The organism is Cellulosimicrobium sp. JZ28 (genome assembly GCF_015327065.1).
GTDB classification, from domain to species: domain Bacteria; phylum Actinomycetota; class Actinomycetes; order Actinomycetales; family Cellulomonadaceae; genus Cellulosimicrobium; species Cellulosimicrobium funkei.
Window position 1 is genome coordinate 2,625,106 of record NZ_CP017660.1, and the last position, 56,748, is coordinate 2,681,853.

The following is a 56,748-nucleotide window of genomic DNA, read 5'->3' on the forward strand; positions in this document are numbered from 1 at the left end:
GCCGCCAGGGCGTCGGCACCCGAGACGATCTCGCTGATCTCCTGGGTGATGTCCGCCTGGCGCGCCTGGTTCGCGAGCCGCGTGTAGTTGCGGATGAGGTCCTCCGCGTTGTCCGTCGCGGTGTGCATCGCCCGCTGCCGCGCCGCGAGCTCGGACGCCGCCGCCTCGAGGAGGCAGCTGAAGATCCGGCTGCGGACGTAGCGCGGGAGCAGCGCGTCGAGCACCGCCTCCGGCGAGGGCTCGAAGTCGTACAGCGGGAGCACGTCGTGCTTGCCGGCGGGGGCGACGCCCTCGACGACCTCGAGCGGGAGCATCCGCACGACGCGGGGGCGCTGCGTGACCATGTTGACGAACTGCGTGTAGACGATGTGCAGCTCGCTCACGCCGCCCTCGGCGGCCGGCGCGAGGAACGCACCGAGCAGGGTCTCGGCGATCTCGCCCGCGACCTCCGCGTTGGGGGCGTCCGACCCGTACGACCACGTGCCCGCGAGCTCGCGCCCGCGGAACGTGTAGTACTGGATCGCCCGACGGCCGGCCGCGTAGAGCGCGACCTCCTTGCCCTCGGCGGCGAGCCGCTCCACGAGGCGCTCCGTCTCGCGGATGATCGACGCCGAGTAGGCGCCGGCCATGCCGCGGTCGGACGCGACGACGAGCACCGCGACACGGTTGGTGTCCGTGCGCTCGCTCGTCAGCGGGTGCTGCGTCGTCGTGTGCGTCGCGACGGCCGACACCGCCCGGGTGATCGCCCGGGCGTACGGCGCCGCGGCCGCGGTGCGGTCGCGGGCCTTGCCGATGCGCGACGCGGCGATGAGCTCCTGCGCGCGGAACATCTTCTTGAGCGACTGCGTCGACTTGATCCGCTGCTTGTAGACGCGCTGGGATCCGGCCATGCTCAGGCCCTCTTCTGCCGGACGATCTGCTCCTGCTCGATCTCCGTCTCGGTCTCGTCCTCGGTGTCGCCGCCGACGAGCGGCGTGCCGTCACCCTTGAGGAAGCCGGCACGGAAGGCGTCGACCGCCTCCGAGAGCTGCGCCTCGGTCGCGTCCTCGAGCTTGCCCGTCTCGACGATCGTCGAGAAGACGTCCGTGTTGCGGCGCAGGTGGTCGAGCATCTCGGACTCGAAGCGGCGCACGTCCTCGACGGGGACGTCGTCGAGCTTGCCCTTGGTGCCGGCCCAGATCGACGCGACCTGCTCCTCGACCGGGAACGGCGAGTACTGGCCCTGCTTGAGCAGCTCCATGAGGACCGCACCACGCTGGAGCTGGCCCCGCGACGCCGCGTCGAGGTCGGACGCGAACATCGCGAACGCCTCGAGCGAGCGGTACTGCGCGAGCTCGAGCTTCAGCGTGCCCGAGACCTTCTTCATCGCCTTGACCTGGGCGTCACCACCGACGCGCGACACCGAGATGCCGACGTCGACGGCCGGACGCTGGTCCGCGTTGAAGAGGTCGGACTGGAGGAAGATCTGCCCGTCCGTGATGGAGATGACGTTCGTCGGGATGTACGCCGAGACGTCGTTCGCCTTCGTCTCGATGACCGGCAGACCCGTCATCGAGCCCGCGCCCAGCTCGTCCGAGAGCTTCGCGCAACGCTCGAGGAGGCGGGAGTGCAGGTAGAAGACGTCACCGGGGTACGCCTCGCGGCCCGGCGGGCGGCGCAGCAGCAGCGACACCGCGCGGTACGCCTCGGCCTGCTTCGACAGGTCGTCGAACACGATGAGGACGTGCTTGCCGCCGTACATCCAGTGCTGGCCGATGGCCGAGCCGGTGTAGGGGGCGAGGTACTTGAAGCCCGCCGGGTCGGACGCCGGAGCCGCGACGATCGTCGTGTACTCGAGCGCGCCGGCCTCCTCGAGGGCGCCGCGGACCGACGCGATCGTCGAGCCCTTCTGGCCGATGGCGACGTAGATGCAGCGGACCTGCTTGGTCGGGTCGCCCGACTCCCAGTTCGCCTTCTGGTTGATGATCGTGTCGATCGCGATCGCCGTCTTGCCCGTCTGGCGGTCACCGATGATCAGCTGACGCTGACCGCGGCCGATCGGGATCATCGAGTCGATCGCCTTGAGGCCCGTCTGGAGGGGCTCGTGGACCGACTTGCGCGCCATGACGCCGGGCGCCTGGAGCTCGAGGGCGCGGCGGCCCTCCGTCGCGACCTCGCCGAGGCCGTCGATCGGGTTGCCCAGCGGGTCGACGACGCGACCGAGGTAGCCGTCACCGACCGGGACGGAGAGGACCTCGCCCGTGCGACGGACCTCCTGCCCCTCCTCGATGCCGGTGAACTCGCCGAGCACGACGACACCGATCTCGCGGACGTCGAGGTTGAGGGCGAGACCGAGGGTCCCGTCCTCGAAGCGCAGCAGCTCGTTGGCCATCGCGCCCGGGAGACCCTCGACCTGGGCGATGCCGTCGGCGGCCAGGGTGACCCGGCCCACCTCCTCGGACACGGCGCCCTCGGGCTCGTAGGACTTCACGAAGCTGTCCAGAGCGGCCCGGATCTCCTCCGGCCGGATCGTCAGCTCAGCCATTGCTCTTCTCCTGTCGTGGCCGCACCTCGTGGTTCGGGTGCGGTCGAACGTTTGTCGGTTGTGCGGCCGGTGGCCGGCAGGACGGTCGTCGGTCGGAAGGGTGGGCCGGTCAGCTCACGAGACGTCGGCGCGCGTCGGCCAGCCGGGCCAGCACCGTGGAGTCCACGACGTCGGCACCGACCTGGACGCGCATCCCGCCGAGGACGGCGGGGTCGACCGTGACGTTGAGCTGCACGGCACGCCCGTAGGCCCGCTCGAGCAGCGCCGAGAGGCGGTCGAGCTGTGCCTGCGTGAGCACCGTCGCCGACGTCACGGAGGCGACGAGCCGCTGCCGACGCTCGGCCGCGACCTCACCGATCCAGCCCAGCGTCGGGACGAACCGGCGCCCGCGCAGCGCGCGCGTCGCGTGGACCGCGAGCACCTCGGTCGCACGGTCGGCCTTCCCGCCGAGCAGCGCGTGCACGAAGGCGGCGCGACGCTCGGGGTCGATCGTGTCGTCGGAGAGGATCTGCCGCGCCTCGCGCTGCCCGACGAGCGCGCGCGACGTCCGGAAGAGCTCGTCCTCGACCTGCTCGAGCGCACCACGGGACTGGGCGGACGCGAGGACCGCCTCCAGGCCGAGGCGCTCGGTCGCGTCCGCGAGGTCGCTCTCGCGCGACCACCGCGACCGGACGAGGCCGGCCATGAGGTCGACGACGCGCTCGTCGAAGCCCGACGCGAGGACGGCCGTGACCAGCGCCGCCTTGTCCGCACCGGAGCGGGACGGGTCCGCGAGCGAGCGCCGCAGCGGCGCCGACTCGTCGAGCGCCGCCGTGACCGCGAAGAGCTGCTCGCCGAGCGCGAGCGCGCTCTCGCCCGCCGAGCGCAGGACCGGCTCGAACCGGTCCCGCGCCTGCGTCAGGGACTCGCCGCTCGTTCCGCGCATCAGCGCTCCTCGGTGCCGGGACCGGTGCCCGCCGCGCTCGCCGCCGCGGGACCCGCGGCCTCGAGCTCGTCGAGGAAGCGGTCGACGACGCGGCTCTGGCGTGCCGAGTCGGCGAGCGACTCGCCCACGATCTTGGAGGCGAGCTCCGTGGCGAGCAGACCGACGTCGTTGCGCAGCGAGACCGCGGCCTGCTGGCGCTCGGCCTCGATCTGGCGGTGCGCCGTCTCGACGATGCGCGCGGCGTCGTCGGACGCCTTGGCCCGCAGGTCGGAGACGATCGCCGAGCCCTCGGCGCGCGCCTCCTCACGGATCTTCGCCGCCTCGGTGCGTGCCTCCTGGAGCTGCTGGTGGTACTCCGCCAGCGCCGCCGCGGCCTCGGCCTGGGCGGACTCCGCCTTGGCCAGACCGCCCTCGATCTTCGCGGTGCGCTCGTCCAGGACCGCCTGGAACTTCGGCAGGACCGCCTTGTAGAAGACGACCGCGATGATGACGAGGACGACGGCCGACCACAGGATGTCGTAGCCGGCGGGGAGGAACAGGTCGATGCCTGCCGGCTCCTCGCCGGTCTCCGCCGCGAGGGTCAGCGCGGCGTCAGCCAGCGCCGTCATCACTGGAAGAGGAAGCCGGCGACGAGCCCGAGCAGCGCGAGCAGCTCGACGAACGCGACACCGAGGAACATGGTGGCGCGGAGCTGGCCGGCGACCTCAGGCTGGCGGGCCATGCCCTCGACGGTCTTGCCGATGAGGATGCCGAGGCCGATGCCCGGGCCGATCGCGGCGATGCCGTAGCCGATCGTGTTGATGCTGCCGGAGACCTCGGCGAGGGTGGTGACGTCCACGTGTGCTCGTTCCTTCCGTTGGGCGCCCGACCGGTCGGCCGGGCGTCACATTGAGTGGTGCGTGGTGGGAGAGGGTCGGTCGGGGCGCGCGGTGCGGCCTCGGGTCAGTGCTCCTCTTCGAGCGCGATGTTCAGGTACACCGACGCGAGGAGCGCGAAGATGTAGGCCTGCAGGGCCGCGACGAGGAGCTCGAAGAGCGTGAAGATCAGCCCGCCGGCGAGCGTCAGGACGCCGAAGGCCTTCATCGCGGGGACCGCCTCGAAGACGAAGTACTGCGTCGCGGCGAAGCACAGGACCAGCATGATGTGGCCGGCGACCATGTTGGCGACGAGACGGATCGCGAGCGAGGCCGGCCGGATGATGAGGATCTGGAGCAGCTCGATCGGGGTGACGATCAGGTAGATCGGCGCCGGGATCCCCGGGGGAAGAGGCTGTTCTTGAGGTAGCCGCCGAGGCCGTGCGCCTTGATGCCCACGGCCCAGTAGGTGACGAGCACCCACAGCGCGAGCAGGAAGGGCAGGCCCATGCGGGCGGTACCGGCCATGTTGAGGCCGGGGATGATGCCCGTGAGGTTGAAGGCGAGGACCGCGAAGAAGATCGTCGTGATCATCGGCACGAAGCGCTTGGCGTGCTCCTTGCCCATGATCTCCTCGACGATCTGGACCCGGACGAAGTCCAGCATCATCTCGATCGCGTTCTGGAAGCGCCCGGGGACCAGGCGCGCCCGACGCGCGGCGACGACGAAGATCGCGAGGAGGACGATCGTGGCCACGATCCGGACGATCCAGATCCGGTCGATCTGGAAGATGGTGCCCTCGAAGAGGATCGCCGGCGGGAAGAAGTCGGCGATGGACGGCGCGTGGAAGCCACCTTCGCTCTCGGATGCAGCGAGGAGCACGGGGGTCGCAAGCGTGGACAGGGTGGACTCCCAATGGTCGTGTGGTCCGGGCAGCCGTCACCCGTGGGTGGGCACGCCGTCGGACCTGGCCGTCATGGATTCGCCAGTAGCCTAACGTATGGATCCGCGTGCTCTCGCCGTTCCCGGCCGCTTGTGACATTTTGCTCATGCTGCGGGACGAGGGTCCCTCCCCCGCGCGGCGGCCCCGTGGTACGTCGGCGGCGCGCCGGTCGTACGTCAGCGCGCCGCGGGGTCGACGTACGGGATCCGTCCCCTGCTCACGGCCCGGTAGTCGAGCGCGGCGGAACCGATCACGCCGACGAGCAGCACCCCGGCGAACACCCACCGGTCGTAGAAGTCCATGCCGCGCAGCACGACGAGGACGGCGATGAGCACCACCATCTTGCCGAGCCAGCTCGCCATGACGATCGCGGCCGTCGTCGTCGGGCTGGAGTCGACGGTGCGCAGCATCGTCCAGACCGTGGTCGCGGAGAAGATCAGGGCGACGCCCACGCCCAGGAGCGCGCCCCAGACGCCTGGCAGCCCCGCGACGAGCGCACCGACGGCGACGCCGAGCACGGTCAGCGCGCCGAGCAGCACCAGCACGTCGCGCAGGGCGGTGCGGAACACCGCACGCACGGCGCGGCCGTGCGCGCCGATCGTCTGCTCGACGGCGCCCTCGGTCGCCGCGCCCTCCGGCCTGGCGTCCGGTCGGTCGTCCGGGCGGGCGGGCTCGGGCTGGCTCGTCGTCATCTCAGGGCTTCCTTCGGCGGGGTGGGGACGGCGGACGACGCGGCCGGGTCGCTGGGCCCGGGCGCGGAGGAGGTGGGGGGCGCGAGGACCGGCGGGACGTCGACCACCGCGGCGGCGTCGTCGTCGAGGAACCGCCCGCGCGTGCGCAGCGGTCCGAGCGTGAGGAGCGCCGCGGCGACGACGGCCGCCGTGAGCCCTGCGGCGACGCCGTGCCAGTGCCACTGGACCAGCGCGACGGCGGCGAACGCGAACACGGCCGTCCACACGTAGAGGATGAGCACGGCGCGCCGGTGCGAGTGCCCGATCGCGAGCATCCGGTGGTGCAGGTGCATGCGGTCCGGGTGGAACGGGGACTTGCCGCGCGCGACGCGGCGCACGACCGCCATGGCCATGTCGAGCAGCGGCAGGAGGATCACCGCGAGCGGCAGGAGGAGCGGGATGAACGCCGGGATCTGCTGCGCCCCGGAGAGCGTGGTCGTGTCGACCCGGCCCGTCACGACGATCGCCGCGGCGGAGAACACGAGGCCGAGGACCATCGAGCCCGAGTCCCCCATGAAGATCCGGGCGGGATGGAAGTTGTGCGGCAGGAACCCGACGCAGATGCCGACGAGGGCCGCGATGACGAGGGTCGCGAGGCTCGAGTAGTCGTCGGCGCTCGCCTTCTGCGTGAGCACGTACGAGTAGAGGAAGAACGCGGCGCCCCCGATCGCGACGAGGCCGGCCGCGAGGCCGTCGAGGCCGTCCACGAAGTTCACGGCGTTCATGGCCACCACGACCACGAGGATCGTGGCGACGAGCTGGAGGCGCGAGGACCAGATGAGCTGCTGCTCCCCGATGGGGATGGGCAGCGTGAACAGCACGACGCCCTGGCTCGCCATGAGCCCGGCCGCGAGCACCTGGCCCGCGAGCTTGGTCATCCAGTCGAGGTCCCAGATGTCGTCGGCGATGCCGAGCAGGCAGACGATCGCCGCGGCGCCGACGATCCCCCAGATCCGGGCGTCGGCGACCATCTGCCCCGCGACCTCGCCGACGAAGACGCTCTCGAGGAAGGGCATCTGCGACGCGAAGACGACCGCCACCACCAGCCCCAGCAGCATCGCGAGACCGCCGAGCCGGGGGGTCGGGATCGTGTGGACGTCGCGGTCGCGCACCGCCGTGATGGCGCCCGTGCGCAGCGCGACCCAGCGCGCGAAGGGTGTCGCGAGGAACGTCACCGCGGCGGCGACGAGCATCACGAGCAGGTAGACCCTCACCCGCCGTTCGCCTCCGGCTCCCCGGCGTCGCCGGAGCCTCGGGTCTCGGCGGGCGCGTCGGAGACGGCAGCCTCGGCGGGCACCGTCTCCGGCGGCTCCGGGGCGGCGTCCGCGGCCGGCTCGTCGTCGGGGCCGAGGACGGGCGCGACCTCGCGCAGCTGCTCGAGCGTCACGGCCCCCTGCCGCACGACGCGCAGCGCGCCGGACGTCGCGTCGACGATCGTGGACGCCACTCCCCCGGGCGCCGTCCCGCCGTCGAGGTAGACGCCGACGGCGCTGCCGAGCTGCTCGCGCGCGTCGTCGACGTGCAGCGCGGCGGGGCGACCCGTCGCGTTCGCGGACGACACGGCGAGGGGCCCGGTGCGGCGCAGGAGCGCGAGCGCGGCCGGGTGGTCGGGCATGCGCAGCGCGACCGTGCCGTGCGTCTCGCCGAGGTCCCACGCGAGCGACGGCTGGGCCCGCAGGATGATCGTGAACCCTCCGGGCCAGAACGCCTCGACGAGGCGGCGCGCGTCGTCGGGCACGTCGGTGGCGAGGCCGTCGAGCGTGCGCGCGTCGGGGACGAGGACCGGGGGCGGCATGTGCCGCCCGCGGCCCTTCGCGGCGAGCAGCGCGGACACCGCCTCGGCGTCGAACGCGTCGGCGCCGATGCCGTAGACGGTGTCGGTGGGCAGCACGACGAGGCCACCGCGGGAGATCGCGTTGACCGCCTCGTCGATGCCGGCGCCCCAGGTGTTCGGGTCGGTCACGGGGTGGACGGAGCTCACGGGTCCATCCTTCCACGCCCGTGCGGCGACCCCGGGTCACCGGCGGCACCGGCTCGTCGTGCCACGACCATGCGGTCGCGGCCCGTGAGGTCCGTCAGGGTGCGCACCTCGACGAACGCGTCCGCGGCGCGGGCGGCCGAGCGCACGTCGGCGGCCTGCACCTCCGCGTGCTCCATGACGAACAGGCCGCCGGGCCGCAGCAGGCGCGCTGCGGCGCGCACGACGGCGCGCGGCACCTCCAGCCCGTCGGCGCCGCGCCCGTAGAGCGCCAGGTCGGGGTCGTGGTCGCGGACCTCGGGGTCGACCGGCACCGCGTCCGGCGGGATGTACGGCGGGTTCGAGACGACGACGTCGACCGTCCCGTCGAGCTCGGCGAGCAGGGCCGGGTCGCCCACGTCGCCGACGAGCGTGCGCTGGGTGCCCGACCCCACGCGCGCGGCGTTCGCCGTCGTCGCGCGGACGGCGTCGGGCGAGAGGTCGACCGCGACGACGCGCGAACCCGGCACCTCGATGTCGACGCTGATCCCGATGACGCCCGACCCGCAGCACAGGTCCACCACGAGCGGCGGCCGGTCCGCGCGCCCCGGGTCGCCGAGGAGCCGTGCCGCCTCGTCGATCGCGACCTGCGCGACCGTCTCCGTCTCCGGGCGGGGCACGAAGACGTCGTCGAGCACCTCGACGGTGACGTGCCGGAACACGGTGTGCCCGACGATGCGCTGGAGCGGCTCACGCCCCCGTCGGCGCTCCACCGCGTCCGCGTAGTCGGCGAGGAAGCGGTCGGTCGCGCCCGCCGGGAGCGCGGGGGCGAGCGGGGCGTCGCCCGCGGGGAGCCGGTACCACTCGAGGCGCGGCAGGCCGAGGCTCCAGGCAGCGAGGGCCTCCGCGTCGTGGCGCGCGGACGGGACGCCGGCCTCCGCGAGGATCCCCTCGGCAGCCCGTACGGCGCGCCGCAGGTCGTCCACGGTGAGCGCGGCGGGCACGGACTGCTCGGTGCGCGCGTCGCCCATCTCAGGCCTCGCCCGCGGCGGCGAGCCGGGCCGCCTCGTCCGCCTCCACGGCCGAGCGCACGACGGGGTCGAGGTCGCCGTCGAGCACCTGGTCGAGGTTGTACGCCTTGTACCCGGTGCGGTGGTCCGCGATGCGGTTCTCCGGGAAGTTGTACGTGCGGATGCGCTCGGAGCGGTCGACCGTCCGCACCTGGGAGCGCCGCAGGTCCGCCGCCTCCGCGGCGGCCGCCTCCTGCTGCGCGGCGAGCAGGCGCGCGCGCAGCACGCGCATCGCCTGCTCCCGGTTCTGGAGCTGCGACTTCTCGTTCTGCATCGACACGACGATCCCCGTCGGCAGGTGCGTGATCCGCACCGCGGAGTCGGTCGTGTTGACCGACTGCCCGCCCGGGCCCGACGAGCGGTAGACGTCGATGCGCAGGTCGTTCGGGTCGATCTCGACCTCGCCCGCGTCCTCGACCTCGGGGAACACGAGCACCCCGGCAGCAGACGTGTGGATGCGGCCCTGCGACTCCGTCACGGGCACGCGCTGGACGCGGTGCACGCCGCCCTCGTACTTGAGGTTGGCCCAGACGCCCTCGGCCGGGTCGGACGGCGTGCTGCGCGCCTTCACCGCGACCTGGACGTCCTTGTAGCCGCCGAGGTCGGAGTCGGTCGACTCGAGGACCTCCGTCTTCCAGCCGCGGCGCTCGGCGTACCGCAGGTACATGCGCAGCAGGTCGCCCGCGAACAGGGCCGACTCCTCGCCGCCCTCCCCCGCCTTGATCTCGAGGATGACGTCGCGGCCGTCGTCGGGGTCGCGCGGGACGAGCACGCGGCGCAGGCGCTCGCGCGCCTCCTCCTCGGTGGCGCGCAGGCCCGGGAGCTCGTCGGCGAACGCGTCGCCGTCGTCGCCGCCCAGCGCGGCGAGCTCGGCCGCGGCCTCGGCGTCGTCGCTCGCCTCGCGCCACGCGCGGTACGCGCCCACGACCTGGTTCAGCTCGGCGTAGCGCCGCCCGAGCGTGCGGGCGCGGCCCGCGTCGGCGTGGACGGCCGGGTCGGCGAGCTGCGCCTCGATCTCGGCGTGCTCGGCCAGCAACGGCACGACGGCGGCGAACGACTCGGTCACGGACGGCTCCTCGGGCGGTACGGCGGTGCGGGACGGCGGTCGCGGCGCGGCGCGCGGGCGCCGGGCGTGCGGTCGCACGCGGGCGCGTCCCGGGGTCCGGCGCTCCGGCCGGCCCCCGACAACGCGACAGCGCCGGTGGTCCGAGCGCACCGACTGCCCCTGGAGAGGTTGTCGGGCGCGGACCACCGGCGCTGCGGTGCTGCTACTTGTCGGCGTCCTTCTTGCCGTAGCGCGCCTGGAAGCGGGCCACGCGGCCACCGGTGTCGAGGATCTTCTGCTTGCCCGTGTAGAACGGGTGGCAGGCGCTGCACACGTCGGAGCTGATCTTGCCCGACGCCTCGGTGCTGCGCGTCACGAACGTGTTCCCGCAGGTGCACGTCACCTCGGTGACGACGTACTCGGGGTGGATACCAGACTTCACGGTTTTCTCCTTGGGGTGACGTCTCCGGGTCAGGTGCGGCTACCGCACCTGTGAACCGGCGACAGGCGGCCTGACGAGCGCAGGCCGACGAACCATTGTGCCAGACCGCGCGGGGCCCCGAGAACTTCCCGGGGCCACCCGCCGTCGGTGACCGGGCGACGCGTCAGATCGTGCGGCCGACGTTGTCGTCGTCGGCCAGCCCGCCGGGCGTCGTCTTCTGGACGTGCAGCAGGAACTCGACGTTCGTCTGCGTCTTCTTGAGCTGGCCGAGCAGCAGCTCGATCGCCTGCTGCTGGTCGAGGGCGCCCATGACGCGGCGGAGCTTGTAGATGATCTTCAGCTCGTCCTGCGACATGAGGATCTCCTCGCGGCGCGTGCCGGACGCGTTGACGTCCACGGCCGGGAAGATGCGCTTGTCCGCGAGGTTGCGGGACAGGCGGAGCTCCATGTTCCCCGTGCCCTTGAACTCCTCGAAGATGACCTCGTCCATCTTCGAGCCCGTCTCCACGAGCGCCGAGGCGAGGATCGTCAGGGAGCCGCCGTTCTCGATGTTGCGCGCCGCGCCGAAGAACCGCTTCGGCGGGTAGAGCGCGGACGCGTCCACACCACCGGACAGGATGCGGCCCGAGGCCGGTGCCGCGAGGTTGTACGCGCGCGACAGGCGGGTGAGCGAGTCGAGGAGCACCACGACGTCCTGACCGAGCTCGACCAGGCGCTTCGCGCGCTCGATCGCGAGCTCGGCGACGATCGTGTGGTCCGACGCGGGGCGGTCGAACGTCGAGGCGATGACCTCGCCGCGGACCGTGCGCTCCATGTCGGTCACCTCTTCGGGCCGCTCGTCCACGAGCACCACCATGAGGTGGACCTCGGGGTTGTTCGCGGCGATCGCGTTGGCGATCTGCTGCATGATGATCGTCTTGCCGGCCTTGGGCGGCGCGACGATGAGACCGCGCTGGCCCTTGCCGATCGGCGCGACGATGTCGATGACGCGCGGCGTGAGACGCGTGGCCTCGGAGTTCTCGAGGCGCAGACGCTCCTGCGGGTACAGCGGCGTGAGCCGGTTGAACTCCGGACGCTCGCGCGCCTCCTCGGGCGACATGCCGTTGACCGTGTCCAGGCGGACGAGCGCGTTGAACTTCTGGCGCGCGGTGTTGCCCTGGTTCTCGCCCTCGCGCGGCTGGCGCACGGCGCCCGTCACGGCGTCGCCGCGGCGCAGCCCGGCCTTCTTCACCTGGCCGAGCGACACGTAGACGTCGTTGTTGCCCGGCAGGTAGCCGCTGGTGCGGACGAACGCGTAGTTGTCGAGGATGTCGAGGATGCCCGCGACGGGGAGCAGGACGTCGTCCTCGTTGACCTCGATGTCGTCGAGGCCCGAGAGGTCCGGTCCCTGGCGGTTGCGGCCACGCTTGCGGTCGCGGTCGCGACCACGGTCGCGGCCCCGACGGCGGCGCCCGCCGCGCTCGTCGTCCAGGAGCTGGCGGTCGTCACGGCGGTCGCCCTGACGCTCGCCCCGGCCCTGCTGGCCGGACTGCTTCTCCGGTTGCTGCTCGCGCTGGCGCTCGCCGCCCTGCCCGTCGCGCTGGCGGTCGGCGCGCGGCGCGTCGCCGTCGCCCTCGCCCGTGCGCGGGGCACCGGCACCGCGGCCCGCACGACGCGAGCCGCGCTCGCCCGTGACCAGGCCGACGGCGGCCGCGGCGCGCGCAGCACGCTCGTCGGGCGACTCGTTCGCGATGTCGCGCGTGCGCACGCCCTCGCCGAGGGCCTCGGCGACCGCGGCCGCGGCCTCCGAGCGCGCGTCGCGGCGGCCGTCGCGGCGCTCGCCGCGCTGCTCCGTGCGCTGCTCGTCGGCGCGCACCGGGAGGTCGAGCACGGGAGCGGCGGTGCGCTCCTCGCGGCTCGCGGCCGACGGCGCGTCCTGACGCGTCGCCGGGGAGTCGGTGCCGGCCGCGGGGCTCGCCGCGGGCCGCTCGGCGCGACGGCTGCGGCCGCGCCCCGAGGCGACGGGCGCCTCGGTCGTCTCACGCGACGCGGCGGGCGCCGCGTTCGTGTCGCGCCGCGACGCGGCGGGGCGCTCGGAGGCGCCCTGCTCGCCCGTGCGGGCGCGGATGACGTCCACGAGATCGCCCTTGCGCATCTTGGACGTGCCCTTGACCCCGAGCTGCGAGGCGAGCGCCTGCAGCTCCGGGAGGCGCAGGGTGGAGAGCGCGCCGTTCCGGGCGGTACCGCCGGCAGCGGTCGCGCTGCTCGTGGCGGTGTCGATGGTGTCTGTCACGAAGGACCCTTCCCCCTCGTTTGCGTCCGTCTCTCAGAGGGCGGACCGCGGGTGGTCGACGCCCGGCCGTGACGGCCGGCGCGCAGGTGTCACCACGCGTCAGTGGTACGACGACGTCATCTGACGCGGGCTGGATTGCCTTCTCTCGGACGGGCTCTGTCGCGGCACTTCCGCGCTGGAGAACGCTCGACTGCTGATGCGAGAGCGTGACCGAAGGCTGAGACCATCCTAGCACCGGCAGGACAGCGGTCAGAGCCGTTCGGCGACGACCCCGCGCGTGTCGACGTCGAGGCGGCGTACCGACCAGTCCGCGCTCCCCCCGACGAGCTCGTCCGCGACGCCCGCGACCTCGTCGAGGCGCTCCGCCGCAGCCAGGACGAGGACCGTGGGGCCGGCACCCGACACCGTCGCCGCGAGCCCCCGTGCCCGCAGCGCGCGGACGAGCTCGGACGTCGTCGGCATGACGCCGGCACGGTACCCCTGGTGGAGCCGGTCGTCGGTCGCGTCGAGGAGCAGGTCGGGGCGTCGCGTGAGCGCCTCGACCAGCAGGGCGGACCGACCCACGTTGAACGCCGCGTCGGCGTGCGGCACGTGCGCCGGGAGCACCCCGCGCGCGCGGCTCGTCGCGAGCCGCGCCGAGGGGACCAGCACCGTCGCCCGCAGGTCGGGGTGCACGTCGAGCCGGACGGCACGCGCCCCGGCCCCGGGCGTCCCGCTCTCCCACGCGACGGTCGCGCCGCCGAGCAGCGCGGGCGCCGCGTTGTCCGGGTGGCCCTCGATCGAGGTCGCGAGGCCGAGCGCGACGTCGTCGTCGAGGACCGACGGGTCGGCGACGAGCGCGCGCGCCGCCACGATGCCCGCGACGACGGCCGCGGCGGACGAGCCGAGGCCCCGCCCGTGCGGGACGCGGTTGACGCACGTCAGGTGCAGGCCCGTCTGCGGCGCACCCGCCACGTCGAGCGCGGCCCGCAGGGCCCGCACCACCAGGTGGGACTCGTCGCCGGGCACCTCTCCGGCGCCCTCGCCCTCGACGTCGACCACGACGTCGTCGCTCGCGAGCGCGCGCACCTCGAGCACGTCGTGCAGCGCGAGCGCGAGGCCCAGCGCGTCGAAGCCGGGGCCGAGGTTCGCGCTCGTCGCGGGGACGCGCACCCGTACGTGGTCCGCGCCGAGCTGCATCAGTCGAGCCCGAGGGCGTCGGCGATGGACACGACGTCGGCGGTCACGCGCGTCGGCTCGACCTCGGTGCCGTCGAGCGTGCGCAGCGCCCACTGCGGGTCCTTGAGCCCGTGACCGGTGACCGTGACGACGATCCGCGCGCCCGCGGGCACGAGCCCGCGCTCGGCGCGCGCGAGGATCCCGGCGACGCCGGCGGCCGACGCGGGCTCGACGAACACGCCGACCTCGCTCGACAGGACGCGGTGCGCCGCGAGGATCTGCTCGTCGGAGACGGCCTCGATGACGCCGCCCGACTCGTCGCGCGCGGCCTCGGCGAGCTCCCACGACGCGGGGTTGCCGATGCGGATGGCGGTCGCGACGGTCTCGGGCTCCGTGATCGGGTGGCCCGCGACGATCGGCGCGGCGCCCGCCGCCTGGAAGCCCCACATCTGCGGCGTGCGCGTCGCGACGGCCGGCAGGCCCTCCCCCGCGTGCCCGGCGGCGCCCTGGCCCGCGTACTCGCGGAAGCCCTTCCAGTACGCGGTGATGTTCCCCGCGTTGCCGACGGGCAGCGCGTGGATGTCCGGGGCGTCGCCGAGCGCGTCGACGATCTCGAACGCGCCCGTCTTCTGGCCCTCGATGCGGTCGGGGTTGACCGAGTTCACGAGCTCGACCGGGTACGCCTCGGCGAGCTTGCGCGCCGCGACGAGGCAGTCGTCGAAGTTGCCGTCGACCTGGAGCAGCCGCGCGCCGTGCGCGATCGCCTGGCTCAGCTTGCCCATCGCGATCTTGCCGTCCGGGACGAGCACCGCGCACGTCATCCCCGCGCGCACCGCGTAGGCGGCCGCCGACGCCGACGTGTTGCCCGTGGACGCGCACACGACCGCCTGCGCGCCGCGCCCCGCGGCCGCCGAGATCGCCGTCGTCATGCCGCGGTCCTTGAACGACCCCGTGGGGTTCATGCCCTCGACCTTGACGAACACCTGCGCGCCCGTGCGCGCGGAGAGCGCCGGCGCCTCGACGAGCGGCGTGCCGCCCTCGCCGAGCGTGACGATCCGCTCGGCGACGTGCGCCGGCAGCCGGTCGCGGTACTCGGAGATGATGCCTCTCCACTGGTGGGCCATCAGGCTCCCTCGACTCTCAGGACGGACGTGATCGTGCGGACGGGCTCGAGCTCGGCGACCGCCGCGACGGTGGCCGACAGCGCCGACTCGGGCGCCGCGTGCGTGGTGATGAGGAGCTCCGCGACGCCGGGCTCGGCGACGTCGGCAGCGCCGCGCGCCGTCGGCTGGCGGACCGCCTCGATGGACACGCCGTGCTCGGCGAGCGCGTGCGCGACCTGCGCGAGCACGCCGGGGCGGTCCTCGACGTCGAGCCGCACCTGGTAGCGCGTGACCGCGGCGCTCGCCGGGAGGATCGGGAGCTCGGCGTACGTGGACTCCTGCGGCCCCTTGCCCCCCAGCACGCGGTGGCGGGCGGCGGAGACGACGTCGCCCAGGACGGCGGACGCCGTCGGGGCGCCGCCCGCGCCGCGCCCGTAGAACATGAGCTCGCCCGCGGACTCGGCCTCGACGAACACGGCGTTGAACGAGCCGCGCACGTTCGCGAGCGGGTGCGAGGTCGGCACGAGCGCCGGGTGCACGCGCACGGACACGCCCGCCTCCCCGGTCGCGCCGCCGTCGCGCCGCTCGGCGATGGCGAGCAGCTTGATGACGTGGCCCGTCTGCGCGGCCCACGCGACGTCGTCTGCCGTGACGGCGAGGATGCCCTCGCGCGCGACGTCGTCGAGCGACACGCGCGTGTGGAACGCGAGGCTCGCGAGGATCGCCGCCTTCGCCGCGGCGTCGTACCCCTCGACGTCGGCCGTCGGGTCGGCCTCCGCGTAGCCGAGGACCTGGGCCTCCCGGACGGCCTCGTCGAGGCCCCGGCCCGTCGTGGCCATCTGGTCGAGCACGTAGTTGGTCGTCCCGTTGACGATGCCGAGCACGCGGCGCACGCGGTCGCCCGCGAGCGACTCGCGCACCGGGCGCACGATCGGGATGGCGCCCGCGACGGCGGCCTCGAAGTAGATGTCCACCCCGGCGGCGTCGGCCGCCTTGTAGAGCGTGGGGCCGTCCTCGGCGAGGAGGGCCTTGTTCGCCGTCACGACGGCGGCGCCCGCCCCGATCGCGCGCAGCAGGAGCGACCGCGCGGGCTCGGTGCCGCCCATCACCTCGATGACGATGTCGGCGCGCTCGACGAGGCTCGCCGCGTCCTCCGTGAGCAGCGACCGGTCCACGGCGGCGTCGCGCGGGGCGGACGCGTCGCGGACCGCGATCCCGACGAGCTCCAGGGGCGCACCGACCCGGGACGCGAGGTCGTCGGCCTGCTCCGTGAGCAGCCGCGCGACCTGGGTGCCGACGACGCCGCACCCCAGCAGGGCGACGCGCAGGGGCGGGTGGGACTCGGCGGCAGACGGCACGACGGACCTTCCTCGGGTGGTCAGGACGGGTGCGGCGCCGGGCGCGGCCCGGGTCGTGCCCGGGTGGCTCGGGAGCCGCAGGCACAGGATACGGCGACGCGCGTGCCCGCCCGGGGCGTGCCCACAGGTCGGATGCCGACCTGTGGGCGCGCCGGCGGGTCAGCCCTCGTCGAGCGCCAGCAGGTCCTCGACGGTCTCGCGCCGCACGAGCACGCGGCTCGTGCCGTCGTGCACGGCGACCACGGGAGGACGCGTCAGCAGGTTGTAGTTCGACGCCATCGAGCGGCCGTAGGCCCCCGTGGCGGGCACCGCGAGCAGGTCGCCCGCGCGCACGTCCCCGGGGAGCTGCACCTCGTGGACGACGATGTCGCCGCTCTCGCAGTGCTTGCCCACGACCCGCGCGAGCACGGGCCCGGCCTCGGAGGCCCGGCCGACGACCTCGGCGTGGTACTGCGCCGCGTAGAGCGCGGGGCGGATGTTGTCGCTCATGCCGCCGTCCACCGACACGTACGTGCGCACGCGCCCGTCGTCGAGGGTCACGGGCTTCACCGTGCCGACCGTGTAGAGCGTGAGGCCGGCCGGCCCGACGATCGCGCGCCCCGGCTCGATCGAGAAGCGCGGCAGCGGCGTGCCGAGCTCCGCGGCCACCGCCTCGACCGCGCGCGCGACGTCCTTCGCGACGCGCTCCGGGTCGAGCGCGACGTCGCCCGGGAGGTAGGCGATGCCGTAGCCGCCGCCGATGTCGACCTCGTCGACGAGCACGCCCGAGCGGGCCGCGAGCCGCGCCCGTAGCTCCAGCACCGCGCACGCCGCGACCTCGAAGCCCGAGGGGTCGAGGATCTGGGAGCCGATGTGCGAGTGGATCCCGAGCAGGCGCAGCTCGGGGCGCGCGACGACGTCGAGCAGCGCCGTCATCGCCGGGGAGTCGCCGGCCACGCCGCCGTCCGCAGGGCGCGGCGCGGCGATCGACAGCCCGAACTTCTGGTCCTCGTGCGCGGTCGAGATGTACTCGTGCCCGCCCGCGTGGACGCCCGTCGTCACGCGGACCATGACGGGCGCGACCACGCCGCGCTCGCCCGCGAGCCGCGCGACGCGCTCGACCTCGACGAGCGAGTCGACGATGATCCGGCCCACGCCCTCGTCGAGCGCCCGGCCGATCTCGGCGTCGGACTTGTTGTTGCCGTGCAGGCCGATCTCCGGGCCGGGGACGCCGGCGCGCAGCGCGACGGCGAGCTCTCCCCCGCTCGCGGTGTCGACGCGCAGGCCCTCCTCGCGCGCCCAGCGCGCGACGGCCACGGTGAGCAGCGCCTTGCCCGCGTAGTACACGTCGACGTCCGACCCGACGGCGCGGAACGCCGTCTCGAACGCCGTCCGGTACGCGCGCGCCCGGGCGCGGAAGTCCGCCTCGTCGAGCACGTACGCGGGCGTCCCGTGCTCGGCCGCGAGGTCGTGGACGTCGACGCCCGCGACCTCGACCACGCCGTCGTCCCGGCGCCGCACGCCGCGCGACCACGGCTCGCCGGGGTGTCCCGGCAGGCCCGTGCTCACATGCGCTCCGGCGCGCTCACGCCGAGCAGCCCCAGGCCGTTGGCGAGGACCTGGCGCACCGCGTCGTTGAGCCACAGGCGCGTGCGGTGCGTGTCCGTGACCTCCTCGTCCGGGTACGGCAGCACGCGCTGCGACTTCTGCTGGTACCACGTGTGGTAGTCCCCGGCCAGGGCCTCGAGGTAGCGCGCGACGCGGTGCGGCTCGCGCAGCTCGGCCGCCTGGGCGACGATGCGCGGGAACTCGGTGAGACGCCCGACGAGCGCCGCCTCGCTCGGGTGGTCGAGCAGCGCGGGCTCGAACCCGTCGGCGCGCGCGACGCCGCGGTCGGCCGCGTTGCGGTCCACCGCCGCGGTGCGCGAGTGCGCGTACTGCACGTAGTAGACGGGGTTCTCGTTCGTCGCCCGCGCGAGCAGGTCGAGGTCGAGGTCGATGTTCTGGTCCGCGGACGAGCGCGCGAGCGAGTAGCGCGCGGCGTCGACCCCGACGGCGTCCACCAGGTCCTCCAGCGTCACGACCGTCCCGGCGCGCTTGGACATGCGCACGGGCTGGCCGTCCTTGACGAGGTTGACCATCTGCCCGATGAGGAGCTGCAGGTTCTTCCCCGGGGTGTCGCCGAAGGCCGCGCAGACCGCCATCATGCGGCCGACGTACCCGTGGTGGTCGGCGCCGAGCATGATGATGACCTCGTCGAAGCCGCGCTCGCGCTTGTCGAGGTAGTAGGCGATGTCGCCCGCGATGTAGGCCGCCTCGCCGTCGGACTTGATGACGACGCGGTCCTTGTCGTCGCCGAAGTCGGTCGTGCGCAGCCAGGTCGCGCCGTCCTTCTCGAACATGTGACCGGACGCGCGCAGGCGCTCGACGGCGCGCTCGACGGCGCCCGACTCGTGCAGCGAGTCCTCGTGGAAGTAGACGTCGAAGTCGACGCCGAAGTCGTGCAGCGACGCCTTGATCTCGCCGAACATGCGCTCGACGCCGCGCGCGCGGAAGACCTCCTGCGCCTCGGCGTCCGGGAGCGTGCGCGGGTCGGGGTCGCCCGCGGCGACGGCGTCGGCGACGACCGCGTCGGCGATCTCGGTGATGTACTCGCCGCCGTACCCGTCCTCCGGCGCCTCCTGGCCGCGCGAGCGCGCGAGCAGCGAGCGCGCGAAGCGGTCGATCTGGGCGCCGTGGTCGTTGAAGTAGTACTCCCGCGTCACGTCCGCGCCGCTCGCCTCGAGCACGCGCGCGAGCGAGTCGCCGACGGCGGCCCAGCGGACGCCGCCGATGTGGATGGGCCCGGTCGGGTTCGCGGAGACGAACTCGAGGTTGACCTTCTTGCCCGCCTCGGAGTCGCCGCGCCCGTACGCCGGGCCGGCCTCGACGATCGTGCGCGCGAGCTCGCCCGCGGCGGCCGCGTCGAGCGAGATGTTGAGGAAGCCGGGGCCGGCGACGTCCACGGCCCGGATGCCCGGGTGCGCGGCGAGGCGGCGCGCGAGGTCCTCGGCGAGCGCGCGCGGCGTCGTTCCCGCCTTCTTGGCGAGCTGCAGCGCGACGTTCGTGGCCCAGTCGCCGTGCTCGCGCTGGCGGGGTCGCTCCACGTGGACGCTCTCGGGGACCGCGGTCGGGTCCAGGGCGAGGGTGCCGTCGGCGACGGCGGCGGCCAGGGCAGCGCTCAGCGCTTCGGAGAGCTCGTCGGGGGTCACCGGGCGATTCTACCGAGGCGCGGGGGCCGCCCGTCGCGCCATTTCGCCGCCGCCCGTCCCGCCGCGCCGGCGGCCGGGCCCGCTCCCCCGCGTCTCCGCGCCGGGCCGGAGCACCGGGGCGGCGCACCCGGTCGGCAGCCGACCGCGGCCGGGTCCGCGCACCCCCTGCGGGCTGGTAGTCTCGTGCATCGCGTCGGCGGTCACCGTCGGCGCTCGCCCTCGTAGCTCAGTGGATAGAGCGTCTGCCTCCGGAGCAGAAGGTCGTAGGTTCGAATCCTATCGAGGGCACCCGATCCGCTCCGACGAGCCCGGCCCGCCTCGCGCGGCCGGGCTCGCGCCGTCTCCGGGCCCGCTGCGCGAGGTCCGCCACGACCCGCGCGCTCCCGCTACGGTGGGGCCATGACCGACGGCGGCTACGGGGACTTCGAGTTCGAGCGCCGGTTCCTCGTGCGCGAGCTGCCCGAGGACCTGCGCGACGCGCCCGCCCTCATCGTGCAGAGCTACTACCTGGCCGACGAGGGCTACGCGCTGCGGCTGCGCGCCAAGGTGCCCACGGTCGACGCGACGATGGACGCCACGATCGACCCGGTCCGGCTCCTCGACCGCTACGCCCCCGCCGTCGACCTGTGCACGCTCACCGTCAAGGGCCCCATGGCCGGCGGCACGCGCTACGAGGCGGAGCGCGAGGTCGACGTGGCGGTGGGCGTCCAAATGATCCGCCGCGGCGGTGCGCGCGTCGTCAAGACCCGCTACTCCGTGTGGGTCGGGGCCGACGGCTGGGTCGTCGACGTGTTCGGCGGGGCGAACCACCCGCTCGTCGTCGCGGAGTGCGAGCGCACCGGTCCCGTCACGGACCTGCAGATCCCCGCGTTCTGCGTCACCGAGCTCACGGACGACCCCCGGTTCTCCAACGACGCGCTCGCGGGCCGCCCCTACGGCGCGTGGCGCGAGGAGTTCGAGGCCGAGCTCGCCGCGTCGGGCCCGCGGTTCCTCCAGGACTTCGGCCGCAACGAGCGGCTCTCCGGCCCGTAGGCACCGCGCGAGCGCGCCCGGACGCCGGGCCTTCGGTCAGCGCAGCGCGTCCGCAGCCGCGCACACCGCGGCGACGTCGAACCGGACCGTGCGCCCGTCGACCGGCACCCACCCGGGCTCGTGCCCGAACAGGACCGCCCACGGCAGCGCGCCGGGCGACACGTGCTCGCGCGCCCGGTCGTGCGCGCGAGCCTCCGCGACCTCGCGCTCGACGGCGTCCTCCAGCGCGACGAGGTCGGCCCGCACCGCGTCGCCCTTCTCCGTGAGCCGGCGCGACCGCCCCGCCTCCAGGTAGCCGTCGTGGCGGGCGCTGCGCACGACCTGGCGCGCGGCGTCGTGCACCCGGTGGCGCAGGGCGTCGTCGGCAGGGTCGAGCGCGACGCGCGCCTCCTCGTCCGCCGTCTCGCCGAAGAGGGTCGACAGCGCGAGGTGCTCGCGCTCGGAGGCACGCGACGCGTCGAGGAGGACGAGGACGGGAGGCTCGCCGGGCGCCGTCGGCTCCACGCGGACGAGGCCGCCCACGGCGAGGCTCAGCACCTGCGCGGCGAGCGCGTGCTCGGGACGGCGCAGGACGACCGCGGCGAGGAGCAGGTCGGCCACGGTCCGACGATACGGCGCGAGGCGGCCGTCCGCGGGGCGACCGGCCGGGGGCGCGTCAGGAGTTCTGGATCTCCTCGACACCCTGGACGAACTCGAAGTGCCAGGGCTCGTAGGCGCCGCTGCCGCCGCGCTTGGCCCACGCCGGGTTGGCCCAGCCGTACGTGGCGCCGTTCTGGTTGATCCACGCGTAGACCTCGCGCGAGCCGGTCTCCACGGAGCAGAGGTCGATCGCGAGCCCCCACCCGTGCATGGACCAGCCGGGGGGCGCCGCGAAGGCGCCGCGGGAGGACTTGAGCGAGACCTGCGTCGAGAGCGTGCGGTACGACGACACGAGGCAGAGGTCCCGGCCGAAGGTCGCCCGGAACGCCTCGTTCATCGCGGAGAGCGCGACGGCCGCGTCGGGTCGCAGGTGCTCGTCCGCCTGCCACAGCTCGCACAGGGCGTGCTCGTCGAGGTTGCCGTTCGTGCCCTCGGGCCGGACGGTCGGGTCGCAGCCCGGCAGCGGGTCGCGGGCGGCGGAGCGGGAGGCCGCCTCGCGGCGCACCTCGACGCGGGGCGCGGCGGCGACGCTCGGCGAGACGGCGGGTGCGGTCGCGGCGGCGGTCGCGAGGTCGAGCGCGCTCGGGCCGACGGGGCGGGTCTCCGGCTCGAAGGGCGACCCGCTGCCGAGCGCGTCGTCGGCGCCCGCGGAGAGCGGCATCGCGATGGTCGCGGCGGCGAGCGTCCCGAGGACGGCGACGCGCGGCACCCAGCGGTGCTGGCTGGAGACCTGTGCCTGGGGGCGGCGACGCCGGGAGCCCTGCTCCGCCTCGCGCCGGGCCCGTCGTGAGTCGAGGGCGGGTGCGCCGTGCTGCGACTCCACCCGCCACCTGCCTCTCACGTCGTCGGGGTGGCTCCGAGCCACCGATGACCGATCAATCACGGAACAGTAACGAAGGGCTCCGGCGATGCCAAGTCCCCTGCTCAGAGCCTCGGCGGAGCACCATCCGGGGACCTCGCGCCGACCGGGCCGCCGGCCTAGGGCCGGCGCTGCATCGCGTCGCGCACCTCGCCGACGAGCTCCTCGAGGATGTCCTCGAGGAAGACCACCCCGAGCGCGCCCCCGCCGTCGGGACCGTCGACGCGCGCCAGGTGCGCCCCCGAGCGCTGCATGGCGCGCAGCGCGTCCTCCACCTCGTCGTCGGGTGCGGCGGCCGCGAGCGCGCGCACGCGCCACGACGGGACCGGGGCCTCGCGCGTCGTCTCGTCCGCGTAGAGCACGTCCTTGACGTGCAGGTAGCCCACGAGGTCGCCCGTGGCGTCCGCGACGGCGAACCGCGAGAAGCCGGTCTTCGCGACCAGGCGCTCGACCTCGTCGGGCGTGCAGCCCTCAGTGACGGTGACGAGGTCCGCGACGGGGACCATGACGTCCTGCGCGGTGCGCTCGGAGAACTCGATGGCTCCCGAGAGCAGCCCCTGCTCGTCGCGCAGGACCCCCTCGGCCTGGGAGTGCTCGACGATGGACTGCACCTCCTCGGCGGTGAACGCCGACGCCACCTCGTCCTTCGGCTCGACGCCCGTGGCGCGCACCGCGTGGTTCGCGAGCCAGTTGAGCGCGACGATGACGGGGCGCAGCACGCGCCCGATCCACACGAGCGGCGGGCCGAACCACATCACGGCCGTCTCGGGCCCGGAGACCGCGAGGTTCTTCGGGACCATCTCGCCGAGCACCACGTGCAGGTAGACGACGATCGCGAGCGCCACGACGAACGCGATCGGGTGCGCGAGCGCGGTGCTCACGCCGAGAGCGTGCAGCGGGTCCTCGATGAGGTGCGCGATGGCCGGCTCCGCGACGACGCCGAGACCCGTGGAGCAGACGGTCACGCCGAGCTGGGCGCACGCGAGCATGAGCGACACGTGCTCCATCGCCCACAGGACCGTCTGGGCGCGGCGGTTGCCCTGCGCGGCGAGCGGCTCGATCGCCGAGCGGCGCGCGGAGATCACCGCGAACTCGGCGCCGACGAAGAACGCGTTGCCGGCGAGCAGGAGGAGCGCGACGAGGAGCGCGGTGGTCGAGCTCATGCGTCCCCCTCCGTCGGTGTCGCGCGGACCGAGAGCCGCTCGACGCGCCGCCCCTCCATCGCCTCCACGCGCAGCACCACGCGGTGCCGGCCCTCGCCCGCGGCGATCTCGTCGCCGGGCTCGGGGACGCGGCCGAGGCGGGCCATGACGAGGCCGCCGAGCGTCTCGTAGGCGCCGTCCTCGGGGACGCGCAGCCCGGTGACCTCCGTGAGCTCGTCGGGCCGCATGACGCCGGGCACGAGCCACGAGCCGTCCGCGCGGCGGGCCGCGCCGGAGCGCCGGGGGTCGTGCTCGTCCGCGACGTCGCCCACGAGCTCCTCGACGACGTCCTCGAGCGTGACGACGCCCGAGGTGCCGCCGTACTCGTCGACCACGACCGCCATCTGGAGGCCGAAGCCGCGGAGCTCGACGAGGAGCGGGCCGAGCCGCACCGTCTCGGGCACCCGCGGGGCGTCGGCCATGAGGGCCGCCGCGGGGACCTCGTGGCGCCGCTCGTAGGGGACGGCGACGGCGCGGCGCAGGTGGACGAGGCCGACGACGTCGTCACGGTCCTCGCCGATGACGGGGAACCGCGAGTGCCCGGTGCGCCGGGCGGCGTCGACGACGTCCGCGGCGGTCGCGTCCCGGTCCACGACGACCATGCGCATGCGGTCGGTCATGACGTCGACGGCGCTCAGCTCGTCGAGCTCGATCGAGTTGGTGAGGAGGGTCGCGACGGAGACGTCGAGCGTGCCCTCCTGGGCGGACCGGCGCACGAGGGCGGCGAGCTCGGACGCCGAGCGGGCGCCCGACAGCTCCTCGCGCGGCTCCACGCCGACGCGGCGCAGGATCGCGTTCGCCGAGCCGTTGAGCACGGCGATGACCGGCCGGAACAGCTTGGTGAACTGCCGCTGCACGGGCACGACCTGCCGCGCGGTGGCGTAGGGCGCGCTGAGCGCGAAGTTCTTGGGGATGAGCTCGCCGAAGAGCATCGAGACGAAGTTCACGACGAGCAGCGCGAGCACGCCCGCGAGGACCGCGGAGGCCGCGTGGCCGAGCGGCGTCGAGCTCAGGGCGTCCCCGAAGAGCGCGAGGAGCGCGGGCTGCGCGGTGTACCCGAGGAGGATCGTCGTGAGGGTGATGCCGACCTGCGCCGAGGAGAGCTCGGTCGACAGGTGCTTGAGCCCGGCCCGGACGCTGCGGTCGCGGCGGTCGGGACCGCCCGTCCCGCCCGACGGCGGGGAGCCGCGTCTGTCGCCCTCCTGGTCGGCGTCGTCCCCGGCGGGGAGGACGGCGGGGTCGAGGGTGACCAGGGAGAACTCGCTGGCCACGAAGACGGCGGTACCTGCGGTGAGGAGCACCCCGAGCGCGACCATGACCCAGTCGCCTACCACGGAGTGCTCCACCGATATCGGGAGGTGCTCTTCATCGTGCCGACGATGTTAGCGCTCGCCCCTCGCCCGGCGCCCGGGAGGGACGGCTCGGCGGCGCCCAGGAGGGGCAGCCCCGCCGTCCGACCTGGTCCTCCGACGACGACGAAATCCGGCCGACCTGGGCCGACGTGTGCCACGCTGTATCCCATGGCAGATCCGAGGGCAGCGAGCGCAGCACCGACCGGCGCGGGGGCCGGTCCCGTCCCCGGCCGCGGGCCCGTGCCCACGACCGCCCCGGTGGCCGGCGGCGGCACCCCGCAGCAGGCGGCCACGGTCCTCGTCGTCGAGGACGAGCCCGCGATCGCGACCGCCATCGCGCAGCGGCTGAGCGCGGAGGGCTGGCGCGTCGAGGTCGCGCGCGACGGCCTGTCCGCCGTCGACGCCGCGGCGCGCCTGCGCCCGGACGCGATCGTCCTCGACGTCATGCTCCCCGGCATCGACGGTCTCGAGGTGACGCGCCGCATCCAGGCGGAGCAGCCCGTCCCGATCCTCATGCTCACCGCGCGCGACGACGAGACCGACATGCTCATCGGGCTCGGCGTCGGCGCGGACGACTACATGACGAAGCCGTTCTCCATGCGCGAGCTCGTCGCGCGCATCAAGGCGCTGCTGCGCCGCGTCGACCGCGCCACGCAGGCCGCGAGCTCCGCCCCGAGCGACCCGCCCATGACGGTGGGCGACGTGACGATCGACAAGGCCCAGCGCCGCGTCTACCGCGCGGGCGAGGAGGTCCACCTCACGCCCACCGAGTTCGAGCTGCTCGTCATGCTCGCGAGCTCGCCGAAGACGGTCCTCACGCGCGAGCGCCTGCTCGCCGAGGTGTGGGACTGGGCCGACGCCAGCGGGACGCGCACCGTCGACTCCCACATCAAGGCGCTGCGCCGCAAGCTCGGTGCGGACCTCATCCGCACGGTCCACGGCGTCGGCTACGCGTTCGAGCCGCCCGCCGGATGACCTCCTCCCCCGCCGACCCCGCCGGCGGCACGGACCCGGGGCAGGCGCAGGCTCCCGGACCGGCGCGGCCGGGGCCGCACCGGGCCCACACGATCCGCCCGCACCTCCCGGACGTCCGGCCGCTCGACTCGTTCCGCTCGCTGAAGATCAAGCTCGGCGTGCTGGTCGCCGCGACGGTGACGCTCGCCGTCCTCATCACGTGGATCGGGCTGCAGAACCAGCTCGGGCCGTCACGCACGTTCCCGCTCGCGATCGTGCTGTCGCTGCTGCTCACGCAGCTCCTCGCGCGCGGCATGACGTCGCCCCTGCGTGAGATGACCGCCGCCGCCCGGGCGATGGCCGACGGCGACTACACGCGGCGCGTGCGCGCCACGAGCCGCGACGAGGTGGGCCAGCTCGCGGTGGCGTTCAACGTCATGGCGGAGGACCTCGCGACGAGCGACCAGGTGCGCCGCGAGCTCATCGCGAACGTCTCGCACGAGCTGCGCACCCCGATCGCGGCGCTCCAGGCCCAGCTCGAGAACGTCGTGGACGGGGTGACGCCCCCGACGCCCGCGACGATGGAGATGTCGCTCGCGCAGACCGAGCGCCTCACGCGGCTCGTCGCGTACCTCCTGGACCTGTCGCGCATCGAGGCCGGCGCGGCGGCGCTCAACATCACCCAGATCGACGTCGGCGACTTCCTCGAGGAGAACGCCGAGGCCGTGTCGATGGTCGAGGCGGGCAAGCAGCTGCGCTACGTCGTCGACGTCACGCCCCCGGACCTCGTGCTCGAGGCGGACCGCGAGCGGCTGCACCAGGTCGTGACCAACCTCCTGCAGAACGCGATCCGGCACTCGCCGCAGGGCGGGGAGATCCGGCTCGAGGCGTACCCGGTGGACGACGACGTCGTGCTGGAGGTCGTCGACGAGGGCCCCGGGATCGCCAAGGAGGACCGCGAGCGGATCTTCGAGCGGTTCGCCCGGGCCAGCGCGACGGGCGCGCACACGACGACGGGCGGCTCGACGGGCGGCACGGGGATCGGGCTCGCGATCGTGCGCTGGGCGGTGGACCTGCACGGCGGCCGGATCGAGGTCGCGGACTCGCGCCGGGGGGCGACGATGCGCGTCACGCTGCCCGCGCACGCGGGCTCCGCGCCGTTCCCGCCCGAGGACGGCGACGCGTCGTACACGGCGCACCCCGACGTGCGGTGACGCCGTCCTGACAGCGCGCGCACCCGCTCACGCTCGGGCGTGAGATGCGTCACACCTCCGCGCGCAGATACCTCGGGATGGCGTGGAATTCCGCGATCTTGCCCTCCGACGAGGTGCGCGTGGGGTCACGTTTGCCTTGCCCAGACACGGCGTGAAGAACCCGCGAACAGGCCGCGCGGGAACGCTCGGCCCAACGCCCGAGGCCGACGACGAGGGCCTAGGCTGGAGTGGTCCGGAACCCGGACGAGCCCGTGCCGACGTCGGGGGCGCCGCAGCAGCGGTGCGCCGTCGTACCACGGTCGCGGGCTGTGACCGACAGCGACCTGTGTGTGAAAGTGGGCGATCCTCGCGTGTCCCCGAAGGCTGAGTCAGAGGCGATCAGCGACGCAAGCTCCGTGTTCGGAGCGAACGAGTGGCTCGTCGACGAGCTGTACGAGCAGTACCTCCAGGACAAGAACGCGGTAGACCCCGCGTGGTGGGACTTCTTCGAGGACTACCGCCCTGCGGAGCGCTCGGACGCCGACACCACGAGCGACGCCGCGGCGGCGCCCGCGAACGGGTCCGTCCCGGCCGCGGCACCCGCGAACGGGTCCCGCCCGGCCGCGGCGCCGGTGAACGGCTCGCCCGCTCCGACGGCGCCCGCCGCAGCGCCGACCGCCGTGACGGACGGCTCGGCCGCCGCCGAGGCCGCGCAGCGCGTCAAGCCGCCGAAGCTCCCGGCCGACCCGGCGGTCAACGCCGCGGTCGAGGCCGTGCACGCGTCGCGCCCCGTCGCGACCGCCCAGCCCGCGACGGCGCCGTACGCCCAGGTGCCCGCGCGCAAGGTCGCCGGCGCCCCCGCGCCCGAGGACCAGGCCACGGACGACGTGCAGAAGCTCCGCGGCCCGGCCGCGCGCGTCGTGACGAACATGGAGGCCAGCATCCAGGTGCCGACGGCGACGTCGGTGCGCGCGGTGCCTGCCAAGCTCATGGTCGACAACCGCATCGTCATCAACAACCACCTCGCGCGCGGTCGCGGCGGCAAGATCTCGTTCACGCACCTCATCGGGTTCGCGCTCGTCGAGGCGCTGGCCGACATGCCGGTGATGAACGCGAGCTACACGCAGATCGAGGGCAAGCCCGCGATCAACCAGCCCGCGCACGTGAACTTCGGGCTCGCGATCGACCTCGCGAAGCCGGACGGCTCGCGCCAGCTCCTCGTGCCGAGCATCAAGAAGGCCGAGACGATGGACTTCGCCCAGTTCTGGGCGGCCTACGAGGACCTCGTGCGCCGTGCGCGCGGCGGCAAGCTCGGCGTCGACGACTTCGCGGGCACCACGATCTCGCTCACCAACCCGGGCGGCATCGGCACCGTGCACTCGGTGCCGCGCCTCATGCAGGGCCAGGGCACGATCATCGGCGTCGGCGCGATGGACTACCCCGCGGAGTTCGCGGGCGCCTCGACCGAGCGGCTCGCCCGCCTGGGCATCTCGAAGGTCCTGACGATCACGTCGACCTACGACCACCGCATCATCCAGGGCGCGCAGTCGGGCGAGTTCCTGCGCATCCTGTCGCAGAAGCTCCTCGGCGAGGACGGCTTCTACGACCGCGTGTTCGCCGCGCTGCGCATCCCCTACGAGCCGGTGCGCTGGGTCCGCGACAACACGACGGACGCCGAGATCGAGGCGGCCAAGCCCGCCAAGATCGCCGAGCTGGTCCACTCCTACCGCTCGCGCGGCCACCTCATGGCCGACACCGACCCGCTCGCGTACCGCCAGCGCAAGCACGGCGACCTCGACATCCAGAACCACGGCATGACGCTGTGGGACCTCGACCGCACGTTCCCCACGGGCGGGTTCGGCGGCCGCACCAAGTCGACGCTGCGCGACATCCTCGGCCTGCTGCGCGACTCCTACTGCCGCACCGTCGGCGTGGAGTACATGCACCTGGCGGACCGCACGCAGCGCAAGTGGCTCCAGGAGCGCCTCGAGTCCGGGTACGCGCGCACGCCGCGCGAGGACCAGCTCCGCATCCTGCGCCGCCTCAACTCCGCCGAGGCGTTCGAGACGTTCCTGCAGACGAAGTTCGTCGGGCAGAAGCGCTTCTCGCTCGAGGGCGGCGAGGCGCTCATCCCGCTGCTCGACGCGATCCTGTCGAAGGCCGCGGAGAACGGCCTCGACGAGGTCGGCATCGGCATGGCGCACCGCGGGCGGCTCAACGTGCTCGCCAACATCGCGGGCAAGAGCTACGCGCAGATCTTCGCGGAGTTCGAGGGCAACCTCGACCCGAAGAGCGTCCAGGGCTCGGGCGACGTGAAGTACCACCTCGGCACCGAGGGCGTCTTCACGGCCGAGACCGGCGCGACGACGAAGGTCTACCTCGCGGCGAACCCCTCGCACCTCGAGGCGGTCGACCCGGTGCTCGAGGGCATCGTGCGCGCCAAGCAGGACCGCATCGACCTGGGCGGCGACGGCTTCTCCGTGCTGCCGATCCTCATCCACGGCGACGCGGCCTTCGCGGGCCAGGGGGTCGTGCCCGAGGTGCTCAACCTCGCGCAGCTGCGCGGCTACCGCACCGGCGGCACCGTGCACGTCATCATCAACAACCAGGTCGGCTTCACCACGGGCCCGTCGTCGTCGCGCTCGACGACGTACGCGACCGACGTCGCCAAGGGCTACCAGGTCCCGATCTTCCACGTGAACGGCGACGACCCCGAGGCGTGCGTGCGCGTCGCCGAGCTCGCCTTCGCGTTCCGCGAGCAGTTCGACCGCGACGTGATCATCGACATGATCTGCTACCGCCGCCGCGGTCACAACGAGGGCGACGACCCCTCGATGACGCAGCCGCTCATGTACAACCTCATCGAGGCGAAGCGCTCGGTCCGCAAGCTGTACACCGAGAACCTCGTCGCGCGCGGCGACATCACGCTCGAGGAGGCCGAGCACGTCCTCCAGGACTACCAGGCCCAGCTCGAGCGCGTCTTCACCGAGACCAAGGAGGGCGGCTTCACGCCCGCCGCGGACCGCGAGCCGGTCGCCGGTCTCGAGCGCCCGGAGTCCCAGCTCGAGGACGCCGGCACCATGGTCGGCTGGAAGACGGCGATCGACCGCTCGGTCCTCGAGCGCGTCGGCCAGGTGCACGTCGCGCCGCCGGAGGGCTTCACCGTCCACCCGAAGCTCGCGCAGCTCCTCGAGAAGCGCCGGCAGATGTCCGTCGAGGGCAACATCGACTGGGGCTTCGGCGAGCTCGCCGCGTTCGGCTCGCTCCTCGTCGAGGGCACCCCGGTGCGCCTCGCCGGCCAGGACTCGCGCCGTGGCACGTTCGTGCAGCGTCACGCCGTCCTGCACGACCGCGAGACGGGCGCCGAGTGGACGCCGCTGCTGTACCTGTCGGCGGACCAGGCGAAGTTCTGGGTCTACGACTCGTCGCTCTCGGAGTACGCCGCGCTCGGGTTCGAGTACGGCTACTCGGTCGAGCGCCCCGACGCGCTCGTGCTGTGGGAGGCGCAGTTCGGCGACTTCGTCAACGGCGCCCAGACGGTGATCGACGAGTTCATCTCGTCCGCCGAGCAGAAGTGGGGCCAGTACTCCTCGGTCGTCATGCTCCTCCCCCACGGCTACGAGGGCCAGGGGCCGGACCACTCGTCCGCGCGCATCGAGCGCTTCCTCCAGCTCGCGGCCGAGGACAACATGACGGTCGCGCAGCCGTCCACGCCGGCGTCGTACTTCCACCTGCTCCGCCGGCAGGCGTACGCCCGCCCGCGTCGTCCGCTCATCGTCTTCACGCCGAAGCAGCTGCTGCGCCTCAAGGCGGCCGCGTCGAGCGTCGAGGACTTCACGACCGGCACGTTCCGCCCGGTGATCCCGGACGCGTCGGCCGACCCGGCGAAGGTCGACCGCGTGCTCCTGTGCACGGGCCGCGTCTACTACGACCTGCTCGCCGAGCGCACCAAGCGCGGCGACGAGGGCGTGGCGCTGGTCCGCCTCGAGCAGCTGTACCCGCTCGACGTCGACGGCATCCGGGCCGAGCTCGCGAAGTACCCGGGCGCCGAGGTCGTCTGGGTCCAGGACGAGCCCGAGAACCAGGGCGCCTGGTCGTTCGTGCACATCAACCTGCCCGAGGACCTGCCGCGCGTGAGCGTCGTCTCCCGCCCGGCGTCGGCCTCCACGGCCGCCGGCACGGCGAAGAAGCACCAGGCGCAGCAGGCCGTGCTGCTGGAGCAGGCGTTCGCCCGCTGACCGGCCCGCACGACCCGCGCACGACGAAGGCCCCCTCCGCGCGGAGGGGGCCTTCGTCGTCGGTGCGCCGTCGCCGTCGGACCGGGGGCCGGTCCTGCCGACCTACCAGCGGTCGTGGATCTTCTCGCGCAGGTAGCGGTCGTAGATCTCGCGCACGCCCGAGGTGAAGAGCGGGCCGAGGACGTCCGCGTCGCCCGCGGCGGCGTTCGACCGCGCCTGCTCGACGTTGCGCGCGCCGGGGATGACGGTCGACACGCCCGGCTGCTGCCAGACCCACGCGATGGCCACCTGGGCCGGGGTGAGGTCCTGCCCGACGACGTCGTGCACGAGCGTGGTGAACTCGGCAGCCGCCTGCACGCCGGTCTCGAAGTCGACGCCCGAGAACGTCTCGCCGACGTCGAAAGCGCTGCCGTCGCGGTTGTACGTGCGGTGGTCGTCCGCGGCGAACGTCGTGTCCTTCGTGTACTTCCCGGACAGCAGCCCCGACGCGAGCGGGACACGAGCGATAACGCCGACGCCGGCGTCGGACGCCGCGGGCAGCACCGCGTCGAGCGGCTTGAGCCGGAACGCGTTGAGGATGATCTGCACCGTGGCGACGTGGGGGCGCGCGATGGCCGTGAGGGCCTCGTCCACGGTCTCGACGCTCACGCCGTAGCTCGCGATCGCGCCCTCGGCGACGAGCGTGTCGAGGCCGTCGTACACCTCGTCGCGCGAGTAGACGGCGGTCGGCGGGCAGTGGAGCTGCACGAGGTCGAGCCGGTCGGTCCCCAGGTTGCGGCGCGAGCGGTCGACCCACTCGCGGAACTTGGCGAGCGTGTAGTTGTCGGCGTCCTGCGGCTCCCGGCGGCCCATCTTCGTGGCGACCGTGATCCCGTGGCCGGGGTTGTCGGCGAGGTAGGAGCCGATGATCTGCTCGCTGCGCCCGTCGCCGTAGACGTCCGCGGTGTCGAAGAACGTCACGCCGGCCTGCGCGGAGGCGTCGAGGACGGCGCGCGCGTCGTCCTCGCTCACGTCGCCCCAGTCGGCGCCGAGCTGCCAGGTTCCCAGTCCGACGACCGAGACGAGCCGTCCCGTCCGCCCGAGCACCTGTCGTTCCATCGTTCCTCCTCGTGCTGCGTCGGGTGCGCCGGAAGACACACCCGGGCACCGAGTCTGACGGGCGTGGGCGCATCGCGCACCCGCGCACGCCGAGTACCGTATGTGAGCGTGAACACCCATGCCCCCTCAGGAGCCCAGGTCCGCATCGCCCACGGCGACCACGCAGCGACGATCACCGAGGTCGGAGCGGCCGTCCGCGAGTACGCGGTGGGGGGCCGGCCGGTCTTCACGCCCTTCGGCGAGGACGAGGTGTCGCCCGCGTTCAACGGCGCCGTCCTGCTCCCCTGGCCCAACCGGCTGCGCGACGGGCAGTACACGGTCGACGGCACGACGTACCAGGTCCCGATCTCGGAGCCGGACCGCGGGACCGCGCTGCACGGCCTCGCGTGCTGGCAGCGCTGGACGGTCGTCGAGCACGAGGCCGCGCGCGCGACGCTCGAGCTGCACCTGCCGCCGTCGCCGGGCTACCCGTTCGACCTCGTCGCGCGCGTGACGTACTCGCTCGACGACGCGGGGCTGCGCGTCCACGTCCGCACGACGAACGTCGGCACGGCGACCGCCCCGTACGGCGTCGGCTTCCACCCGTGGCTCTCGGCCGACGGCGCGGACCTCGACGCGTGCACGCTGCGCCTGGACGCGGCGACCCGCGTCACGACCGACGAGCGGCTCCTGCCGACCGGCACCGAGCCCGCCACCGGCACGTTCGACCTGCGCGAGCCGCGCCTGCTCGCGGGCGTCGACCTCGACGACGCGTACGTCGACGTGCTGCGCGACGAGGACGGGCTGTCCTGGATCCGCCTCACCGCGCCCGACGGCCGCACGGCCGCCGTGTGGATGGACGGCTCGATGGACACGTGGCAGGTCTGCACGGGCGACCACGTCGGCGACGTCGCGTTCCGCCGCACCGGCGTCGCCGCCGAGCCGATGAGCTGCGTCGCGGACGCGTTCCGCACGGGCGAGCGCCTCGTCCGGCTCGAGCCCGGCGCGTCCCACGAGGTCACCTGGGGAGCGACGCTGGCCTGAGGCGTCCGGCCGCCGCGGCGACCCCCGCGCGGGTCGACACGCCGTCCGCACCGGCTCGGATCGACCCGCGCGGCCCGCGTCGGGGAGAATGGCACTCGTGGAAGACGCGGTGAGTCGTGAGGTACGGATCTGCGTCGTCGGCGACGAGCTGAGCGCCGGCGTCGGCGACGCGAAGGCCCTGGGGTGGGCGGGGCGCGTCGTCGCGCGCACACGCTTCCCCCAGCCGGCGTACGTGTTCCCGCTCGCCATCCCCGGCGAGACGACGACGGCGCTCAGCCAGCGCTGGGAGGCGGAGACCGCGCGCCGGTTCTCCCCCGAGCCGGACGTCGACAACCGCCTCGTCATCGGCCTCGGCCGCCACGACCTCGACGCGGGGCTGTCGGTCGCGCGCTCGCGCCTCAACCTCGCGAACGTGCTCGACGTCGCGGAGTCCCACCGCCTGCCCACGTTCGTCGTCGGGCCGCCGCCGGGCCACGCGCAGGACGCGGAGCGCCTCGCGGAGCTGTCCCACGCGTTCTCGGACGTCGCGAACCGGCGCCGCGTCCCCTACGTCGACACGTTCAGCCCGCTCGTCACGCACGAGCAGTGGCTCGCCGACCTCGCGCAGAGCGGCAACGGCTTCCCCGGCCAGGCGGGCTACGGGCTCATGGCGTGGCTCGTGCTGCACACCGGCTGGCACGCGTGGCTCGGCCTGCCCGACGACACCGTCTGAGCCCGCAGGGACGCACGAGGGGGAGGCGTGGTCACGGACCACGCCTCCCCCTCGCCGTCGGGGCGGTACCGCTCAGCCGCGCGAGACCGTGAGGTCGCCCGAGACGGTGCTCGCCGACACGTAGGCGCCGCCCGCGCCGTGCTGGTCGACGTGGTCGACGGACGTGGTGCGCTGCGCGCTGGAGTCGAGCCGCACGCCGTCGAGCACGGCCTTGCCGGTGACGCTGCGGGCCTTGAGGTTCACGGCCGAGCCGGCGCCGAGGCGCACGGCCACGTCGCCCGAGACCGTGCGCGCGTCGACGAGCGGGGTGCTCTCGCGCGCGACGACCTCGACGCCGCTCGTGACGGTGCTGACCGACACGCGCCCGAGCGTGCCGCCGAGCGTGACGGTGCCGGACGCGGTGGTCACGTGGACGTCGCCGACGTGCTCGCCGACGTCGACGGAGCCGGTGGCCGTGCGGACCGACGCCGTGCCCGAGACGCCCTGGACGCGGACGGCGCCGGTCCCGGTCGTGACGGACACGTCCGCCCGCGTCCCGACGACGGTCGCCGCGGCGCGCGCGGTCGTCACCTTGAGCGGGACGCTCGCGGGCACGGTGACCCGCACGACGGCGCGGTCCTTGTCGCGCAGGCCCTTCGCGCGGTCGACGAGGCCCTCGATGCCGGCGAAGTCGTACCCGACGCGCAGCTCGCCGTCGTGCACGCTCACCTGCAGCGGGCGCTCGGACACCTCGCTCACGTCGAGGTGCGCCCCGCTCTCGCGGCCGGGGTCGGCGACGACGTCGACCGACCCGTCCGTGAGCTGGACGACGACGCGCCGGACGTCCGCGACGTCGACGCTCCGGGGGGCGTTGATGACCCAGGACTCGGTGCTCATGCGCTTCTCCTCGTTCGGTTCTCTGGTGCGTGGTCGGTGGTCTCGGGACGTCAGGGCAGGGTGGACCGCACGGCGCGGCGCGCGCTGTCGAGCACGGTGCGCAGCGTGTCGACCGTCAGCTCGGGCACCCCGCCGGTCGCGTCCGCCCGGCGCAGGTCCGCGCGGAGCTCGTCGCGGAAGCGCTGGAGCACGGCCTCCGCCTCGGCACGGCGCGCGGTCGACTCGCGACGGCGGGTGTCGTGCTCGCCGTCGCGCGGGCGGGCGCGCGCCGTCTGCGCGGCGGCGGCGAGCTCGGCGCGCAGCCCCCGCAGGGAGCCCTGCACGTCGGCGCGCAGCGCCTCGGCGCGCTGGCGCACCGTCTCGGCGATGCCGTGCTCGAGCGCCGCGACGTCCGCGCGCCGCGCCTCGATCTCGGCGCGCCCCGCGGGGGTCAGCTCGTACGTCGTCTTGCGCCCGTCGGCGCTGCGGTGGACCAGGCCCTCGTCCTCGAGCCGCGCGAGGCGCGGGTAGATCGTCCCGGCGCTCGGGCGGTAGGTGCCCCCGAACCGCTCGGAGAGCTCGGTGATGAGCTCGTACCCGTGCTTGGGCCCGGACGCGAGGAGCGCGAGCAGGTAGAGCCGGAGCTGGCCGTGGGCGAAGACGGTGGCCATCAGCGGTCCACCGGGCCGCTCGCGGAGGCCGGTCGGCCGGCGGGAGCACCGGGGCTGCCCCACGCCGGGGCGTCCGGGGCCGCGTCCTGCACCGGGGGCGCGTCGGCCGGCGCGGACGACGTCCCGGCCGTCCCCCGCAGGACCGTGACGTCGCCCGAGACGGCCGAGACGCGGACGGGCGCGCCCGCGCCGAGCCGCGCCGCGCGGTGGAAGGAGCGCGCGGATCCGCGCTGCTCCTCGCCGTCGACGACGAGCCGGCCGCTGAGGCAGCGCACGGCGTAGTCCATCGCGTCCGGGTCGGGCAGGCGCACGAGCACGTCGGCGGAGACGGCGCTCACCGTGATCTCGTCCGGGGTCGTGCGCGTGTCGACGGTCACGGAGCCGGAGACCGAGTCGAGCCGCAGCGAGCGCAGCGCGCCCGTGGCGGTGAGGCCGCCGGAGACGGACTCCATCCGGACCGGGCCGTCGTGCTCGCTCGCGGCGACCTCGCCGGAGACGGTGTCGACGCGCAGCGGGCCGCGCGTCCGGCTCGTCATGACGGCGCCGGACACGGTCGCGAGCCGCACGCCCTCGCGGGCTCCCGCGACGAGCGCCTCGCCCTGCACGGTCGCGACCTCGACCTGCGCGCCCGCCGGGACGGCGACGTGGACCTCCGCGGCGTCCTTGCCGGTGTACGTGCGGAAGCGCTCGAGGAAGCCCTTCCAGCCCGCCTCGAACGGGCCGTAGCCCACCCGGAGCGTCGTCCCGTCGAGCCGCACCTCGAGCGCGCGCCCGCTCACGGAGTGCACCTCGACGCGCGCGTCGGTCCGTGCCGGGTCCTCGTGCGCGACGACGTCGATGCGCCCGCCGATCATCGTCGCGTCGAGCCGGCGCACGAGCGCGAGGTCGATGGCCTGCGGACCGGTGAGGGTCCAGAGCTCCTGCGTCATCCTGCGCTCCGTCCTGGTCGCCGCGCACCATCTCGACCAGGACGGCCGAAGGGCACTCGCGATATATCTCGTTCTGCCAGACACGATATATCGCGTGCTCGACCGTGACAAGGGGTCGCGTGTGGGACCATGGGAGACGGACTGGACACGCCGAGACCGGTCGTTCCACGTCGACACCCGTCGAGAACCGCCGAGACCGGCAGCACTCCCCGACCGTCAGGAGAACACCATGAGCAAGCGCGGACGCAAGCGTCGCAGCCGCAAGGGCAACGCCGCGAACCACGGCAAGCGCCCCAACGCCTGAGACGGCGCAGCCCCCGCGAGGGGGAGCACGGAAGAGGGCCCGGACCGACGTCGTCGGTCCGGGCCCTCTCTCGTGCGCACGGGCCCCAGGGGCTGGCCCCCGGGCCCGGGTCAGCGGGTCTCGACGACCGTCGTCGTCGTGACCATCACGGTGAGCTGCGTGTGGATGCGCTCCCGCAGCCCTGCCGGCGCCTTCTCGTGGCACGAGCGGCGCACGAGCTGCTTGACGAGCTCCTCGACGCTCAGCTCGGCCAGGCACGGCGAGCAGTGCGCGACGTGCTGGCGCATGCGCAGCTCGTCGTCGGGCGTCATCTCGGAGTCCAGGTACTCGTACAGGTGCGTGAGCGCGTGCTCGCACTCGGACTCGCCCGCGGTCGAGTGCGGGATCGGGGTCACCGGCTCCTCGACCGGACCCCGTCCGGGCTCACGGGTCTCTGACGTGCTCACGACTCACCTCCGGGGCTCTTCGCGCCCACCAGTCCTCGCCTCGCGGCGTAGTCGGCCAGCAGCTCGCGCAGCTGGCGCCTGCCTCGGTGCAGGCGGGACATGACCGTGCCGATCGGTGTCCCCATGATCTCCGCGATCTCCTTGTACGGGAAGCCCTCGACGTCGGCGTAGTACACGACCATGCGCCGGTCCTCGGGGAGCTCCTGGAGCGCGCGCTTGACGTCCGAGTCCGGCAGGCGGTCGAGCGCCTCCGCCTCGGCCGAGCGCAGGCCCTGCGACGTGTGCGACGCCGCGCGCGCGATCTGCCAGTCCTCGACGTCGTCCGTCTGCGCCTGCTGCGGCTCGCGCTGCTTCTTGCGGTACGTGTTGATGAACGTGTTCGTGAGGATCCGGTACAGCCACGCCTTGAGGTTCGTGCCCGGGCGGTACTGGTGGAACGCCGCGAACGCCTTCGCGAACGTCTCCTGCACCAGGTCCTCGGCGTCCGAGGGGTTGCGCGTCATCCGCAGCGCGGCGGAGTACAGCTGGTCGAGGTACTGCAGGGCGTCCCGCTCGAACCGGGCGGCGCGCGCGGCGTCGCTCTCGGCCTCCGGGGCGCGGTTCGTGTCCTCGGCGTCCGTCGCGTCGGCGGGCAGCGTCGTGCCGGCGGGCGCACCGTCGTCCGGCGTCGTTCCCGACGTCGTCGCAGGGCTGCCGGAGACGTCGCTGCCGGAGATTCGCTCTGTCATCAACAACGAGCCTAGTCCCCCGTTCGTCTGGGTGTTCGATGAGGCGTCCCGCGCACGGCCCGGCACCGACCACGCGGCGGCGAACGCGGCGTCCGGCGCCGGGGATCCCGGGATCGGCGACGCGACCCGGGCGGCGGGTGCGGGGGTCTGGAGCAGGGCGGTCACGAGGGGTGCAACCCGCGAGCGCCCCCGGGCATTCCCGGCCCGGGCACCGCCGCGGGTGGCGCCGTCCCGGGGGGCGCGGCAGGCTGGGACCCACCGGAGGACGCCCGCCCAGGGCACCGGCGAGTCACCAGCGATGAGGAGAGAACCGATGCTGCTGCGTCACCTCGCGAGGCCCATGCTGGCCTCGTGGTTCGTCTACGACGGGGTCCAGGCCGCGCTCAAGCCGGCGGAGCACGTGCGGGCCGCGCGCGCGGGCGTCGAGCTCGTCGAGAAGCGCGTCGGCATCGAGGCCCCGCTCAGCGAGCGGCAGGTGACGACGCTCGTCCGCGCCCACGGCGCGGCGACGGCGGTCGCGGGCCTGTGCCTCGCCGTCGGCAAGGCGCCCCGGACCGCCGCGCTCACGCTCGCCGCGCTCACGGTCCCGCTGGCCGTCGTCAACCAGCCGTTCACGGGCGGCGAGGCCACGCGCACCGAGCGGACGCGGAAGTTCGTCGCGAACGTCGGGGCCATCGGGGCCGCGCTCATCGCGGGCGCCGACTACGAGGGCCGCCCGGGCGTCCAGTGGCGTCTCGAGCGGGCGCGGCACGACCTCGCGCTCGCCAAGCAGGCGAAGCAGGAGGCCGTCGTCGCGGGAGCGAAGAGCACGGCGAAGGACGTGTCGCGCTCGGCTCGCCGCGCCGCGAAGGCCGCCCAGGACGCCGCGCAGCACGCCGCGAGCAGCACCGCGGGCGCCGTGCACGACGCCGGGGCCGCCGTCCGCGCCAAGGTCGCCTGACGCGTCGCACCGCGCTGCCGAGCCCGTCCGCCCGGCGGGACCGGCCGCCGTCGGGCGGCGACGCTCCACTAGCCTGGACGCCATGACGACGCAGCCCCCCGCGCCCACCGACGCACCGTCCCCCGCCCCGGCCGACGCCTGGGTCGCGCCCACGGCGGGCGGGCCGCTCGACGCGACGGTCGAGGTCCCGGGGTCGAAGTCGCTGACGAACCGACTGCTCGTGCTCGCGGCGCTCGCCGACGGCCCCGGGACGCTGCGCGGCGCGCTGCGCAGCCGCGACGCCGACCTCATGATCGCGGCGCTGCGCGCGCTGGGCGTGGGGATCGAGGAGGGCGCGTCGCCGACCGAGCTGCACGTGACGCCCGGCGCCCTGCGCGGACCGGTCGACGTCGACTGCGGGCTGGCCGGGACGGTCATGCGCTTCCTCCCGCCGGTCACGGCGCTGGCGGACGGCGCGGTGCGGTTCGACGGCGACGAGGGCGCACGGGTGCGGCCCATGGGCCCGGTGGTGGCGGCCCTCAGCGCGCTGGACGTCCCGGTCGCGGGCGACGACGGCGGCAGCCTGCCCACGACGCTCCCGTTCACCGTGCGCGGGCGCGGCCGGGTCCGGGGCGGGTCCGTCGACATCGACGCGTCGGCGTCGAGCCAGTTCGTCTCCGGGCTGCTCCTCGCGGCGGCGCGCTACGACCAGGGCCTCACGGTCCGGCACGTCGGGCACACGCTGCCGAGCATGCCCCACATCGAGATGACGGTGGAGGTCCTGCGGGAGGTCGGGGTCGTCGTCGACGACTCGCGCCCGGCGATCTGGCGCGTCGAGCCGGGGCCGATCGCGGCGCGCGACGTGCAGGTCGAGCCCGACCTGTCGAACGCCGCGCCGTTCCTCGCGGCCGCGCTCGTCGCCGGGGGCACCGTGCGCGTCACGGGCTGGCCGACGGCGACCACGCAGCCCGGCGCGATGGTCCCCGAGCTGCTCGAGACCATGGGCGCCACGTCGTCCCTCGACGGCGACGTGCTCACCGTGACGGGCACGGGCGAGGTGCGCGGCGTCGACGTGGACCTGCACGCCGCCGGCGAGCTCGCCCCCACGATCGCCGCCCTCGCGGCCCTCGCCGACGGGCCCAGCCGCCTGCGCGGCATCGCGCACCTGCGCGGGCACGAGACCGACCGCCTGGCCGCGCTCGCGGCCGAGATCACGCGCCTCGGCGGGCAGGCCGAGGAGACGCGCGACGGGCTCGTCATCACGCCGCGCCCCCTGCACGGCGCCGTCTTCCGCACCTACCACGACCACCGCATGGCGACCTCGGCCGCCGTGATCGGGCTGCGCGTGCCGGGCGTCGGCGTCGAGAACGTCGCGACGACGGCCAAGACTCTCCCCGGCTTCGCGGGCATGTGGGAGCGGATGCTCGGCGGCTCGGCCGGGCCGGGGACCGGCTCAGGCACGGCCCCCGCGGCCGGCTCGGGGGCGGCGGCCCGCTGATGGCCCGCGTCCCGGACGAGTCCGACTTCCGCTCGCGCCCCGGCAAGCGCGGCAGCCGCCCGCGCACCAAGCAGCGCCCCGAGCACGCGGACGCGGTGACCGGGTTCGTCACGGGCGTGGACCGGGGCCGGTACACGCTGCTCGTGGGCGGGACCGACGACGGGACGGTCGTCGGCGCCGAGGACGAGCGCACGGTCCTCGCGATGAAGGCGCGCGAGCTCGGGCGCACGCGGATCGTGTGCGGGGACCGCGTCGACCTCGTCGGCGACGTCACCGGGGACGACGGCTCGCTCGCGCGCATCGTCCGCATCCAGGAGCGGTCGTCGGTGCTGCGTCGCACCGCCGACGACACCGACCCGTACGAGCGCGTCATCGTCGCGAACGCGGACCAGCTCGTCGTCGTCACCGCCCTCGCCGAGCCGGAGCCGCGCACGCGCATGATCGACCGGTGCGTCGTCGCCGCGTACGACGCCGGCATGGACGTCCTGCTGTGCCTCACCAAGGCGGACCTCGCCGACCCGGCGCCGCTGCGCGCGCTCTACGAGCCGCTCGGCGTCTCCGTCGTCGTCACGCGGCGCGCGCCCGACGGCCTCGCGCCGGACGGCTGGGCCATCGAACCGCTCGACGCGGTCCGCGAGGCGCTGGCCGGGCGCACGTCGGTGTTCGTCGGGCACTCGGGCGTGGGGAAGTCGACGCTCGTCAACGCGCTCGTGCCCGACGCCCGGCGCGCGACGGGGCACGTCAACGACGTCACGGGGCGCGGCCGGCACACGTCGACCTCGGCGGTCGCGCTGCGCCTGCCGGGCGGCGGGTGGGTCATCGACACGCCCGGCGTGCGGTCGTTCGGGCTCGCGCACGTGCAGGTCGACCACCTGCTGCGCGCGTTCGAGGACCTCGACGCCGTCGCCGCCGCGTGCCCGCGCGGGTGCACCCACCTCGACGACGCGCCGGACTGCGCGCTCGACGACTGGGTGGCGGACTCCCCCGACGACACCACCCGCGACGCCCGCGCGGCGCGGCTCGAGTCGTTCCGGCGCGTGCTCGCCTCGCGCACCGGCGCCGCCTGAGCCCGCACCCCGCGCGGCGCCTCCCCCGGCCCGTGCGCGCACCGCTACGGTGTGAGCCATGACGCCCCCCTCGACGCGCGGCTACGACGACGACCTGCGCCTCGCCCACGTGATCGCCGACCAGGTCGACGCCCACACCCTGTCGCGCTTCAAGGCGCTCGACCTGCACGTCGAGTCCAAGCCCGACTCGACGCCCGTGAGCGACGCCGACCGGACGGCCGAGGAGATCATCCGCGGCCAGCTCGGCCGGGCCCGCGGCCGCGACGCGATCGTGGGCGAGGAGTACGGCGAGACGGGCCACGGCGCCCGCCGCTGGATCGTCGACCCGATCGACGGGACGAAGAACTTCGTGCGCGGCGTCCCCGTGTGGGCCACGCTCATCGCGCTCGCCGACGGCGACGAGGTCGTCGTCGGGCTGGTGTCCGCGCCCGCGCTCGGCCGCCGCTGGTGGGCCTCGAAGGGTACCGGCGCGTGGACGGGCAAGTCGCTCGCCGCCGCGTCGCGCCTGCACGTCTCGGGCGTCTCGTCGTGGTCCGACGCGTCGCTCGCCTACGCGTCGCTCGACGGCTGGGAGGAGCGCGGGAAGCTCGAGCCGTTCCTCGACCTCATGCGCGGCGCGTGGCGCACGCGCGGCTACGGCGACTTCTGGTCGTACATGCTCGTCGCCGAGGGCGCGGTCGACGCGGCCGCGGAGCCCGAGCTCGAGCTCTACGACATGGCCGCGCTCGTGCCGATCGTCACCGAGGCGGGCGGGCGGTTCACGTCGCTCGACGGCGCCGACGGCCCGTGGGGCGGCAACGCCGTCGCGACGAACGGCCTGCTGCACGACGAGGTGCTGGGCCGCCTGGGCTGACGGGGCCCGTCACCCCGGCGGCGTCCCAGGCTCGGTCTGCCCGGGTTCGCCCCGGCCTCAGGCGCGCGGCACGTCCTTGAGCTCGGACCAGTCGTACCAGAGCAGGTCGCGCTCACCCACGCGCTCGATGGCCGCGTCGAGCGCCGCGTCCGCGTCGGGACCGTCGTCGTCCGCCGCGGCGAGCACGGCCTCGACGTCCGCGACCGCCTCCGGCTCGTCGACGTGCACGCACACGATCGCGACGTCGGGCACCGTGCGCAGCACCTCGACGGCGCTCGGGGCGGGCGCGTCCTCGTCGTCGGAGTCCTCTGCCCCCACGACCTGGACCGCGCCGTCGGGCACCTCGAGCGTGACGACGAGCCGCTGCCGCGGCGCGTCCGGGCGTGATGCGACGAGCGCGAGCGAGTCGTCCGCCGCCTCGAGCGCCGCTGCGTACTCGAGACCCTCCTCGTCCTCGTCGGGCAGCGCACGCGTCAGCGCGGCGGTCACGGCGTGGGCGCCGCGCGGGGCGACGGTCCAGCGGGCGGCGTCGGCGGTCACGGTGACGGCGTCGAGCTCGTCGAGCGTCGCGGGGAGATAGATGCGCATGGGTTCAGTGTGCCGCCTCGAGCACCGGACCGGGCGCCGCACCACGCCCGGACGGGACGGCCTCCCGCACCGCCTCCGCGAGCCGGGCCAGCGCGCGCCGGGCAGGGCTCGCCGGGGTGGTCTCGCCGAGCGTCCTCCCCTCCCGGAGCGCCACGTCGACGGCGGTGTCCTCCGGGACGACGTGCAGGTCCTCGACGCCGGCGTACCGCGCCATCGCGTCGCGCACCGCGCGCTCGGGCCGTGGCCCGACGACGCTCGCCCGCACCCGGTTCACGACGACGACCCGGGCCGCGGCGACCGCCGCCCCGGAGTCTCCCAGCTCGTCGAGCGCGCGGACGAGGCGCTGCAGCCCGACCGGGTCTCCGCCGCCCACGACCACGACGACGTCCGCGGCGCCCAGCGCGCTGAGCGTCGCGTCGTGGCGCTGCGGGGCGCGGGTGTCGTAGCTGAGCAGCTCGTCCTGCTCGATGCCGAAGCCGCAGTCGACGACGGTCCAGTCCGCGACCGACCGTGCCACCTGCCACACCGCGTCGAGCGACGGGCCCGGCAGCTCGGGCCAGCGCGCCGCCCGGGCGAGGCCCGTGAGGACCCGGACTCGGGGCACGAGCACCGGGGCCAGCGCGCGGAGGCCCGCGGCGTCGAGCACGCCCTGACCGGCGCTGCGGGCCGCGGCGGCGAGCCCCGGGGACTCGTCGAGCAGCCCGAGGCGCTGCGCGACCGTCCCGCCGTACGTGTCCGCGTCGACGAGCAGCACCTCGGCCGGAGGCCCGACGGTGGCCGTGGGAGCCGCGTCGACCTCTCGCGCGCGGCGTGCGGCGCGGCGCCGACGGGGCCGCCCCGCGGGTGCCGGGCCCGCGAGCTCGACCGCGAGGTTCGTCGCGACGGTCGTGCGGCCCGGCGCCCCGGTCGGGCCCCAGACGACGACGGTCCGGCCGTCGCGCCGGTCGCCCTCGCCGTCGGCCGGCACGGGCGCCGGGACGCGGGCGGGCGCGCCGGGCGGGCCCGCGTGCCCGGTGCGCGCCGGCACGACCGCCCGGACGGCGTCGCACAGGGTGCCCGGGGACCGGTCCACGTCCACCACGGTGTCCACCCCGTGGGCCCGCAGCCGGTCCTCTTCCCACGTGCCCCCGGGGCGAGCGCGACGACCCGGACGTCGTGCGCGTGCAGGTCGGCCACGGCCTGCCGGTCCAGCGCCGGGAGGTCGTGCGAGACGACGGCGACCCGCCCGGCCCCCGCGGCCGCCGCGGCGAGCAGCTCGACGACGTCCGCGCAGCGCCGCGTCACCCGCAGCCCGGACGCGTCGAGCGTCGTGACGACCTCCGCCTCGCGCGCCCCGCGGACCGCGCACAGGACCGTCGTGACCGTGGTCGCGCCGCTCACCCCGCACCGCCGACCGGGACCAGCGCGAGGGTCCCCTCTCCCGCGACGGCGGCGAGCACGGCGGGGAGGTGGTCGACCTCGACGAGCAGGTGCACCGTCGTCGGCCCGCCGACCACGAGCGTGCCCTCGCCCTCGTCGACCTGGGCGACCGTGACGCCGCCGACGAGCATCTCCGGCACGGCGCCCGGCCCGTCCGGGACGTCCTGCGCAGCGTCCGGGGACGGTGCGGCGGCGGCCTCCGGGACGTGCCAGAGGTCGACGTCGGCGCCGGCCACGATCCGCTCGGAGAGGCCCGACGTCACGGGCACCGCGACCGCCCGCACCGCGAGGTCGGTGGCGGCACCGAGCGCCGTCGCGGGGACGAGCTCGCCCGCGGCCACCGTCCGCAGGACGACCGCCTCGTCCGGGAGCCCGTCCTCGACGAGCAGGTAGCGGTCGGTCTGCGCGCCGAGCCGCACCTCGACCGTGCGCAGCTCGGCCGCACCGACGGTGGTGCCGGGCGTCAGCGGCGTGCCGGCCGCGTACACCGCGACCGTCCGGCTCGCGCTGCTCACGGCCCAGGACCCCAGCGCGACGGACAGCGCCACCACGACGACCCCCACGAGCAGCCGCGGGTCCTTCCAGCCCGGCCGCCGCAGCCGCGCGGCGGGCGGGGGCGTCGCGGCCCCCGGGACGGGTCGTTCCACGGTCGTCGTCATCCATCTCCCCCTCGGTGGTCGGCACGTCGCCCGTGCCGCGGCTTCATGATCCCCGGTCGGCGGGGCGCGTGGCAGGGCCTGTGGACGAGCACCGCGGTGGGGCGTGGCGTGCCAGACTGACGCCATGCCCCAGCGGTTCCTCACCCTCGCCGACGTCACGGACGAGCTCAACATCTCGGCGGCGCAGGCGTACGCGCTCGTCCGGTCGGGAGAGCTCCCCGCGATCCAGGTGGGCGGACGCGGCCAGTGGCGGGTCGAGGTGAGCGAGCTCGAGGCGTACATCCAGCGCATGTACGCGCAGACGCGCCAGCGCATCGAGGCGGGCGACTTCGACGGCTGACGGCGCGCCGTCGCGCCTCCGCCGCCCCGTGCCGCGTCCCCACGCCGTCGTGCGACGGCGTCCCTGCTCCCCCGGCTCCCCCTGCCGCGCGCTCACCTCGGTACGTACCCCGTCTCCGCCTCGCTGACGCACACGAGGGCCGACCAGGGGACCACCCGCGCGCCGTGGGCGCTGCCCGGCGACGGCTCGAGGTCGAGATGGTCCTTCCCCACCCGGGCGACCCACCCGGAGCAGGACCCGGCGGCCGTCCGCACCTGGACCGGTCTCCGGTCCCGCTGGAGCGCACGCAGCGCGTGCCCGAGGCCGAGCGTCGCCGACCGGGACGAGCGCGGCGGGTCGGCGTGCCGCCCGAGTCCTCGCACCGCGACCACGGCGTCCAGCGGGACGAGGTGCTGCCGGCTGCCGTCGACGACCAGCGCCCACTCCTGCGCGACCTCCCGCACCTCGCCGGTCACCGCCGACGCGTCGCGGAGCTCGAGCGTCACGGGCCCCGGCGCGGCGCGCATCCGCTCGGTGAGAAGCACCGTCGCGTGCTCCGCCCGGGTCAGGTCGGCGACCGCGGCGACGCGGTCCTGCGACTCCGCCGCGGCGAGCTGCGCCGCGAGGTCGTCGAACAAGGCGTCCCATCGCATCGGCACACCGTAGCGGGGCGCCACCGCACCCGACCCTCCGTCGTCCACATCACGGGACGGGCCTGGACAGGCGTCGATCCTGCGCGCTTAGATCGACGTGTCGCCATCAAACGACACCAAACGACATCAAAAGCCGTCGAGTGCGCGACGGCAGGCAGGGGGCAACGATGGACCGGGGTACTGCTGCATCCCGACGAGCCGGGGGTCTGCTCGCCCTCCTTGCGCTCGTCCTCGTCCTGGGCGGCGCGACGACCGTCCTGTCGCTCCGGGCGCTGCACCTCGTCGCCGCGCTCCCGACGCACCGCGTCGAGCCCTGGGTGGAGCTCGGCGCGGTGTCGGTGGGCGCGCTGGCCGCCCTCTGGGTCGCGCTCAGTGCGCTCGTCGCGGTGGCCTGCGTGGCTGCCGAGTCCGCCGGGCGGTCCTGGACGACGGGAGAACGCCTCCTGCGCCGCGCGGCGCCGGCCGTCGTCCGGCACGCGGCGCGCGCCGCCGTCGGCGCCACCGTCGGCGCGGGCCTGCTCGTCGCCGGCGGGACGGCGCACGCGGCCACCCCGGCGGACGACCCGGGCGTCGTCGCCGTCGATCTCGGGTGGCGACCCAGCGGTGCCGTCGCCGGGGGCGAGGGCACGGTGTCAGGGAACGGCGCGTCGGAGAGCGCCGCTTCGACGTCCCGGACGACCCCCGGCACCTCGTCCGCCACGGCGGACGGCTCCACGACGGGCTCCGGCGGTCCGTCGAGCACCCGGGCGGACGCCGCGCCAGGCCAGCCAGCGCCGGTCACCTCGGTGCCGCCGTCTTCGGTGCCACCGTCGTCCGTGCCGGCGCCTTCGGTGAGGCCCTCCGGGGTGCCGGGGGACGCGGGCACGTCGCAGGACCCCCACCGCTCGCAGGGTGCCACCTCCGCAACGACCGGCGCGACGCCGTCGACGAGCGCGGAGAGCGCTGGTACGGGCGACACCGCCGAGTCCGGAGGGACGCACGCCGCCGGGGCGGGCGTCGTCGGCCAGGGAACGGAGGCCTCCGGCGCCGCGGGACCGACGGTCGCCGCGGAGGGGGCCTCGTCGGACGCCGCCCGCCAGCGCGACGCGGCGCTGGCCGTGACGCGCGACGTGCCCGGTCCGGAGACCGCGCCGGAGGTGGTCGTCGTGCGCGGCGACTCGCTGTGGTCGATCGCTGCCCGGCACCTGCCCGCGGGGTCCACCGACCGGCAGGTCGCGGAGGCGGTGGAGCGCTGGTACGCGACGAACGCCCATGTCGTGGGCGCGGACCCCGATCTCGTCCGGCCGGGCCAGGTCCTCGTCGCGCCGTCCGCCTGACCCCAGCCGACCTCGAAGGAGCCCCACCATGACCGCTCCCCTGCTGGCCGGCGCGCACGCCCCGGTCACCACCGCGACACCTGCGGCCGCACCGACGGCCCCGCCCTCGATCGGGGCCACGGTCCGCCCGCTCCGCTCGACGAGCGTCCCAGCCGCCCCGCCGGCGCGGCTGCTCCGCTGCCTCGGCGACCCGACCGTCGCCACGGTCGACGTGACCGACCCGACGGCGGCCCGCGTGCCGCAGCACGTCGTCCGGGGTCGTCCCCTCGGGCGCCCGACGACGCCCGTGCCGCTGCCGGACCCGACCGCGCTGTGCTGCGCCGTGGTCCGGGCTGCGGTCGAGGTCGTCCGGGGCGAACGCACGGTCGGACAGCTCGCACGGTGGGTGTCGCCGGAGATCTACGAGGCGCTCGCCCGGCGCGCCCGGCTCGTGGCCGACGGCCCGGGCGAGACCCCGGCCCGCCCGGTCGCCGTCCGCCGCGCGCGGGTCCTGCGCATCGGCGACGGCGTCGCCGAGGGGACGGTCGTCGTCCAGGACGGGGACCGGGTCCGCGCCGCCGCGGCGCGGCTGGAGGCGCGCCGCGGAGCCTGGCGCGTGGTCGTGCTCGAGATCGGCTGAGCCCTTCCCGCACCAGGCACGACGACGCCCTTCCCGGACCCGACAGCCCCGACGGCCTTCCCTGGCCGGGTGCGACGACGGCGAGGCGCCCACCCGCAGGTGGACGCCTCGCCGTCGTCGTCAGGGCACCCGGCGGACGAGTGCCCGGTCAGGCCTCGTTCTGGCCGTGGCAGACCTTGTACTTCTTGCCGGAGCCGCACGGGCACTGCGCGTTGCGGGGCGTGCCCGGGAAGGTCCGGCCGTCGCTCTCGACCGCCGTCGCCTCGCCGTGCAGCGCGCGGCGCGAGCGTCGGCCCGCGTCGCCGGACACGACGGCCTGGCCCGTGCCGTCCTCGCTCGGGGCGGTGTACGACAGCGGGACCTGGCGGTCGGGGCCGTCGAGGCCCTTCGCGATGAGCGTGCCGGGGCGGTCACCGCCCGGGCCCTCGGCCCCCGCACGTGCCGCCACCGGCTCCGGCGCGACCGGCGCGTCCTCGACGGGCGCGTCCTCCACGGAGGCGTCCTCGACCGGCTCGTCCGCGACGGGGGCGCCGTCGACGGGCGCGTCCTGCGTCGGAGCCGCGTCGCGCTGCGCCGCCGCCGCGAGACCGGCCGCCGCACCCGCCGACGCGGCACCCGCCGCGCCGCCGAGCGCCTGGCCCGCGGCCGACTGCGCGGCCTGCGCCGCACCCGCGACGGAGATCGCCGGCGCCTGGCCCGTGGCCGCGCCCGGCTCGGCGACCTTGACCTCGAGGTTGAAGAGGTACCCGACCGTCTCCTCCTTGATGGCCTCGGTCATCGCCTGGAAGAGCTGGAAGCCCTCGCGCTGGTACTCGACCAGCGGGTCGCGCTGCGCCATCGCGCGCAGCCCGATGCCCTCCTTGAGGTAGTCCATCTCGTAGAGGTGCTCGCGCCACTTGCGGTCGAGGACCGAGAGCGTCACGCGACGCTCGAGCTGGCGCATGTTCGCCGCGCCGAGCTGCTCCTCGCGGTTCTGGTAGGCGATGCGGGCGTCCGAGAGGATCTCCTCGAGCAGCATCTCGCTCGTGAGTCGCGTCTCGCCGCCGGCCTGCTCCACGACCTCGTCCACCGTGATGGAGATGGGGAACACCGCCTTGAGCGCGGTCCACAGCCCCTCGAGGTCCCAGCTCTCCGGGTTGCCCTCGGCCGTGGCGCCCTCGACGTACGCGGTGACCACGTCGGTGAGGAAGTGCTGCACCTGCTCCTGCAGGTCCTCGCCCTCGAGCACGCGGCGGCGCTCGTCGTAGATGACGGTGCGCTGGCGCGAGAGGACGTCGTCGTACTTGAGGACGTTCTTGCGGATCTCGAAGTTGCGCGACTCGACCTGGCCCTGCGCGCTCGCGATGCCGCGCGTGACCATCTTCGACTCGAGCGGCACGTCGTCGGGGAACCCCGCGCGGTTCATCATCGACTCGGCGAGGGTCGAGTTGAACAGGCGCATGAGGTCGTCCTGCATGGACAGGTAGAACCGGGACTCGCCCGGGTCGCCCTGACGGCCGGAACGACCACGGAGCTGGTTGTCGATACGGCGCGACTCGTGCCGCTCCGTGCCGAGGACGTAGAGACCGCCGAGCTCGCGGACCTCGTCGTGCTCCGCCGCGACCGCGGCCTTCGCCTTCTCCAGCGCGTCGGGCCAGGCGGCCTCGTACTCCTCCGGGTTCTCCGCCGCGTCCAGGCCGCGCGCCGCGAGGTCCGCGACCGCCATGAACTCGGCGTTGCCGCCGAGCATGATGTCCGTACCGCGGCCGGCCATGTTCGTCGCGACCGTCACGGCGCCCTTGCGGCCCGCGAGCGCGACGATCGCCGCCTCGCGCTCGTGCTGCTTCGCGTTGAGGACCTCGTGCGGCACGCCCTGCTTCTTCAGCTTGGACGACAGGAGCTCCGACTTCTCGACGCTCGTCGTGCCGACGAGCACCGGCTGGCCCTGCGCGTGGCGCTCGACGATGTCCGCGACGACGGCGTCGAACTTGCCCTCCTCGTTCTTGTAGACGAGGTCGGGCTGGTCGACGCGCTGCATCGGGCGGTTCGTCGGGATCGGCACGACGCCGAGCTTGTAGGTGCCCTGGAACTCGGCCGCCTCGGTGTCGGCGGTACCGGTCATGCCCGCGAGCTTGGAGTACAGGCGGAAGTAGTTCTGGAGCGTGATCGTGGCGAGCGTCTGGTTCTCCGCCTTGATCTGCACGCCCTCCTTGGCCTCGATGGCCTGGTGCATGCCCTCGTTGTACCGGCGGCCGGGCAGGATGCGGCCCGTGTGCTCGTCGACGATCATGACCTCGCCGTTGAGCACGACGTAGTCCTTGTCGCGCTTGAAGAGCTCCTTCGCCTTGATGGCGTTGTTGAGGAACCCGATGAGCGGCGTGTTGAGCGACTCGTACAGGTTGTCGATGCCGAGGTAGTCCTCGACCTTCTCGATGCCGGGCTCGAGCACGCCGACCGTGCGCTTCTTCTCGTCGACCTCGTAGTCCGTCCCGGGGTTGAGACGGCGCACGACCTTGGCGAACTCGCCGAACCAGCGGTTCGTGTCGCCCGAGGCCGGGCCCGAGATGATGAGCGGCGTGCGCGCCTCGTCGATGAGGATCGAGTCGACCTCGTCGACGATCGCGAAGTTGTGGCCGCGCTGCACGAGGTCGTCCGTGGACCACGCCATGTTGTCGCGCAGGTAGTCGAAGCCGAACTCGTTGTTCGTCCCGTACGTAATGTCGGCGGCGTACTGCTCGCGCCGCTGCGCCGGCGTCTGGCCGGACAGGATGACGCCGGTCGACAGGCCGAGGAAGCGGTACACGCGGCCCATGAGCTCGGACTGGTACTTCGCCAGGTAGTCGTTCACCGTGACGACGTGGACGCCCTTGCCCTCGAGCGCGTTGAGGTACGCGGCCGTCGTCGCGACGAGGGTCTTGCCCTCACCGGTCTTCATCTCGGCGATGTTGCCGAGGTGCAGCGCCGCACCGCCCATGAGCTGGACGTCGAAGTGCCGCTGGCCGAGCGTGCGCCGCGACGCCTCGCGCACCGCGGCGAACGCCTCGGGGAGCAGGTCGTCGAGGGTCTCGCCCGCCTCGAGGCGCGCCTTGAAGCGGTCGGTCTCCTCCCGCAGCTCCTCGTCGGTGAGATCCTCGAAGCCGGGCTCGAGCTTGTTCACCTGGTCGGCGATGCCGGACAGCTTCTTGAGGATCCGGCCCTCGCCGATGCGAAGGACCTTGTCGAGGATCGAAGGCACGCAGGACTCCCGTATCGATCGGTGCCCGGGCCGGGTGGTCCGGGAGCAGAGCCGACGCTCTGCCGCGCGGGCGCGCACGGCAGCGGACGTCGGCAACGTCACACAACATCGTAGGGGAGTCGGGGCCGCGCCGGTCCCGTCCGGGTTTCGCCGACGACGAACCTCTCCCCCGCGACGTCGTCCGCCAGCCTACGGCGGGGGCCACCCGGGCCGGGCGCCTCGTCCACCACCGACGCGGCGGTCGAGACGACCGCGGCGGCGGCGCCGCCGGCGACGAAGGCAGCGACGACGGCAACGACGACGTCAGTGCGCCGCGACCTCGGCGGCGAGCGCGGGCGCCAGGTCCCCCGCCGGGGCGACGTCGACCTCCGGCACCCCGAGCCACCGGCCCAGCACGTGCAGCTCGGCGGCGAGGCGCGCCGCCGTCTGCGGCCCGGCCGCCTGCTCGCGGTGCGCCGACTGCACGCGCAGCACCCCGGCCCGACGGTCGGCCTTGAGGTCGACGCGCGCGGTGAGCGCCTCGCCCTCGAGGAAGGGCAGGACGTAGTAGCCGTGCACCCGCTTCGCCGCGGGCACGTAGATCTCGATCCGGTAGTGGACGTCGAACAGCCGCTCGAGGCGGGTCCGCTCGAACACGAGCGGGTCGAACGGGTTAAGCAGCGTCGTCCCCGTCGCGCGCCGCGGGAGCGCCGCGTCCGCGTGCAGGTAGGTCGGCTCGTCCCACCCCCGCACGGTCACCGGGCGCAGGGTGCCCGCCTCGACGAGCTCGTCGAGCGCCGTCCGTACCGCGGGCCCCTTGAGCCGGAAGTAGTCGCGGAAGCAGCGCAGCGTCCCGACGCCGTGCGCGCGGGCGCCGATCTCGAGCAGCGCCCGGACGGCGTCGGCGTCCGCGACCGGCGGCGCCGCGACGACCTCCGGCGGGAGCACGCGCTCCGTGAGGTCGTAGCAGCGCTCGAACGCGCCGTTGCGGCGCGCGGACGTGATCTCCCCCGTGAAGAAGAGGAACTCGAGCGCGCGCTTCGCGACCGTCCAGTTCCACCCCCACTGCGAGCGGTCGCGCGGGTGCGCCCGCCCCTCGGCCTCGAGGATCTCGTGCACCTCGCTCGCCGTGATCGGGCCGCGCTCCGTGACGAGACGCCGCACGTCCTGGACCGCCTCGGAGTGGCTCATCTCGACCGCGCTGATCGTGCCCCACGCCTCCGTGCGGTACCGGCGGCGGCGCCACTCGAGCAGCGGCCACGTGCTGGGCGGCACGTAGGACGCGACGTGCGCCCACGTCTCCACGAGCCGACGCGGCGCACGGCCCGCCGCGCGGTCGAGCAGCGCCGTGTCGTACGGGCCGAGCCGCGCGTACAGCGGCATGAGGTGCGCCCGCGCGAGCACGTTGACCGAGTCGATCTGGAGGAGCCCCAGGCGGTCGATGACCCCCTGGACCTGCCGCATCGTCGGGGCGCGCCCCCCGGACCCGGCACGCGCGGCGACGTCCGGGCGCTCCCGGTGCAGCCCTTGCGCGGCGAGCGCGACACGGCGCGCCTGGGACAGGGACATCGACTCGGACCTCGACGGCGTGGCGACCACCCTCCGATCCTGCCCGCCCCCACCCACACGCCGACCCGCCCCCGCCGAGCAGGCGGTCCTGGCGCGTCCCGGCCGCCGGACCCGCCACGACCACCTGCTCGGCCGACCGGGATCGCCTGGTCGGCGGCGGACGGCGGACGGCGGGCGGCGGGCGGCGGGGTCGGTCAGCGGACGACGGGTCCGGACAGCACGACGCGCCCGGACCCGTCGAGGGTCCGGGCGCGTCGGGTGCGGTCAGGCGCTCTTCTCGACCGTGGCGTCGGCGCAGTCGCAGGACGTGTCGAGCGCGACGACGCCGTACGTCCAGCCGCGGCGGCGGTAGGCGACGGACGGGCGCGACGTCTCGATGTCGACGAAGAGGAAGAAGTCGTGGCCGACCATCTCCATCTCGTACAGGGCGTCGTCCACCGTCATGGGCTCCGCGGTGTGCAGCTTCTGCCGGATGACGACGGGCGAGTCGCCGAGCGTCGTCTCGACGGCCTCCCCGGGCGCGGTCGGCGCGGTCGGCGCCGGCGGCGGGGGTGCCTCGTGCGTGGCCGGGTCGTAGGGACGCACGTCGACGGGCGGCACGACGGTGTGGTTGCGGTGGTCCTTGCGACGGTCGCGGGCGCGGCGGAGCCGTTCCGCGAGCTTGTCCATCGCGAGGTCGAGGGCGCCGAACCGGTCGTCGGCCGCGGCCTCGGCGCGGACGACGGGTCCCTTGGCCCGCACGGTGAGCTCGACGCGTTCGCGGACCCCCGAGAGCCTCGGGTTGTTCTCGTGGGTGACCTCGACGTCCACGCGCTGCGCCGTGGGCGCGAGCTGCTGGACCTTGGCGAGCTTGTCCTCCACGTGCCGGCGGAAGCGGTCTGCCACTTCCGTGTGCCTGCCGACGACGACGATCTCCATGTGAGCCTCCGCGAGGATCTAGTGCGACGCCCGGCCCGGTGCGTCCGGGCGCCTCGTTCGGATTCGGTAGGAGCACCCGCTGCCGGGTGCGGTGGGCTACCACCTCCTTGCGGCGCAGGGCCGCGCGCTCGGTACGCTCGCGCGGCGGCGCACGTGTCCTGCACGTCCGTCGTCCGCGGCGACTGGCCCTCAGCCTAACCCCGGGTCCGGGGTGTCGGCAGCACCAACGGGAGGTGAACGAGGGGACCTTCGGCCCCCGCGGCGCGCACCTCACGGAGGCTGCCCGGCGGACCGCCGTCGTTCGCCCGGCGACGGGGTCGCGGCGAGCGCGACGGCGCCCAGCACGAGAGCGCCCGCGCTGGTCAGCGCCCTCTCGCACGCGGCGAGGGTCGCTCCCGTGGTGACGACGTCGTCGACGAGGAGGCACGCCACGACCGGTGCCGGTGCACCGGTCGACGGGCGCCGCCCGCGCCGTCCTCGACGCGCTCCGGCGGACGGTCCGACGAGCGGTCGGACGAGCCCTCCGGCACCGGCCTCGAGGAGCTTCCCGGGGGCGACGGCGACCGTGCCGAGCCGGGCCCCGCGCGCCCGCGAGCCGAGCCCGACCTGGTCCCGGGCGCGCCCGCGGTGCACGAGGAGCGCGGCGCTCCGGGCGGGGGTCCCCGAGGCGTCGAGGCCGGCGGCGACCGCACGCGCGAGCAGGGCGACGGGGTCGCGCCCGCGGGCGCGACGCGCGGCCCGCGTCGTCGGAGCCGGGACGACGAGCACCGGGCACCCCCGGGACCCCTCCCCCAGGACCGCCCCGACCCCAGACCCGAGCGCGGGACCACGCCCCGGCCCGAGCACGGCTCCGAGCACCGGCCCCAGCGCGGTGCCCGCGCGCCACGCGGCGTCCGCGAGCGGCCGGTCGAGGTCCGCCCTACCGCGGTCCTTCCAGGCGACGACGACGCCGCGCGCGGGCCCCGTGTACGCCGCCGGCGCCCACACCGGCAGGGGCGCGACGCCGTCGAGCCGGTCGAGGCGGGGCGCCCCACGTTCGCGCCGCCGGAGCGGGGCGCGCAGCGGCGCGAGGCAGGGCTCGCACCACCGGACGTCGGGCGCGTCGCAGCCGGGGCACGCGACGGGCAGGACGAGGCGGGCGACGTCGTCGAGGGCGGCGAGGAGCACCGGGCCAGCGTGCCCGGTGGCGCGACCGTCCGGCACCGGCGGACCGGCCACCTGTGGACGACGCACGCGCCGCGGGCTCCCGACCCGCGCCGTCCAGGAGCCTGTGGTCGCCCGGCGCGCCTCGCGCCGCCGGGCGCGCGGCGTCTCAGCCGGGGTACGTGGGCAACCGGACCTCGGTGGCGATCTTGGTCCAGAGGCTCGACGTGCCCGCGGCGTACAGGCTGCTGTCGCTCGTCCCGACGAGCGTCGTCCCGACGCCCGTGGCCGATGCGAGCGAGACGGCGCCCTCGACGGGCGAGGCGGCGACCGTCGGTCCCCCGACGGGCACCCGCTGGACGACGACCTCGGACTCCCCGGACGCCCGGCCGAGCACCCCGAGGAGCGCGCGGTCGACCCACGTCACCTGTGTCGCGGCGGCGATCGGCTGCCCGACCCGGACCGGTGCGGAGAGCTGGGTCGGCCGGCCGGTCTCGTCGCGGACGATGCCCGCGACGTGGACCTGCGCCCCGGACCCCGAGTCGCTGACGACGGCCACCCGGGCGCCGTCGGGCGCGACCCGCAGCGACATCACGGTGCGCCCGTCGAGCCACGGCGCGGCCACCTCGGAGACCGCCGCGTCGCTGCCGGCCTCCCGCAGGTCCACGACCTGCAACGACCCTGCCTGCACCTGCGGGCCGCTCCACACGTACTGGAACCGGTCGATCGACGGCGCGACGAGGCTCGTCCCGGTGAGGAGCGTGACGGGCCCGGCCTCTGCCGTCGGCGCCGTGACGAGCCGCCCGGCACCGTCCCGCACGACGTACGTGGCGTCGTCGGCCCGGCCGCGGAAGGCGAGCGCGGTGGGCTGGAGCCCGGCGAGCGGGGCGGCCGACGTCACCGCCCGCGTCGTGCGCCCCTCCAGGCTCATGACCTGGTCGCCCGAGAGCACGACCGGCTCGTCGGGCGTGGTGGCGACGCCGATGGTCGGGACGTCGTCGGCCGAGAGCTCCGAGCCGCCGACGCCCACCGTGATGTCGACGGGCACGCCGAGCGAGGCCTGGAGCTGCGCGATGAGCATCGCGCGGTCGGCCGGCGACGCCGCGGTCACCGGGTCGGTGAGGGGCACCGCGACCCTGCCCTCCACCGGCGGCACGGAGTCGATGCTCAGCGAGGTGCCCTCGGGCGCGACCGTCGCGACGGACCCCGCGAGCCAGTCCGCCGGTCCGCGCAGCGTCTCGCGGACCGCGAGCGCCTGCCAGTTCCGGCTCGGGAACCAGCGGGCGTCGGGCACGAGGTAGGCCCGGTCGAGGGTCGGGAAGTAGAGGTTGGCCTGCTTGAAGGTGCGGGCGAAGTTCGTGGCCGTGATCGTCAGCCCGTCGTCGACCACGTCGATGCGCCACTGGTCGTCGGCGTCGCGGACGAGGCCGTAGGAGACCTCGGTGGTCCGGCCGGGCGCCTGCTCCGTGTAGACGCCGCGCTCGTCCACGGTGCCCACGACGTCGGCGGTGGCGCGGACCGTCGTCGTGCCGCCCTCGATCGCGGCCTCGTCGACGTCGAGCTGCGGCACGTCCTCGAGGATCGCGACCTGGGAGACGGGCGACCAGTCGTCCTGCGCGTCACGCGTGAGGAACTCGGACGCGACGTCGAACGAGCCGCGCGCGCCCTGGGCCTGGGCGGCCAGGAAGCCGCGGACGATCTGGTCCGGCGAGGCGTCGCGACGGGGCGAGGCGGCGCTGACGAACGGCTGGCCCGGGTCCTCCGGCGTCGCCTCGCCCTCGACGACCGGCCCGGACGTGGGGATCGAGGCGCACGCCGCGAGAGCGGCGACCCCCACGGCCGCGATCCCGGCCGCGAGCGCGCGCCCGACCCGGCGCCGCAGGTCCGCCTGCCCCGCGGTCGGACGCCGCACGGTCCCCGTCGTGGTCATCGCCCCTCCTGGACGTCGTCGGGGCCGGCGGCCGGACCGCCGCCGGAGCCGGGCACCGTCGCCCGGCCGGGCTGGGGCGCGTGGTCGCGCGGGATGACGACGGGGATGCCGCCCGTGACCGACGGCAGGTCGGCTGGGCCCGCCGTCCCCTCGACGTCCTCGACGACCGGCGTCCGCACGCTCCACTCCGCGGGCAGCCCGCGGCCGGTGGCCGCCTCGGAGACGAGCGGCAGGGGGG

51 protein-coding genes, 1 tRNA gene and 2 pseudogenes (2 of these 54 cut by a window edge) are annotated in these 56,748 nt (G+C 74.8%); 15 read left to right on the forward strand and 39 right to left on the reverse strand.

What is annotated here, in order from left to right:
• The 18 genes and pseudogenes from BJP59_RS11895 to argS form a co-directional block, all read right to left on the reverse strand.
• Positions 1-890, reverse strand: the 5' portion of a protein-coding gene (locus BJP59_RS11895) for a F0F1 ATP synthase subunit gamma (protein WP_021480884.1). The gene continues 7 nt to the left of window position 1, outside the view; the window shows 890 of its 897 coding nt (coding positions 1-890); it begins with the start codon at positions 888-890; the stop codon falls past the left edge of the window.
• 2 nt (positions 891-892) lie between these two features.
• Positions 893-2,524 carry a F0F1 ATP synthase subunit alpha gene (gene atpA / locus BJP59_RS11900; RefSeq protein ID WP_034653508.1) on the reverse strand — a complete coding sequence of 544 codons (1,632 nt, stop codon included), beginning with the start codon at positions 2,522-2,524 and terminating at the stop codon, positions 893-895.
• A 109-nt stretch (positions 2,525-2,633) separates the two neighbouring features.
• On the reverse strand, positions 2,634-3,449 hold the full coding sequence (locus BJP59_RS11905) for a F0F1 ATP synthase subunit delta (protein WP_043655661.1): 816 nt from the start codon (positions 3,447-3,449) through the stop codon (positions 2,634-2,636).
• Positions 3,449-4,057, reverse strand: a complete 609-nt coding sequence (locus BJP59_RS11910; protein WP_034653505.1) for a F0F1 ATP synthase subunit B — start codon at positions 4,055-4,057, stop codon at positions 3,449-3,451. Before BJP59_RS11910 ends, BJP59_RS11905 begins: the two co-directional genes overlap by 1 nt.
• Positions 4,057-4,287 carry an ATP synthase F0 subunit C gene (locus BJP59_RS11915; protein WP_021482769.1) on the reverse strand — a complete coding sequence of 77 codons (231 nt, stop codon included), beginning with the start codon at positions 4,285-4,287 and terminating at the stop codon, positions 4,057-4,059. Before BJP59_RS11915 ends, BJP59_RS11910 begins: the two co-directional genes overlap by 1 nt.
• A 104-nt stretch (positions 4,288-4,391) precedes the next feature.
• Positions 4,392-5,185 (reverse strand): annotated as a pseudogene (atpB, locus tag BJP59_RS20405) (F0F1 ATP synthase subunit A).
• Positions 5,186-5,422: 237 nt separating this feature from the next.
• A complete protein-coding gene (locus BJP59_RS11925) occupies positions 5,423-5,938 on the reverse strand; it encodes a hypothetical protein (protein WP_228074545.1) in 516 nt (171 codons plus the stop codon).
• Positions 5,935-7,191, reverse strand: a complete 1,257-nt coding sequence (locus BJP59_RS11930; RefSeq protein ID WP_194521023.1) for a glycosyltransferase family 4 protein — start codon at positions 7,189-7,191, stop codon at positions 5,935-5,937. Before BJP59_RS11930 ends, BJP59_RS11925 begins: the two co-directional genes overlap by 4 nt.
• Positions 7,188-7,958, reverse strand: a complete 771-nt coding sequence (locus BJP59_RS11935) for an L-threonylcarbamoyladenylate synthase (RefSeq protein WP_085387554.1) — start codon at positions 7,956-7,958, stop codon at positions 7,188-7,190. The genes BJP59_RS11930 and BJP59_RS11935 overlap by 4 nt, the downstream gene beginning before the upstream one ends.
• Positions 7,955-8,965 carry a peptide chain release factor N(5)-glutamine methyltransferase gene (prmC, locus tag BJP59_RS11940; protein WP_194521024.1) on the reverse strand — a complete coding sequence of 337 codons (1,011 nt, stop codon included), beginning with the start codon at positions 8,963-8,965 and terminating at the stop codon, positions 7,955-7,957. Before prmC ends, BJP59_RS11935 begins: the two co-directional genes overlap by 4 nt.
• A 1-nt stretch (position 8,966) precedes the next feature.
• Positions 8,967-10,070, reverse strand: coding sequence for a peptide chain release factor 1 (gene prfA, locus BJP59_RS11945; RefSeq protein WP_043655669.1), 1,104 nt, complete (start codon positions 10,068-10,070; stop codon positions 8,967-8,969).
• 202 nt (positions 10,071-10,272) lie between these two features.
• Positions 10,273-10,491: a 50S ribosomal protein L31 gene (rpmE, locus tag BJP59_RS11950; protein ID WP_021483241.1), complete on the reverse strand. Its 219-nt coding sequence runs from the start codon at positions 10,489-10,491 to the stop codon at positions 10,273-10,275.
• 163 nt (positions 10,492-10,654) lie between these two features.
• Positions 10,655-12,763: a transcription termination factor Rho gene (rho, locus tag BJP59_RS11955; RefSeq protein ID WP_194521025.1), complete on the reverse strand. Its 2,109-nt coding sequence runs from the start codon at positions 12,761-12,763 to the stop codon at positions 10,655-10,657.
• A gap of 249 nt (positions 12,764-13,012) precedes the next feature.
• The gene (thrB, locus tag BJP59_RS11960; RefSeq protein ID WP_194521026.1) at positions 13,013-13,942 is read right to left on the reverse strand and encodes a homoserine kinase; all 930 of its coding nucleotides are present in this window, start codon (positions 13,940-13,942) and stop codon (positions 13,013-13,015) included.
• On the reverse strand, positions 13,942-15,045 hold the full coding sequence (thrC, locus tag BJP59_RS11965; RefSeq protein WP_076405984.1) for a threonine synthase: 1,104 nt from the start codon (positions 15,043-15,045) through the stop codon (positions 13,942-13,944). Before thrC ends, thrB begins: the two co-directional genes overlap by 1 nt.
• The gene (locus BJP59_RS11970) at positions 15,045-16,382 is read right to left on the reverse strand and encodes a homoserine dehydrogenase (protein ID WP_194521027.1); all 1,338 of its coding nucleotides are present in this window, start codon (positions 16,380-16,382) and stop codon (positions 15,045-15,047) included. The genes thrC and BJP59_RS11970 overlap by 1 nt, the downstream gene beginning before the upstream one ends.
• Positions 16,383-16,541: 159 nt before the next feature.
• Positions 16,542-17,930, reverse strand: coding sequence for a diaminopimelate decarboxylase (lysA, locus tag BJP59_RS11975; protein WP_194521028.1), 1,389 nt, complete (start codon positions 17,928-17,930; stop codon positions 16,542-16,544).
• On the reverse strand, positions 17,927-19,612 hold the full coding sequence (gene argS, locus BJP59_RS11980; RefSeq protein WP_194521029.1) for an arginine--tRNA ligase: 1,686 nt from the start codon (positions 19,610-19,612) through the stop codon (positions 17,927-17,929). Before argS ends, lysA begins: the two co-directional genes overlap by 4 nt.
• 215 nt (positions 19,613-19,827) lie before the next feature.
• On the opposite strand from argS, the gene BJP59_RS11985 reads away from it, so the two are divergent.
• Together BJP59_RS11985 and BJP59_RS11990 are read left to right on the forward strand one after the other, a co-directional pair.
• A tRNA-Arg gene (locus tag BJP59_RS11985) sits at positions 19,828-19,900 on the forward strand.
• Positions 19,901-20,011: 111 nt separating this feature from the next.
• Positions 20,012-20,644 (forward strand): CYTH domain-containing protein, encoded by a 633-nt coding sequence (locus BJP59_RS11990; protein ID WP_194521030.1) that lies wholly within the window; start codon positions 20,012-20,014, stop codon positions 20,642-20,644.
• 36 nt (positions 20,645-20,680) lie between these two features.
• On the opposite strand, the gene BJP59_RS11995 is transcribed toward BJP59_RS11990, so the two are convergent.
• The 4 genes from BJP59_RS11995 to BJP59_RS12010 form a co-directional block, all read right to left on the reverse strand.
• Entirely contained in the window at positions 20,681-21,244 is a 564-nt protein-coding gene (locus BJP59_RS11995) for a hypothetical protein (RefSeq protein WP_194521031.1), read from the reverse strand.
• 55 nt (positions 21,245-21,299) lie between these two features.
• Positions 21,300-22,106 (reverse strand): M15 family metallopeptidase, encoded by an 807-nt coding sequence (locus tag BJP59_RS12000; RefSeq protein ID WP_034655110.1) that lies wholly within the window; start codon positions 22,104-22,106, stop codon positions 21,300-21,302.
• A gap of 155 nt (positions 22,107-22,261) precedes the next feature.
• Positions 22,262-23,305, reverse strand: coding sequence for a hemolysin family protein (locus BJP59_RS12005; RefSeq protein ID WP_194521032.1), 1,044 nt, complete (start codon positions 23,303-23,305; stop codon positions 22,262-22,264).
• A complete protein-coding gene (locus BJP59_RS12010) occupies positions 23,302-24,678 on the reverse strand; it encodes a hemolysin family protein (RefSeq protein WP_043658600.1) in 1,377 nt (458 codons plus the stop codon). Before BJP59_RS12010 ends, BJP59_RS12005 begins: the two co-directional genes overlap by 4 nt.
• Positions 24,679-24,864: 186 nt before the next feature.
• Between BJP59_RS12010 and BJP59_RS12015 the strand changes: the two genes are divergently transcribed.
• The 3 genes from BJP59_RS12015 (at position 24,865) to BJP59_RS12025 (ending at position 31,081) form a co-directional block, all read left to right on the forward strand.
• Complete coding sequence (locus tag BJP59_RS12015) at positions 24,865-25,671, forward strand: response regulator transcription factor (RefSeq protein ID WP_228075110.1); 807 nt, start codon at positions 24,865-24,867, stop codon at positions 25,669-25,671.
• Complete coding sequence (locus tag BJP59_RS12020; RefSeq protein WP_137281208.1) at positions 25,668-26,864, forward strand: sensor histidine kinase; 1,197 nt, start codon at positions 25,668-25,670, stop codon at positions 26,862-26,864. Before BJP59_RS12015 ends, BJP59_RS12020 begins: the two co-directional genes overlap by 4 nt.
• Before the next feature lie 395 nt (positions 26,865-27,259).
• Positions 27,260-31,081, forward strand: a complete 3,822-nt coding sequence (locus tag BJP59_RS12025) for a multifunctional oxoglutarate decarboxylase/oxoglutarate dehydrogenase thiamine pyrophosphate-binding subunit/dihydrolipoyllysine-residue succinyltransferase subunit (RefSeq protein WP_442861510.1) — start codon at positions 27,260-27,262, stop codon at positions 31,079-31,081.
• Positions 31,082-31,183: 102 nt separating this feature from the next.
• Here BJP59_RS12025 and BJP59_RS12030 read toward each other — a convergent pair whose 3' ends face one another.
• Positions 31,184-32,179, reverse strand: coding sequence for an aldo/keto reductase (locus BJP59_RS12030; protein ID WP_194521033.1), 996 nt, complete (start codon positions 32,177-32,179; stop codon positions 31,184-31,186).
• Positions 32,180-32,287: 108 nt separating this feature from the next.
• On the opposite strand from BJP59_RS12030, the gene BJP59_RS12035 reads away from it, so the two are divergent.
• Both BJP59_RS12035 and BJP59_RS12040 read left to right on the forward strand, forming a co-directional pair.
• Positions 32,288-33,202 (forward strand): aldose 1-epimerase family protein, encoded by a 915-nt coding sequence (locus tag BJP59_RS12035; RefSeq protein WP_082774797.1) that lies wholly within the window; start codon positions 32,288-32,290, stop codon positions 33,200-33,202.
• Positions 33,203-33,290: 88 nt separating this feature from the next.
• Positions 33,291-33,914, forward strand: coding sequence for a GDSL-type esterase/lipase family protein (locus BJP59_RS12040; protein WP_031316757.1), 624 nt, complete (start codon positions 33,291-33,293; stop codon positions 33,912-33,914).
• 72 nt (positions 33,915-33,986) lie between these two features.
• Here BJP59_RS12040 and BJP59_RS12045 read toward each other — a convergent pair whose 3' ends face one another.
• From BJP59_RS12045 to BJP59_RS12055, 3 genes are read right to left on the reverse strand one after another with little or no spacing between them, the layout of a single operon-like run.
• Positions 33,987-34,790, reverse strand: coding sequence for a DUF4097 family beta strand repeat-containing protein (locus BJP59_RS12045; protein ID WP_061269170.1), 804 nt, complete (start codon positions 34,788-34,790; stop codon positions 33,987-33,989).
• 50 nt (positions 34,791-34,840) lie between these two features.
• Positions 34,841-35,440, reverse strand: a complete 600-nt coding sequence (locus tag BJP59_RS12050) for a PadR family transcriptional regulator (protein WP_076405974.1) — start codon at positions 35,438-35,440, stop codon at positions 34,841-34,843.
• Entirely contained in the window at positions 35,440-36,369 is a 930-nt protein-coding gene (locus BJP59_RS12055; RefSeq protein ID WP_194521034.1) for a DUF4097 family beta strand repeat-containing protein, read from the reverse strand. Before BJP59_RS12055 ends, BJP59_RS12050 begins: the two co-directional genes overlap by 1 nt.
• Positions 36,370-36,598: 229 nt before the next feature.
• Here BJP59_RS12055 and BJP59_RS20410 point away from each other — a divergent pair, with 229 nt between their 5' ends.
• Positions 36,599-36,673, forward strand: coding sequence for a 50S ribosomal protein bL37 (locus BJP59_RS20410; protein WP_099052597.1), 75 nt, complete (start codon positions 36,599-36,601; stop codon positions 36,671-36,673).
• A gap of 110 nt (positions 36,674-36,783) precedes the next feature.
• Here the strand turns inward: BJP59_RS20410 and rsrA are convergent, their stop codons facing one another.
• Together rsrA and BJP59_RS12065 are read right to left on the reverse strand one after the other, a co-directional pair.
• Positions 36,784-37,119, reverse strand: a complete 336-nt coding sequence (gene rsrA, locus BJP59_RS12060) for a mycothiol system anti-sigma-R factor (RefSeq protein WP_021483111.1) — start codon at positions 37,117-37,119, stop codon at positions 36,784-36,786.
• Positions 37,116-37,847 (reverse strand): sigma-70 family RNA polymerase sigma factor, encoded by a 732-nt coding sequence (locus tag BJP59_RS12065; RefSeq protein WP_082774795.1) that lies wholly within the window; start codon positions 37,845-37,847, stop codon positions 37,116-37,118. Before BJP59_RS12065 ends, rsrA begins: the two co-directional genes overlap by 4 nt.
• A gap of 313 nt (positions 37,848-38,160) precedes the next feature.
• On the opposite strand from BJP59_RS12065, the gene BJP59_RS12070 reads away from it, so the two are divergent.
• From BJP59_RS12070 to hisN, 4 genes are all read left to right on the forward strand, one after another.
• Entirely contained in the window at positions 38,161-38,787 is a 627-nt protein-coding gene (locus BJP59_RS12070) for a DoxX family membrane protein (RefSeq protein ID WP_074807584.1), read from the forward strand.
• Between the two features lie 82 nt (positions 38,788-38,869).
• Positions 38,870-40,264, forward strand: a complete 1,395-nt coding sequence (gene aroA / locus BJP59_RS12075; protein ID WP_194521035.1) for a 3-phosphoshikimate 1-carboxyvinyltransferase — start codon at positions 38,870-38,872, stop codon at positions 40,262-40,264.
• Positions 40,264-41,331: a ribosome small subunit-dependent GTPase A gene (gene rsgA / locus BJP59_RS12080; protein ID WP_194521036.1), complete on the forward strand. Its 1,068-nt coding sequence runs from the start codon at positions 40,264-40,266 to the stop codon at positions 41,329-41,331. The genes aroA and rsgA overlap by 1 nt, the downstream gene beginning before the upstream one ends.
• Before the next feature lie 58 nt (positions 41,332-41,389).
• Positions 41,390-42,184 carry a histidinol-phosphatase gene (hisN, locus tag BJP59_RS12085; protein ID WP_021482063.1) on the forward strand — a complete coding sequence of 265 codons (795 nt, stop codon included), beginning with the start codon at positions 41,390-41,392 and terminating at the stop codon, positions 42,182-42,184.
• A 57-nt stretch (positions 42,185-42,241) separates the two neighbouring features.
• On the opposite strand, the gene BJP59_RS12090 is transcribed toward hisN, so the two are convergent.
• From BJP59_RS12090 to BJP59_RS12100, 3 genes are all read right to left on the reverse strand, one after another.
• Positions 42,242-42,772 carry a DUF6912 family protein gene (locus tag BJP59_RS12090; RefSeq protein WP_194521037.1) on the reverse strand — a complete coding sequence of 177 codons (531 nt, stop codon included), beginning with the start codon at positions 42,770-42,772 and terminating at the stop codon, positions 42,242-42,244.
• A 4-nt stretch (positions 42,773-42,776) separates the two neighbouring features.
• Positions 42,777-43,844 (reverse strand): AAA family ATPase, encoded by a 1,068-nt coding sequence (locus tag BJP59_RS12095; RefSeq protein WP_228485022.1) that lies wholly within the window; start codon positions 43,842-43,844, stop codon positions 42,777-42,779.
• A 304-nt stretch (positions 43,845-44,148) separates the two neighbouring features.
• Positions 44,149-44,850 carry a hypothetical protein gene (locus tag BJP59_RS12100; protein ID WP_171468205.1) on the reverse strand — a complete coding sequence of 234 codons (702 nt, stop codon included), beginning with the start codon at positions 44,848-44,850 and terminating at the stop codon, positions 44,149-44,151.
• Positions 44,851-44,974: 124 nt separating this feature from the next.
• Here BJP59_RS12100 and BJP59_RS12105 point away from each other — a divergent pair, with 124 nt between their 5' ends.
• Positions 44,975-45,190 carry a helix-turn-helix domain-containing protein gene (locus BJP59_RS12105; protein ID WP_061269161.1) on the forward strand — a complete coding sequence of 72 codons (216 nt, stop codon included), beginning with the start codon at positions 44,975-44,977 and terminating at the stop codon, positions 45,188-45,190.
• A gap of 92 nt (positions 45,191-45,282) precedes the next feature.
• Here the strand turns inward: BJP59_RS12105 and BJP59_RS12110 are convergent, their stop codons facing one another.
• On the reverse strand, positions 45,283-45,822 hold the full coding sequence (locus tag BJP59_RS12110) for a hypothetical protein (protein WP_194521038.1): 540 nt from the start codon (positions 45,820-45,822) through the stop codon (positions 45,283-45,285).
• Positions 45,823-45,962: 140 nt separating this feature from the next.
• Between BJP59_RS12110 and BJP59_RS12115 the strand changes: the two genes are divergently transcribed.
• Both BJP59_RS12115 and BJP59_RS19810 read left to right on the forward strand, forming a co-directional pair.
• Positions 45,963-47,138, forward strand: a complete 1,176-nt coding sequence (locus BJP59_RS12115; RefSeq protein ID WP_194521039.1) for a LysM peptidoglycan-binding domain-containing protein — start codon at positions 45,963-45,965, stop codon at positions 47,136-47,138.
• A 28-nt stretch (positions 47,139-47,166) separates the two neighbouring features.
• Entirely contained in the window at positions 47,167-47,757 is a 591-nt protein-coding gene (locus BJP59_RS19810) for an Rv3235 family protein (RefSeq protein WP_228485023.1), read from the forward strand.
• Between the two features lie 148 nt (positions 47,758-47,905).
• On the opposite strand, the gene BJP59_RS20415 is transcribed toward BJP59_RS19810, so the two are convergent.
• The 7 genes and pseudogenes from BJP59_RS20415 to mtrB form a co-directional block, all read right to left on the reverse strand.
• Positions 47,906-48,250, reverse strand: coding sequence for an SEC-C metal-binding domain-containing protein (locus tag BJP59_RS20415; RefSeq protein ID WP_442861547.1), 345 nt, complete (start codon positions 48,248-48,250; stop codon positions 47,906-47,908).
• A 224-nt stretch (positions 48,251-48,474) separates the two neighbouring features.
• Positions 48,475-50,971: pseudogene (gene secA, locus BJP59_RS12125) on the reverse strand (preprotein translocase subunit SecA); the annotation flags it as partial.
• A gap of 303 nt (positions 50,972-51,274) precedes the next feature.
• Positions 51,275-52,519 carry a winged helix-turn-helix domain-containing protein gene (locus BJP59_RS12130; RefSeq protein ID WP_194521040.1) on the reverse strand — a complete coding sequence of 415 codons (1,245 nt, stop codon included), beginning with the start codon at positions 52,517-52,519 and terminating at the stop codon, positions 51,275-51,277.
• Positions 52,520-52,783: 264 nt separating this feature from the next.
• Positions 52,784-53,437 carry a ribosome hibernation-promoting factor, HPF/YfiA family gene (hpf, locus tag BJP59_RS12135; protein ID WP_061267518.1) on the reverse strand — a complete coding sequence of 218 codons (654 nt, stop codon included), beginning with the start codon at positions 53,435-53,437 and terminating at the stop codon, positions 52,784-52,786.
• 270 nt (positions 53,438-53,707) lie between these two features.
• Entirely contained in the window at positions 53,708-54,604 is an 897-nt protein-coding gene (locus BJP59_RS12140) for a ComF family protein (protein ID WP_194521041.1), read from the reverse strand.
• A 145-nt stretch (positions 54,605-54,749) separates the two neighbouring features.
• Positions 54,750-56,510, reverse strand: coding sequence for an LpqB family beta-propeller domain-containing protein (locus tag BJP59_RS12145; protein WP_194521042.1), 1,761 nt, complete (start codon positions 56,508-56,510; stop codon positions 54,750-54,752).
• Positions 56,507-56,748 carry the 3' end of an MtrAB system histidine kinase MtrB gene (mtrB, locus tag BJP59_RS12150; RefSeq protein WP_194523037.1) on the reverse strand. 1,489 nt of this gene lie beyond the right edge of the window, so only the last 242 of its 1,731 coding nucleotides appear in the window; the start codon falls outside the window, past its right edge; it ends in the stop codon at positions 56,507-56,509. Before mtrB ends, BJP59_RS12145 begins: the two co-directional genes overlap by 4 nt.

Excerpts from the sequence above, each read along its gene's own strand:
- atpA (WP_034653508.1), bottom strand. The coding sequence starts at position 2,524 with ATGGCTGAGCTGACGATCCGGCCGGAGGAGATCCGGGCCGCTCTGGAC.
- BJP59_RS11905 (WP_043655661.1), bottom strand. The coding sequence starts at position 3,449 with ATGCGCGGAACGAGCGGCGAGTCCCTGACGCAGGCGCGGGACCGGTTC.
- BJP59_RS11910 (WP_034653505.1), bottom strand. The coding sequence starts at position 4,057 with ATGACGGCGCTGGCTGACGCCGCGCTGACCCTCGCGGCGGAGACCGGC.
- BJP59_RS11925 (WP_228074545.1), bottom strand. The coding sequence starts at position 5,938 with ATGACGACGAGCCAGCCCGAGCCCGCCCGCCCGGACGACCGACCGGAC.
- prmC (WP_194521024.1), bottom strand. The coding sequence starts at position 8,965 with ATGGGCGACGCGCGCACCGAGCAGTCCGTGCCCGCCGCGCTCACCGTG.
- thrB (WP_194521026.1), bottom strand. The coding sequence starts at position 13,942 with ATGCAGCTCGGCGCGGACCACGTACGGGTGCGCGTCCCCGCGACGAGC.
- thrC (WP_076405984.1), bottom strand. The coding sequence starts at position 15,045 with ATGGCCCACCAGTGGAGAGGCATCATCTCCGAGTACCGCGACCGGCTG.
- BJP59_RS11990 (WP_194521030.1), top strand. The coding sequence starts at position 20,012 with ATGACCGACGGCGGCTACGGGGACTTCGAGTTCGAGCGCCGGTTCCTC.
- BJP59_RS12005 (WP_194521032.1), bottom strand. The coding sequence starts at position 23,305 with ATGAGCTCGACCACCGCGCTCCTCGTCGCGCTCCTCCTGCTCGCCGGC.
- BJP59_RS12015 (WP_228075110.1), top strand. The coding sequence starts at position 24,865 with ATGGCAGATCCGAGGGCAGCGAGCGCAGCACCGACCGGCGCGGGGGCC.
- BJP59_RS12020 (WP_137281208.1), top strand. The coding sequence starts at position 25,668 with ATGACCTCCTCCCCCGCCGACCCCGCCGGCGGCACGGACCCGGGGCAG.
- BJP59_RS12030 (WP_194521033.1), bottom strand. The coding sequence starts at position 32,179 with ATGGAACGACAGGTGCTCGGGCGGACGGGACGGCTCGTCTCGGTCGTC.
- BJP59_RS12040 (WP_031316757.1), top strand. The coding sequence starts at position 33,291 with ATGGCACTCGTGGAAGACGCGGTGAGTCGTGAGGTACGGATCTGCGTC.
- BJP59_RS12045 (WP_061269170.1), bottom strand. The coding sequence starts at position 34,790 with ATGAGCACCGAGTCCTGGGTCATCAACGCCCCCCGGAGCGTCGACGTC.
- BJP59_RS12050 (WP_076405974.1), bottom strand. The coding sequence starts at position 35,440 with ATGGCCACCGTCTTCGCCCACGGCCAGCTCCGGCTCTACCTGCTCGCG.
- BJP59_RS12055 (WP_194521034.1), bottom strand. The coding sequence starts at position 36,369 with ATGACGCAGGAGCTCTGGACCCTCACCGGTCCGCAGGCCATCGACCTC.
- BJP59_RS12065 (WP_082774795.1), bottom strand. The coding sequence starts at position 37,847 with ATGACAGAGCGAATCTCCGGCAGCGACGTCTCCGGCAGCCCTGCGACG.
- BJP59_RS12070 (WP_074807584.1), top strand. The coding sequence starts at position 38,161 with ATGCTGCTGCGTCACCTCGCGAGGCCCATGCTGGCCTCGTGGTTCGTC.
- aroA (WP_194521035.1), top strand. The coding sequence starts at position 38,870 with ATGACGACGCAGCCCCCCGCGCCCACCGACGCACCGTCCCCCGCCCCG.
- rsgA (WP_194521036.1), top strand. The coding sequence starts at position 40,264 with ATGGCCCGCGTCCCGGACGAGTCCGACTTCCGCTCGCGCCCCGGCAAG.
- hisN (WP_021482063.1), top strand. The coding sequence starts at position 41,390 with ATGACGCCCCCCTCGACGCGCGGCTACGACGACGACCTGCGCCTCGCC.
- BJP59_RS12090 (WP_194521037.1), bottom strand. The coding sequence starts at position 42,772 with ATGCGCATCTATCTCCCCGCGACGCTCGACGAGCTCGACGCCGTCACC.
- BJP59_RS12100 (WP_171468205.1), bottom strand. The coding sequence starts at position 44,850 with ATGACGACGACCGTGGAACGACCCGTCCCGGGGGCCGCGACGCCCCCG.
- BJP59_RS12105 (WP_061269161.1), top strand. The coding sequence starts at position 44,975 with ATGCCCCAGCGGTTCCTCACCCTCGCCGACGTCACGGACGAGCTCAAC.
- BJP59_RS12110 (WP_194521038.1), bottom strand. The coding sequence starts at position 45,822 with ATGCGATGGGACGCCTTGTTCGACGACCTCGCGGCGCAGCTCGCCGCG.
- BJP59_RS19810 (WP_228485023.1), top strand. The coding sequence starts at position 47,167 with ATGACCGCTCCCCTGCTGGCCGGCGCGCACGCCCCGGTCACCACCGCG.
- BJP59_RS12130 (WP_194521040.1), bottom strand. The coding sequence starts at position 52,519 with ATGTCCCTGTCCCAGGCGCGCCGTGTCGCGCTCGCCGCGCAAGGGCTG.
- hpf (WP_061267518.1), bottom strand. The coding sequence starts at position 53,437 with ATGGAGATCGTCGTCGTCGGCAGGCACACGGAAGTGGCAGACCGCTTC.
- BJP59_RS12145 (WP_194521042.1), bottom strand. The coding sequence starts at position 56,510 with ATGACCACGACGGGGACCGTGCGGCGTCCGACCGCGGGGCAGGCGGAC.